The organism is Campylobacter concisus, assembly GCF_003048535.1.
Classification (GTDB): Bacteria; Campylobacterota; Campylobacteria; order Campylobacterales; family Campylobacteraceae; genus Campylobacter_A; species Campylobacter_A concisus_S.
This window is the reverse complement of sequence record NZ_PIRQ01000005.1, coordinates 115,073-168,742: the sequence shown is the minus strand read 5'-3', so window position 1 is coordinate 168,742 and position 53,670 is coordinate 115,073. Positions and strand designations below refer to the sequence as shown.

The following is a 53,670-nucleotide window of genomic DNA, read 5'->3' as shown; positions in this document are numbered from 1 at the left end:
GCAAGATGAGAAGTACGTCCGTAGCTTTTGCGAGATGTGCTCTTCAAGATGCCCCATCGAAGCAAAGGTTGTTGATAATAAAATTTGCTTCTTAAGCGGCAATCCAAAAGCTGGTGGTACGGCGACTTCGCTTTGTGCAAGAGGCGGTTCTGGTTTTAGCCAGCTTTATGACGAAAATAGAGTCAAAAAGCCTTTGATCAGGGTTGGTGAGAGAGGCGAAAATAAGTGGCGCGAGGCCAGCTGGGACGAGGCACTTGATCTAGTTGCTTCAAAAATGCTTGAGATCAAGCAAAAGTATGGTCCTGAAAGCTTTGTCTTTACCTGTAAAAGCTCACAAACACATAAGCTAATGGTAAATTTTGCCTCAGCTTACGGCTCGCCAAACTGTTTTTCACACTTTTCGTGCTGTCCGATCACCTATCAAATGGTCTGTGAGCAGATGTATGGCATAGCTAAACTAAAAAGAGACTTTGCAAATGCAAAATACGTTGTAAATTTTGGCCACAATCTTTTTGAAGGCATAGTTATAGCCGATGCTAAAAAGCTTGCTAAATTTGCGGCTAAAAAAGATACAAAGCTACTTGTGCTTGAGCCAAGATTTAGCGTGGTAGCTTCAAAGGCTGATGAGTGGCTACCAGTTAGACCTGGCACCGATCTAGCTTTTGTGCTAGCTATCATAAATACATGGATACAAAATGGCACTTACGATAAAGAATTTATTGAGAAATTTACAACCGGCTTTGATGAGATCGTTAAAAGCGTAGAGGGCAAAACGCCTGAATGGCAAGAGACAATCACCGGCATAAAAGCAAGTGATGTTAGACGCATCGCCGATGAAATTTATAAAGCTGCCCCAAGAGTTATTTTTGATTTTGGGCATAAGACAACCACCACAAAAGCTGAATACATGAGGACAAAGGCCATCATGGTGGCAAATGCAATGATGGGTAACTGGGAGGTCAAAGGCGGTCTTTTTGGTGGCAAAAATGCAAAAACCTTTAACAAACTAGTCGGTGAGGATAAATTCCCAGTTCTTAAAAATCCAGATGAGAAATTTAAAGTGCCAAAAGTCACTAGACTAGACTTTGCTGGCGAGACTGGTAGGCATAAATTTGTAAGTAGAAAACATGGCGTTTTGATGGATATAAATGACGCTATCTTAAACGAAAAGCCTTACGCCATAAAAGGCTGGTTTAACATCCGATTTAATCACCTAATAAACGTTGCTGAGACGATGAAGAGCATAGAGGCGATGAAGAAGCTTGATTTTATCGTGGTAAGCGATGTTTATCTAAACGATATGGCGACATTTGCTGATGTTATCTTGCCTGAGAGTAGCTACCTTGAGCGCGACGAGGGCATAGAGGATAAGTCAGGTCTAAAGCCAGCTTATATGATAAGAAATAAAGTTATTGATCCAGTTGGCGACACAAGAGATGGGGCGTTTATCTTTAGAGAACTAGCACGCCGCATGAAGATAGATGAGCTTTACACTTGGAACGACATACGTGAGTTTAGGATGCAGCAAGCTGGTGGAGATGTAAATTTACTTGCTGCGCTGGAAAAAGATGGCTTTATCACGTGGGATGAGCCGGGAATTTTGTTTAGAGAAAAAGGCATGATCGATAAATTTATCGCTAAATATCCAGTCGCTGCTAAATTTGTAGGCGAAAATGGCCTAATGGATGATATGGCTAAGCTTAAAACAAAAAGCGGCAAGATAGAGCTATTTTTGCCTGATGTCGAGGCGCAGTTTGCAGGATATGGCGCGCTAAATGATAAAGATATGGACACATTTGACGGACATGATCTTTGCTTAACTTGCGGCAAAACACCTATTCATACCAATGGACATACTCAGGCGGTACCGTCGCTTCATGATCTTATGAGTGATAGTCCAATTTGGATAAATCCAAAAACAGCTAAACGTAAAAATTTACGTGATGGCGATATGGTCGTGGTGAAAAATAAATTTGGCGAGCAAAAGGGCAAGCTCATGGTGACCGAGGGCATTAGAGAAGATACACTCTTTATCTATCACGGCTTTGGACACATCACCCCAGCTCTTAAGAGTATAGATCACGTGGGGCTAAATACAAGCGTGCTTCTTAATCCAGCCGAAGGGCCAGTGGCTGCAACCATGGTTACAAATGTTGGCGTTAGCATAAGTAAAGCGTAAGGATAGAAAATGAAAAAATATATGATGATACATGATGAAAATTTATGCATCGGCTGTCAAGGCTGCTCGGTAGCTTGCAGAAGTGCAAACAACGTACCAAGGGGACTTTACCGCTTGCAGGTGCATGCAAAGATGAGTGGGACATTTCCAAATTTAAAGACTGATTTTTTACGTCAAAGCTGTGTTATGTGCGAAGATGCACCTTGTGTTGAGGTTTGCCCAACTGGTGCTAGTTTTAAAACAGCTGATGGCGTGACGCTGCTTGATCATAGAATTTGCGTTAGTTGCAAATACTGCATCCTAGCCTGTCCATACGACGCTCGCTACGTCTTGCCAAATGGTGAGATAGGAAAGTGTACATTCTGCTATGAGAGCAGGCTAGAAGAGGGTAAAGAGCCAGCATGTGTTAGTGTATGCCCTACAAATGCACTAACTTTTGGCGATATCAATGACGAGAACTCCAAAGTATCAAAACTACTAAAAGAGTCAAAATACTACTTGCCAAAAGAGGAACTAAAAACAAAACCTCTACTTGCAATGATCGCAAATACAAAAGGAGCACACAATGAATAGCATGTCAGGAAGTCTAGCTCAGTACACTGAAATTTACTGGGGCTGGCCAATAGCATTTTATCTATTTTTAGCAGGACTTAGTGCTGGTGCTAGCATCGTTGCAGTGCTTTTAGCTGGCAAATACGGCAAAGATAACTATTACTTCAAAGCAGCCGCTCTTATCGCTCCAGTAGCGATCATTTTTGGTCTTGCGCTTTTGGTAGTTGATCTTGGTAAGCCGCTAAGCTTTTACTGGATCTTGTTGCTTTACAACTTCGACTCAGTTATGTCAATAGGTGTTGCTCTGCTTCTAGTTTATACTCCGCTAAGCGTTGTGTATGCAGTTGGTGCATTTAAAAATGAGATAGCGTCACTTAAAATTTCTATTTGTGACTTAGTTGCAAATTTGGCCGAGAAGCTTTCAGGACCAATAGGAATTTTGCTTTTCATCCTAGGCATTGGTGTTGGTGCATATACAGGCTTCTTGCTAAGCGCAGCTCATAAGATAGCACTTTGGAACACACCAGTTCTACCAGTATTATTCTTAGTGTCTGGCTTAAGCTGTGCTGGTGCATTTACACTATTAATCGGCGTGCTAAAAGATAAGGAGAAAAAGCATAATGATGCCGCGCACTATCTATTAAAATTTGACTTTTTTGCGATTATAGTTGAGTTTTTACTTATAGTTGCACTTTTCGTGCTTGTTTCAAATGCAAGTGCAAGCGGCGCAAACACAGTAGCAAACGCACTAAGTGCAAATTCTCTTGGCTTGATGTTCTATATAGGTGTTATTGGTTTTGGTATGGCGTTGCCTATCATTCTAGACTTAAGCGTTTTAAAAGCGCATGATTTCAAACGTGAAATTGCTGTATTAAACGCTATTTTTGTTATCTGCGGTGTCTTTTTACTAAGATGTTACATAGTTTACGCAGGTCAAATTTTTATTTAATACTTAAAAAAGAATTTTAATTTGGAATTTACCTATTAAGTATTAAAATAGATACAATTCTTATTAAAGTTTGTTTTTTAGGAGAGCGTTTTGAAGATTTTGCTTTTAGAAGATGACTTAGGGTTTCAAGAGAGCGTCTGCGAGTTTTTGCAGACGCTAGGTTATGAGGTTTGTGCGGTAAGTGATGGACAAGAAGCTTGTGATCTGATAGAGAAAAATTTCTATCATCTTTTTATACTTGATATAAAAGTACCTGGTGTAAACGGTCATGAGGTTATCAAGTATATAAGAAGTCTAAATCCAAGTGCCCCTATCATGATAACAACATCTTTAGTTGATATAGGTGATATGGCGATTGGCTACGAGCTTGGCTGTAATGAATACCTAAAAAAGCCATTTGAGCTTGCTGAGCTTAAATTTAGAGTAGCTGAGCTTATGCGAAAGTACTACGGCACTGACGATAAAAACATAGTCAAGATAAATGAAGAGTTTAGCTTTAATCTAAATAAGCGAGTGCTATATAAAAACGGCAAAATGGTTGATCTTAGTGCAAAAGAGGTCGCTTTGGTCGAGTGCTTGGTGACTCACCTAAATTCTTACGTCAGTATGGAAGAGCTCAGAGATCTTGTCTGGAACGATAAAGATATAGAGGGCGCTGATATAAGAATGCACGTTTTAAAGATAAGAAACAAAACGACAAACGACTTTATCATCTCAAAGAGGCGCATAGGCTATAAAATAGATGCACAAGAGCTTTAAGATTCAGATCATAGCGACATTTGTGATAATGTCGCTATTTTGTTTTCAAAGCTTTGTGATCCTAAATTTAAGCCAAAAAAACAGCACTTCCAAAGCTCTTTTTGGTGCTATGAAACATGAAAATATCATCAAAAATTCATTTCTAAAAAACGAAAACATAGCTATTTCTTTAAAATATAAATTTGCAATCTACGATGTAAATTTTAAACCAATTATCTCAACTCTCACAAAACAGCCAAGTAGCTTTAAATTTGTAACACTTGAAGAGGACGGATATCTATTTTACAAGAGCTTTTTTATAAAAGATAAGACCCCTTACTACATCGTCGTAGAAAAGGAGCTTGATAATAAAAAGAACATCTTTTTAACGGCCATCATGCTGCTTGTCATCCTTGTGGCAGTGCTTTTTATCGTATATTTTTTATATCTAAGCAGCGTTAAGCCCTATAAAGAGTTTCAAAAGTATATGAACAACTTTTTTAACGACGCCATGCACGAGCTAAAGACCCCACTTGGCGTAGCTGGTATGAACCTTGAGATGCTTGGACTTGAAAACAAGTATATAACCCGCATCAAAAATGCCCTAAAACAGATGCAGATAACCTACGAAGATGTCGAGTACTTCATAAAGCGAGGCTACATCAAATTTCCACTTGAGAGGCTAAATATAGGCGAGTATGTTAAAGAGCGAGTGAAATTTCTCTCAAGCGTGGCTGATGTCAAGAGCATCGAGATAAAGACAAATTTAGCAAGCGATGCATTTACTATGCTAAGCAAGGTCGAAGCTCAGCGTATCATCGACAACACCATCACAAACGCTATAAAATACAGTCAAAAAGAGAGCGAGATACTAATAAATTTAAGCTTTGAGAATGAGCGCATAAAGCTTAGCGTGCAAGACTTTGGCAAGGGGATAAAGGACGTCAAAAAGGTCTGGAAACGTTATGTAAGAGAGGATGAAATCCAAGGTGGCTTTGGTCTTGGGCTAAATATCGTCAGTGAAATTTGCCAAAAACATGGCATTACATACGGCGTTGATAGCGTCTATGGCGAGGGCAGCACCTTTTATTATAAATTTAAACGAGCTTAAATTAAGCATAAAAGCGTAAAATGAAGCCTTAAATTTAGAAGGAAAAACTTTGGATAGAATCGTTGAAATCGAAAAAGTAAGCTTTGAAAATGACTTTGAAGTCTCGCTTAGACCGACAAAATTTGAAGACTACATCGGCCAAGAAAAGATAAAGCAAAATTTAGATGTCTTTATAAAAGCCGCCAAAAAGAGAAATGAGTGTCTAGATCACGTGCTATTTTACGGCCCTCCAGGACTTGGTAAAACGACACTTGCTCACATCATCGCAAATGAAATGGGCGTAAGTATCAAAATGACCGCAGCGCCGATGATAGAAAAGAGTGGTGATCTTGCGGCGATCCTTACAAATTTACAAGAGGGCGACGTGCTTTTTATCGACGAGATACACCGCCTAAGCCCAGCTATCGAAGAGGTGCTTTACCCTGCTATGGAGGACTTTAGGCTTGACATCATCATAGGCTCAGGGCCTGCGGCTCAGACTATCAAGATAGACCTACCAAAATTTACGCTTATTGGCGCAACGACGCGTGCTGGTATGATCTCAGCGCCACTTAGAGATCGCTTTGGAATGGACTTTAGGCTGCAGTTTTACACAAGTAGTGAGCTAAGCCGTATCGTACAGATCGCCTCAGCTAAGCTTGGCAAAGAGTGCGACAAAAACGCCTCGCTTGAGATTGCCAAACGCTCACGTGCCACGCCAAGGATCGCTCTTAGACTATTAAAGCGAATTCGCGACTTTGCCGAGGTAAATGACGAGCAAATCATCAGCCACGAGCGTGCAAAAGAAGGGCTTAACGCACTTGGTGTAAATTCGCTTGGATTTGACGAGATGGATATTAGGTATTTAGAAATTTTGATGCAAGCAAGGCGCCGTCCTATGGGGCTTAGCACGATCGCAGCGGCACTTAGCGAGGATGAGGGCACGGTTGAGGACGTCATCGAGCCATATCTGCTTGCAAATGGCTTTATCGAGCGCACCGCAAAGGGTAGAATCGCGAGTGCGAAGTGCTTTGAGACCTTTAACGTCAAGATCGACATCGAAAAAGGGCTTTTTGAGTAGCAAAATTAAATTTGGAGCAAAAATGGGTGAGCCACATCTTTGTCCTAGGTGCGAGCAAAGGACGATTTACTTTGATGGGATCTGCTATGATTGCAGGCAAAAAGAGAAGATGGAGTTTTATCAAGGCTTAAGCGAGGCTGAGATTAAGCAAAAGCTAAAAAATGTCCTAGCTCACACAGACGATATAGGCAAATATGATGAAATTTATAGCGATCTTGTCTATATTTTCTACCTACACGGAATTTGCGACGAGCAGATAATAAGAGAAGTGACCAAAGAGTGTGAATACTACCCGTTTGAAATTTACAAAAACGCCCCAAGTGATGTAAGAGATGAGCTCATAAATAGTCTAAATGACGCTGAAAATATGGTAAAAATCAATCACATCCTTTGCGCACTTGCCTGGCAGGGCGATGAGGTGGTAAGGGAGCTATTTTTTAAGCTCTATAATGCGCCAAAGCCTTGGAAAGCAAAGCTTCATGTTGATACTGACGCATACGCTCAGGTTGCTGGCTGGAGCTTTGACGAGAGTGGTAAGAGAAAAAGCCTAGTTTTTGATAGGTGTTTTACATGTGGGCCAAGCCAAAACGCAGACGCAAGCGTTAAATTTAAAGCACTGAGTGATGAAAAATGTAAATTTTGTAGCGGCGAGATGCTGGAATTTATCATCAAAAAAGAGAGTCTAAAGCGACTTGGGCTAGAGCTTAAAAACGATGCTGTGCTTAAATTTTGCCCAACATGCGTTGGCCTTGTGCAGTATTTTTGCCAAAATGACGGCAATAGCGTGCAAACAGAGGTAGTAGGCGAGGGTGATAGCGAAGATTATTTAAGAGATGCTGTGGCAACGCTCGATGGGCAAAATTTCGAGCTGGCTAGCGAGGTTTGCGCTCACTACTCATATATGATAGATAGCGAAATTTTGCTTGGTGGATATCCGCAGTGGGAGCAAGATGCTGAGCATTTAAAATGTCCAAAATGTAGCAAAAGCATGAAATATCTAGCACAAATTCCTCTTGGAAGTCTAGTAGATGGCGAGGGAACTATATATGTTCAAATATGTGATGAATGCGAGATCGTCGGGACAAATTTTCAGTGCACGTAAAAGTCTAAATTTGTAGGAGCTTTTGAGCTAGAAATTTTGCGTAAAACTATAAATTTATCTAAATTTACTAAGCGCCAGTAGCATGCTAAAAATGCCAAAAGCCTAGCCGTACTTGCTAGCTTTGCAAGCTTGATGGCAAAGAGATTGAGCAAATTTGGGAAGCAAATGAGCAGCTTTGATAAATTTGCTATAATTACCCCATTTTAAGGGAGCAAGATGAACAATAGACTATTTTTTGGAATTTTTGTATTTTGTGCTTTGGCTTTGGTGGTCTATCTTTTTAAACCATATCTGCTTGATATTTTTATCGCTGCACTGCTTGCTGTCGCGGTTTCAAATGTCCAAATCGCATTTTTATCGCTCACTAAAAACCGCAAGACGCTTTCATCGGCACTTACAACGTCTGTGCTTCTTTGCTTATTTATCGCCCCACTTCTTTATGCGGTGGTTGAGATCGCAAAATACGCAGCTGGCTTTGATATAAACAATGTCACAAAGACTATCGAATTTATTAAAAATTATGATTTTAGGATGCCTGAGTCGATAAATTTTTTAGAGCCAAAGATAAAAGAATTTATCGGCGGACTTGATATTAAAATGCTTTTTTCTCAACTTGCGACAAACCTTGCAAGTCTAGGTAAGTTAAGCCTTAAATTTGGCGTTGATATGATTATTATTTTGGTCTTTTTCTTCTTTTGCAATCTTTACGGCAATGAACTAATCAGCTATCTAAAATATGCACTTCCGCTAAAACAAGATGACACAGAGTCTATTTTAAGCGAAGTTGGCAACGTGATGAGTGTCGTTTTTTACTCAACCATCGCAAATATGATAATCCAAGGCTTTTTATTTGCTATTGTCACAAGCTTTTACGGCTATGACGGCGTGCTAACTGGTATCTTTTTTAGCTTTGCTTCACTTATTCCAGTTGTTGGCGGTATTTTGGCGTGGGCGCCTATTAGCATTTATGAGTTTGCAAATGGCAACACAGCAGCAGCGATAACTATCGCAATTTACACGATCGTAGTGATCTCGTTTGCAGCTGATACGCTTTTAAAGCCACTTGTTATTAAATTTATAAACTCGAAGCTGGTTAAAATACCAACAAAGATAAATGAGCTTCTTATATTCTTTGCGATGCTTGCAGGTATCACGACATTTGGGTTTTGGGGTGTGATCCTTGGACCTGCGATCGTTACATTTTTTATCTCGACTATCAAACTTTATACGCTTTTGCGAGAGAGAAATTTTGTATAAAAATAGGAACAAATATGATCTATGAAGATAAATTTATAAAAATCGAGCGTGAGGACAATGAACTTCCATGGATAAAAATTTTTACCATTAAGCCATTTCGTGAGCTAAGCGATTGCGATGAAGCGAGTAGGGCAAGGCTTTTTGAGGCGATACTAGTAGCTGAAAAGGCGATGCTTGAGTTTTATAAACCAACCAAAATAAATATTGCAAGCTTTGGAAACTACGTGCCACGCGTGCATATTCATGTTATTGCTAGATTTAGTAGTGACGCATTTTTTCCAGATAGCGTTTGGGCTAATCCAAAAAGAAAAAGCGAGCTTGCGTTGCCAGAATTTAATAAATTTGCAAAATTTTTAGAAGAAAAGTTAAGGGCTAGTTTTGAATAAATATAAAAAATATCTTAATTTCTATATTATTTAACCCGTCTCACTTTTTTCGTAAAAAAATTTCTCATTTTTAACCTTAATGTAAAAAATGAGATTTTTTACCCCTCAAATTCAATCTCTATTTCGTAATTATCCGTACTCAATCTATGGCTTACGCTTTTGATACTAAATTCGTTTGCTTCTAGCCCCGCTATACCGCTAAATTTAAGCTTTCCGCCCGCTACTATATTTGCGCCGGCCAAAGAGCACCTGCCGTTTATGCCGCCGCGCTGCAATTCGTTTAGCTTTGCTTCGCCCATTTTAAAGGCTTCATTGTCGCTCTTTGGTTGGGCTATTTGCATTTTATATGTTTGCTCTCCGCTACCTACCTTGATACTTTTGGTTTTACCAGCTTCTATGTCTTGCCATTCTACTATGACCGCTCCGTAAGAGTTTCTGTTTGCCTCCGTAATCTCTAACGAGTAAAGCTCGGCTAAATTTAGAGTAAAAGTGGGTAGGCTTTCGTTTTTAGGGGTATTTGACGTTTGTGTTTCATCTCCCTTTGCATCTTTCGCGGCTATGACGATAGTAGCGTTTTTTACGGCCATGATAAAGCCGTAATCAAAGCAAAGCCCATACAAGAAATCTAGATCTCCCGCATCATTTTGCAAGACGGAGGTGATGTTTTGATCCTGCCCGGACGTTTTTACGGCAAGCTTATTTTCGCCGGCTATTTTCTTTGCTATTTCAAATACGGTAGTGTTCTCCCAGCTTCTGCGCTTTTTGATTTTTTGAGGGCTAGCGAAATTTACTGCCGTCGCTCTTACTTCGGTGGTATAATTTTTATAGTCTCTACTAGCCGTTTGCACGCTAAACGAGCCGCAAAGATAAAGATCGTCCCCATACCCGAGCCAAAGCTTTAAGCTATCGCCGAATACGGGCTTGGCATATATGCCGCTAACACTAAAGCTTATCTCGTCGCTTTTGCTACCTTCCTTATCGTCGAAATTTAGACTGATGAGATTTGCTTTGATGATCTCCGTAATATCTTTACCGTTTGCTTCGAGCTTGAAATTTGGATGCTTTACCATAGCTTATTTTGCTCCTTGGCTTTCTCTTTTATCTCGGGCAAAAATACCTTGTCGCCAGCTTTAAGTGTAGTGGCTAGTTTTGGATTTAGAGCTAATACTTGCTCGAAAAATCTTAGATGCCCGTAATGGTTATAGACGATAGTATCAAGCCTATCACCGTCTTTAGCTATGTAAATTTTAGTCATAATCTCTCCTAAGCTCCAAACTAAAGCTCTGTGTAAAAAACGCTCCGTTTGGGGTAAATACGGCTTGTTTTTCGCTGATTTTAATAACCGCGAACCTGCCGAAATATTTGCCGTTTCCGTTGGTTAGCGGATAACTTTGCCTTGAGTAAGCTATATCGTAAAGTCTTTTAAGTGCCGTTTGTTTGTCGCCGTTATAGGGCATAGTCTGGCCCTCTATGCTCACGGTTTGGTTTCCTAAATTTGCCGCAAATAAAACGGGGTGATTTTGGATACGATCCTGCGAACTTATGCCAAACTCGGTCTCGAGCGATATGCCGCCTACTTGCTTCCAGTTAAATTTAAATCCGCCCAAATTTAATACCATATCGCTACCTCTGCTCTCTTATTTCGGTGTTGGCGCTGTTAAATTCATCTCTTTTAAGCGCCTCTTTGACGCCTTTTACTATTTGAGCCTTAAAGCTCTCTAGGTCAAATTTGCCATTATCTGAGTTAAGTAAAAAATCACCATTAAAGCTAATGTTGATGGCGCCACCACCTGGGCTAGCTGCTACTAAAGCTGGAGCCTCTTTTGCGTTAGTGTCACTATCTGAGCCAAAGATAGAGTTAAAAAAGCCACCGCTATCATCTTTTGGCTTTAGCTCACTGCTTGCTTGCTCATCGTCTCCAAAGCCAAAGAATTCTTTTGTCTTGCTCCAAGCACTACTTAGCCCCTTAATGGCCTCACCGACCATATCATTTATCCAGCCAAATTTCTCAGCTATCCAGTCAAAAAAACCACCAAAGAGCTCATCCCATATCTTGATAACTGGCTCAAAAATAGCGCTTAAAAAGTCGCTCACTCCTTGCCAAAGATCACTAAAAAACTTTGTCGTGCTCTCCCAATATGGCTTGACGTTTTCCCAAATTCTCTCAAAAAATGCCTTTACCTCGTCCCAATTTTCCATAAGATAGGCCGCTGCTGTGCCAAGAGCTACCACTATGGCACCAATGCCTGTGCTAATAAGAGCAAATTTCATAGCCTTTGTAGCTAGAGTTACCGCCATTAATCCGCTACGCATAACACCACACGCTACACCAAAGGCCTTTGAAGCAGCGCTATAAGCAGTAGTGATAGCTAGAGTTGCTCTTAGTCTTGCACCAACTAGCCAAATGCTAAATGCATGAGCTTTGGCAGCTAGCGTGGCACTTGATATACTCACAGCATGAGCCAACCATCTGAGTTTTGCTATTAAGAGCATAGGATTTAAAAATTTCACTACTCTTATAACGCCCAAAAATCCATCTGCTACACTTAAAAGTGCTATCTTGCTAAGAAGCAACACCGGTTTAAAGATCATAAAGCCAGCTGCAGCGCTAACAACTATGGCACTTAGTCTTGGGAATTTTTCATTTAGCGAGCTTAACACTCCAGCTACCTTACTTAAGATAGAAGCTAATAAATTTGTAAGTGGTAAAAAGGTTTCTCCAAGGCTTGAACCTAGATTTCTCCATGCTTGCGTAACCCTTTCGATACCACTTTTTGTAGTGTTTAGCTTTGTTTGTAGCTCACGCTGCATAGATCCTGTGGCTTCATCCGAGTGTGCCATTTTGATATTTGCTTTAAGAGCATCGATATTTGTTACAAGCCCTGCTATCTCATCGTTAAAATTTCCACCAACTAGATCATAAAGTAGCCCTGCTTGTTTATCTTTATCGGCTCTAGAGATCGCTTCTAAAAACGTAGTTATAGCTCCAGCAGCATCTTTTTGTAGGGCTGTTTTTAGATATGTTGCATCCATGCCTATGCTTGCTAGCGCTTCTTGAAAATTTTTACCCTTTTTGTCGGCCATTGAGAGTGTGGAGTAAAGAGCATTTAAGCTAGTGCCTACAACAGAGCTAGCTTTGCCAGTGCTTAGCATTGTAGCACTTATAGCACTAGCACTTTTACTATCTAGACCTATCAAGCTAGCATTTGCAGCTGTTAGCGAAGTAGCCTCAAATATATCAGAAGCATTTGCATTAGTAACCTTATTGTCGAGCAAGTTTACGCTATCAAAAAAGCTATTAAGCTCCTTTATATCGTTCATCTTAAAGCCAACTTTCATATTATTGGCCGCCTTTGATAAGGCTTCAGAGCTCATCTCAAATGCAACTGAGCCGGTTGCAAGCATCTTTGTGTAAGTTACTAGCTCCTCACCAGCTAAATTTATCTTACCGCCGCCAGCTGCAATGTCAGCTATATTACTAAAGCTCTCTCCAAGCTGTGAGCTTAGCCCTCTCATCTCATTTTTTAGCTTAGCTAGGTTTTCATCGCTATCATCAACATATTTTTTTACATTCGCAAAAGCCGCCTCATCATCAATGGCAAGTTTTATTGGCACTCCTATGGCTACCGAGTTTGTAAGATTGCTAAAATTTGTCGTAAGCTCGCCCAAAAGTGCTTTTTGGCTCTCTCTTATTTGGCTAGATAGATTTGACAATCTAGTGTTGTCTAAAGATGTTATGGCTTTTTTTGCTTCTGCTATCTTACCTTTTAAACCATCAAACCCTTTTTTTAGCTCTGATATTTTACTTAGCCCTTTTACTGCTAGACCAATACTAATACCAACTTGTGCGTTATCCATATCTTTCCTTTAAAATACGATATAATCCCTTTTAAAAAGGATTTAAAATGGCTTTAATCATTCCTATTTTTATCGTTTTATTCTTCTTCGTTTCACCAAGTGGCTTTTTTGAAACGTTTATTGCCTTAGTTTTTGGCTTAGGGATACTTGGCAGCCTTATTGGCACCGCTGGCTTAGCATTAGGTAAAACCAAAGAAGTTATAACTCGCTCTTAGCCTTTAAGATCTTTACTGAAATTTCTAAAAACTCACTAAAATCACTCAAACTAAGATTTATTATCTCGTTATATCCATAGCCTAAAACATGAGCTATAAGGGCGATATTTTCGTTATTTACTCCGCCCTTACATCTAAAAAATCATTTAACGCCTTTTGTAAAGACATAAATTCTTTAAACTCCAAATTTTCAACTTCTTCTTGTGTCTTATTGCAAAGTGCAGCTATCATATAGATAGTCTTTGCCATATCGCTACCACCATTTTCATCCGCCATCTTAATGGTTCTTACTTTTGGTGCGTGCATTTGCCAAATTTCATCTTTTATCTTTATCTCTTTCATTCTTGTATCCTTTTGTTGTTTTTGCCTGCTTGACTACATATCAAAGTAAAACAAGCAGGCTTAGTATAAAAAATCACTCTCCTAAATTTGAGCGAACCCCTGCCATATAATCAACTCCGCCTATAACGCATATCATATTTTCACTATCTTTTAGCACCATCGGCACACCATCCACGTTGATGTCCACAAAATGAGCTGATAGCTTAATAGTAACTTCTAACTCTTTTCCGCTTTCAAACTCAGATACTTCATAACTGGCAATATCTCCAGTGAAGGCTGCGCTGAAAGGCACAGTTTTGCTTTTGCCGCTTTGGAAAATGCTAGCTTTAAAAAGCCACGGAATGCGGTTGGTAAAGCTGTTTAGTCCTAAATTTACCCACATGTTTTTGTCTAACACACTAACTGTAAATTCAACCTCTGTTGCCTTTAGCATGCCAGTTGTGTAATTTGTGCTAAGAGCTCCTTTGCTCTCTATCATTTCAAACTCTATTGTGGGAAGCTTAAGCTTTTTTGTTACACCAAGATAGCCGATGCCATCTATATAAACGTTACCTTCTTGGATTACTTGAGGAATTTGTCTTTTCATTGTTTATCTCCTTTATTTGTTTAACTCATCCATCAAAACGCTACCGTATTTATCCACGTAGATAAAATCAAGTGTAAGCTGCTTAACGATTGGATTGTTTTGCATTCTGACATCAAGGTAAAATTTACCAGCCGTGATAGTTGCGTCGGTGTTTTTTGCACTCCAGCTAAGCTCATATCCAAGAAGTACCTTTGCTCCAACTAGCTGACGAAGGAGCTCGCTAACTGATCTTTTTGCATGATAAAGCTCACTAGCTTTTCTATCGATCGCAAACAGCACTCCCTTTTGGCAAGCTTGTGATATTCGGTCAAATATCCTAACACGTGCTAGATCTTGCCAAATAGTATCTTGGTCACTCGTTTCGCCACCCCAAGCCCTAAAGCCACTTTCTCTAATGATGGTAGAAATTTTTGCTGCCCTTAGCTCATCAGCTGTACAAGTCTCACCCAACTCAAAATCCACGTCTATTTGCGTGCCAGAAACTCCTATCATAACCCTATTTGAGTAGCTATCTGAATATCCAAACTCGCTTGCTCCATCTGTGTGAGCTATCATGCCGGCTATTCTCGCACTTTGCCCCTCATAGACATAAGCATTCGTTTCATCATCCCAAACCTTGACATTTGGATAAGCGGCAACTAGCCTATTTGTACCAAAATCACCCATTTTAACAATGGCTGCTGCTGCGTCATCCGCTTTTAGATCTACAATGCCGGTTGCTTTTAGTCTGGTTGCCATCTTTTCTATCTCACCCTTGATAGCATCTTCATGGCTAAAGCCAGGTGCGATTATTAAATTTGGGCTATAACCAAAGCGTGATTTTGCTTTAGCAAACGCTGTGACGGCACTTTTGCACTCCGTGATCTCATCGTTTGTGTCCTCATCGTCATCTTTTGTAAATACACTTAAAATTATTTGAGTATTTACGGCCTGATCTTCAATACCTTTTAAAGCCCTATAAATAGAGCCTTTTTTAAAAGCTTGGCTCGCATCCTTTTTAGCTTTGTATTTTGCTTCAAGAGCTTCAAGTGCCTTTGCTGTTGTCATATAAAAATGTAGGCCATTTTCTAGCACCTCTTCATACCCTGCTATACCAATAGGTGTAGTACTTTCTACTGCTATTGGTCTTGCTGCCTCAGCTGATACGGTTACGTTTACACCAAATTTTGCTGCCATTTTTATTCTCCTTTTTGATTTACTTTTTTAAATGGATTTACGCACCAAACACTTTTAAGCACTTTCTTATCATCTGCTTCAAGATATGTGCTTTTGTTCTCTTCATTCATCCCACATATATCCATAAGCTTCCATCCTAGATAGATACGGCAGTACCATTTTGATTTGCCGTATCTGATCTCACGGTAATAACCAAAGCGCTCACGTCCATCTTTCATCTTGCAAGTCACTAGGCATTGAGTGCTTTCTCTACCTTTGTTTTCTGTAGCTAGAGTATCACCTATGCTCTTAACACTGCTTGCATCTATATCTTCAACTTTGACACCCAGATACTTCGCACTAAAGTTTCCTATCCTATTACGGTAGAGCCAACAAAGCCTCGCCCAATAGGTTCTGTTCTTGCCGTTCGGGAAATGCTCGTTTTTCCAGCCGTCGTCTCCGTTTATGCCGTAGTCGTTCTCATCAAACCACGCCGCCCATTTAGGCAAATTCTCACTTTTTTCATCACAGGCTAGCAGAGCGATAGGCACTACGATAAAATGCACTATCTCAAGTGGAAGCTCGATAGCTACGTTTTTAAGAATTTGTAGTTTTTGCTTTTGGTTTAACTTCATCTTTTACCTCTGCTTTATACTTAGGGCATTTTGGGCAACCCTCCCAAGTGCAGTTACTATCTTTGTCTAGCTTGCTCGCACACACTTCACATCTTTTTATTCTTGCCATTAGTTACTCCTTTTTATTCTTGCTCATTTTGCTCTTGTAGCTTCTCACGCTCTACCAGAAGGCTTTTATATTCATTTCTTAGATTTTCAAGCACTGAAGCATTGCCGATGATTAGAGCGTGGCTTATGTCATCCTTGCACTCTTTTATATCCGCTTCAAGCTGTGCTAATGCCTTAGCCCTTTCGTCTATTTTTGGCGTTAAATACTCCTCTATCTCCTTTTGTGTTAAAGGTGTTAAACAAAACTTTTCTACGCTTGCAGCTAAAGCTTCTTCGCTGATAGGGCTATCATAAGCATATATCTCATTATTTTTGTCTTTATAGTATTTCATTTTTTGATCCTTATTTGAGTTCATTCCATGTGTTATATTTTTTATTAGTGACATCAACTACTAAATTTATTTTCTTCAAAGAGGTATTTAGTAAAGTGGCGATTTTATATTTTGAGCCTGCTGGCACTACAAACGAGAAACCTACGTGAATGCGACTATCAATGCCAGCAGTCCTTACTATTTGATCGTCTATTACGACTGAAATAGGCGTATCAACCAAAGTAGGTTCAAAATCAACTCCCACCATTATAGGCCTACTAGTGGTGTTTAGGTAATAAGTGTTTAATTCTCTTTGAGCCCACACATCTTGATAAGTTTGACCTATACCTATACTTTTATTAGCTTCTATCGCATCACTCACAGCTTTCTCTGTAATAGCTGCATCTTCTTGTTTGGCAGTTATTGAGTTTTTAAGTTTAACAACTCCTAGCTTGGCTTCAGTCGCAAGTATTGTTTTATCGATTTGCCCAGCCGTTGGAGTGTTTACGTTTTTGGCTTTTATGATGACTACTACGGCCATATTGTACGGTCTTGTTTCATTTGCGGTTCTTGGCTCGCCGTTTACGCCGTCTGATTTTGGCTCTGCAATAGATGATATATTATCCCTAGTGCCAGGTTTATTTGATGTATTGCCTGTAAAATTATAAGTCCAACCAACTTCTGTTGTACTATCTTTCCATTTGTGAAAGTGCCCTTGAAATGCATCTTGTTGAACTACACCTAATCCTGCAGCGTTACCGCCTATTGACCTCATAAATTTGCCATCGGCAAAATTCGGTAAGTTAAAGTTTTCACCTGAGCCACCATATACGTACCCCAATACGTCAAACAACTCAGTGTATTCTGCTTTTTTGAGACTTCTACCATCTGCGATCAAAAAGCCAGCAGGGATGGTTTTTTGGCTTGGATAGCTCAGATATGCACCTATTGGCAAGCCATCCGTTAGCTCGGTTTTTAGAGCAAATTTATCGTCGCTCTCTTTTTTGGTGTATGCGTCTATCTTGTCTTTTAACTTAAGAAACATCTTTTCGCACCATTTTCTGGTTGCTAACACTATATTGTTATCAACCTTTAAAATGATGCTTTCACTCGCATTTGCGATTTGAAGTTTAAAATTTAATGTGATGTCTTTGCTTGACCCCTCGTTCAAAAGCGGCTTATAAGTATCTGCTAGCCTTGCAACTGCAAAGAGCGAACCATCATCGCAGTATATGCCAGCCGTTTTTATGTAAAATCCGCCAACTTCAGGTGGTATAATAGCATCGACGTCAAGGATGTTGCTATCACTCTCGTCTATCGTTATGGCGTTTATATCGCCCCTATACTTCTCATTTGGTATTGATGCCGTCTGCTCGCTTAGCTCTCCATCGTAATCGCTTACTACAACTTCTTTTAATGCGATCTTCGATCCGTCGCTAGCGGTTTTTAAAAGTTTGTTTATGCCGCTAGCTGTTAAAAGTGTATATTGCTTCATTTATCCGTCCTTTATCTTGTTAAAACTCTTATTGCATCGATTGGCATGCTTATGATCTCGTTTATTTGCGTAGTAGCTCCTACTTTAAAGCTTGCTCTTTGGCTTATATTTGATATTACATAAGGATCTACACTTATATTTTCACCGCTAAATGTGTAAGAGTAGGCTTTTAAATTTATGCTAGCAGTCGCTTTTATGCTTGCTCCATCATATACGCTACGCACGTTTTTATAGGTGTTTATGATCTCATCAGATCTCTTTAGTGTCTGTGGGCTTACTCCATTTTTGCTTGCATCAAGCTCTAGTTTGAAGTGATAAGGTAGTCCAGCATAATCAAACCACTCTTTAACCTTGGCATCTGCATAAAGTGCGCTTAATGCTTTATTTAGACTATAAAAAGTGCCTGAGTAGTAATGTATCTCAAAAGCGTTTTTTATGAGCTCTCTGGCTTCATTCTCGTTTAATCCATCAATATCTACATCAAAGCTAGCTGCAAGTACTGGCAGTAAATTTTTTGGAGCTTTGCTTGCAAGAGTATTTATGGCACCAATGTCTAAATCCTCAAACCTTACGCCAAAAAGCTCATCAAATTTCTTATCAAATTTACTTTTGTGATTAGGCAGCAAACTCATAACTCAGCCTTTTTGTAGCTTATCTCATAGCTTAAATTTACAAATTCTTTTACGCTTATCTTTTTATCATTAAGCGGTTCTTTAAGACTTACTCTATAAACGCCGTTTTGATGTAGATTTTTATAGATATAGCTTAAATTTAGATCCTCTCCAAGACTAAGAGTAGTTGGCAGAGCTGATATATTCTTAGCAATTTCGTCTTGAAAGAGCATATCTGTTAGCTCAAGGGTAGCTACTACCTTTATGTCTATTTTCGTGGCATTTAACACGCTTAGATTGTCGGTTAGCGGACGCACCTTTTGGGCACTTAAAAAGCTCTCCACATCTTTGCGTGTCTCTTCGCTCATGTCGGTAGTTTTTAGATAAATTTGCACCACTCCAGCACCGCCATTTAGCACACTGCACTCCAGCACCTTTGCATTTGCGCTAAGTGTTTGATAAGTATATGCTTTAGCACTGCCTGCAGTTGAGAAACGCTCTAGGCTTAAAACTGCACGCTCTCTTAGCCTATCATCGCTTTCACGCTCGGCTCCGCCTTCAAATTCACTTAGCTGTTTTGCTTTTAGGACAAAAGGCAGCGGTGTTTGGATATATTCGCACTTTACTTTACTGGTTTTTGTAAACTCATCTAAGATGATCACTCCAATAGCTTTTAGCTCATTTGCTCTTATTACAACTTCACTTTTTAAGCTAGCTATTTCACCATTTTCGCTGCGTAAAATTAGCCCTTTTGGCAAATATGTATCGCTGTTTCTTGGCATTGAAAGGCTAAATTCACACTGCGCCGTTGGTCTCTCGCCTTTTAACCTCTCTATGCCATAAATCGCTACTATGTTATCAAGGTCATCTCCAGTAGAAAATGGCAGCAACATAGCCTTAACGCTATCATTTATCCTGGCTCGCAAGAGCAGTTCTCTATAAGCTAGCGTTTCAAGAAGTGCCGAATAATTGTCACTTTCAAGTAGTGAAATTTCATCATCAGTTAAATGCTCTTTAAAAATGTTTTTAACATTATTTAAAATTTCATCATATTTAAGCACCTCAATAACGTTTGGATATGGAAGTTGTTTTAAATTCATGCTCTTACCTCTATCTCATCACCACTCATAAGCACTACTTTAAAGCTAAGCTTATGATCTTTTAAACCTATAAGACGAACCTCATCGATCTTTACTCTCTTTTCCCATTTCTCAACCGCCTCTATCACAAAGCACGCCAGATCAGCACGAAATTCATCATCTACCTTGCGATCTATTAGCTCATAAATTCTGCTGCCATACTCAGGCAGCATCACCCTTGAGCCAAGCGGAGTTAGGAGTATGTCTTTGATAGAATTTTCTATATCAATTAGATATTTCATCACTAATCCCTCGCAAGTCCGTTATTTTTATGATCTGTTAGGCTGCCACGTGCGTCACTTACGCTGCCGCCAAAGTTTGCATTACCACCTGTTGTGATTGAGCCAGTGATTTTTACATCTCCGTTTATCTCAAAACTGCCGCTACCACCACCACTTCCTGCTGTATTTATCGCCCCTTGTATCAAAGTATTGCCAAGTAGCTTTATACTTGGACTTTTTATAGTGGTATCGCTAGCTTCTACCATCACATTTTTAGCCTTTACATTTGCGTTATCGCAAGTTATGTTTATAAGCTTTGGAGATGAAATTTCAAGACAAGAGCTAGAGCTGTCATAGCTCATCTTTATGCCATCTTCAAAACTTACATGCACCTTTTTATCAGTAGCATCTGCCTTGTGAGAACTTTGATAAAGCCCACGAAGCACCACACCTGAGTTTAGCTCATCATGCACAGGTAGCACTAGCACTTGCTCTCCTACACGTATTGGTGAAAAGCTCACTGCATAAGAGTTGGCATGTGCTTGAAATACTGGCAAAAAATCAGTTACCATCGAACCAATGGCAACTTTTGCACGGTCATCTCTTACTTCACTGATAATTCCAACCTCAATCATTTATATGCTCGCTAAATTTTTTATTTCTTGGCGTTCTTGTGTACTTTACGCTATGCTTGATCTCTCTTACATCATCATGTATTTCATTGAGCTTCTCTTTGTTTATGGCAAAATTTGCTGCTAAGATATCGCTTAGTTTTTCAGTGGCGCTACTTTGTTTATTTATCGCTTCACTATTTTTATTCACCACATCGATCATCAAATCAGTGTTTTTGCTCGTGTATCTACTAAGTAGCCAAAAGATCACTACAAAGCCTATAAAGCCAAAAATCGCCATAAAGACGATAAATTCGTTTAATCCCCAAGCTCCGGCCAAATTTATTAGTCCGGCCGTTTCTTTGATCTCGTCGCTAAAATTTAGGCTATTTTCCATTTTATTCCTTTATACCCAGGCATTGTTTCAGTTTTTTTTCGCAATCGCGGTAGTAAATAGCAATCCTCTTATCCGTCTCGAACGTACCGTCGTCTTTAGGTTTTACGGGCATCTCGGCATTGCACCTTACGGGCACGTATTTTTCTTTATAGATTATGTACGGCTCGCTCGCTTGAGGCTTGGCCGCACAGCCCGCAAATATCAAAGCAAATAGGCAAAAAAGCGAAATCCTAATCACGAAACAGCTCCTTATATGCCGCTAGTTCGGCCTCGCAGCTTTTATCTTTGACGTAGATCTTTTTTATTCGCTCGACCTCTTTTGACGGAGTATCGTCGATCTTTACCGCAGCAGCCTTTATAGCCTCGTTTTGTGAAGCAAGAGCTGTATCGCAGGCACTTAGATTGTTTTTGACTGTAGTGTAGTCCTTGGTTAGTCGCTCGTTTTTCTCTTTTACGCTTTCAAGGTCTTTAAGCAAAACGGAATTTATACTTTGGAGTTTTGAATTTTCCAAAAACAAATTTACGCAAGCAAAACCTAAAAGCGCGGCCAATGCAAAACCTATAATCGGTAGTTTAGTTATCAAGTAACCCACTTAGCACCTTCTTTGCGCGGTTTGGCGTTTGTTTTGCCCAAAGGCTATTTAGTCCATTTTTGTAGGCTGCCTCATATTCACCAGACTTTATGAAATTAAGAGTGGTAACAAACTTTTTCACGCCTAGTACGCCCATTTGATAGCACATTTCTATTACCACGTCTTGGACATTTTTTGGCTTATCTTCTAGCCAAGGAAAAGCTTCACAAACGCTAGAGGCGAGTTTAATTAGCTTCATCTCTAAAATTTGATCTGCTACCGCTTTACTCATAGGCTCAACCTTGCCACCATTTAAAAAGAGTTCGTCTTTACTAAGAGATGAAACCTTAAAGCCATATCCGATAGTAGGATACCCACGAGTATCTTGATATATGTAGCTTTTAAAGCCTTCGTTCTCTTTTATGTTTTCTTTTAATGACATTTTGACCTCGATCACTCTTCTTTTGACCCCAAATTATCGTCTTGATCAGAGGATTTGTCCTCATCTTGCAACTGTGTATTTGAGTCATTTTCTTTAAAAACCTCTATCATTGAGGAGTCCAAATACTTTTTAGCTTCGTTTTGATTAAGGGTGATTGTCTCACCCTCTTTAACGAAATTTCCCTTTACGCATATATTGCCTTTAGCTATGTACATCATGCTCGCTCCTTTATGCTTTACTCATAAGACTAGCCCATTTTTTAACGACTACTTCATAATCAGTAAATACATCAAATACGTATTTTAAAGCTCGCTCTTCAGCGTCATACCAGCGGTTACGACGGATATCTAAAACTACTCCTAAAACTAAGTTTTTAAGCGGGGTGGCTAGATAAGTGCCTTTTGGCATAAGAGGAGTTATTTCAAATGGAATGCCAAGTATTTGGTTGGCTCCGCCTTGAACGAGATGAAGCGGCGAATTTAGCGCACTTAGCTCTTTATTGTATTCCTGAACGTCGGAAGGGTTTATCAAAATCCTAGCTTCGCTTACGATGTCTGGGTCTATAGATCCAACTAATGCACTCAGTCTATTTGACACCTTTTCTGATGCTGCATAGGTTAATTTAACTGCGTCGCTAGAGTCCTTGACTACTTGTAGCCAGCCTTTATGTAGCGTCTTAAAAGTTCCGTCGTAAGTATCGCTCTCTCCGGTAAAGCCAAGAAGTGCCAAATCGTTACCGAAAGCCTTAGCAAACGCGTCAAAAGTCTCTTTTTCAAAATTAGGGTTTGACCTATTGTCTTCTAACGCGTCTTGCAAGATGCGAGAGAATAGCTGAACGCTTTTGGCATCTAGCTTTGCACCTACTTTGCTTAAAGCCGATCTTTGTGAGTCGTTTGGTTTTTCGCCACTAGCTACGCGCACCAAAATTCCTTTTGCTACGTCCCATGCATCGAGCTCTTTAGTAAGTCTACCCATTTTTTCAGTATGGATTTTTTGCAAAAAGCCGTTATTTTGCTTAATAACGTCTATAAAATTATGCGATTGCTCAGGTGTAAGTGAGCCTGAGAGAGTAACGTTAGTGGCATTCATAGAGCCTTTTAAAATATCGTTTAATCCGTCCATTATAGTATTCCTTTGCTTGCTGAAATTTGCGTTTTTTCGATTGTTACGTCTTGTTTTGATTTGCTTAACTCGCTTGTTATCGCGTCAAGTTTAGCGGTTAGCTCGCTTACCGATTTTTCAAGCGTTTCAAGTTTTGCCTCATTTGCACTAATGCCAGCTTTTACAAGCTCGGCAACTCTATTTTCATCCATCGTTTCTCCTTTGTTGTTTGAACTTTCTTTTTTAAAATTTTCGCTTGAGCCGAAAAACTCTTTTAGCGCCGCTATCACGCCGCCTTTTGCGACATCTTCTTTTTCGCTCCCCTTTATCACTCCACTGCCATACATTGATAGTCCAGTTATCGTTCCGTTTTTTATCATCTCTCGCAGCTCCTCATCTTCTATTTTGATGCCTACCGCCCACGCTCCCTCTTCATTAAAGAATTCATCTTTGCTTTTTACTATCCAGCTTTCACATATATAGGCGTCTGCGATATTAAAATTATGATTTACATCTATACAGTAGCTAAGGTCCGATCTCTTCATAAAGTTATAAGCAGCCCTTTTGATTTCATCAGCATTTGCAAAATCTCCTTGCGTATCCACTTCGTCTGGGGCATAAACTATCCCGTAAACAACTCCTTGTTCTGCATCACTCTTTTTAAAGTCGACTCTTAACAGCTCGTTAAAATTCTCATTTTTGTAGATAATTTTTTTATTGTTAGCACCTGCTGATACCAGCGAAATTAACTTGATTTGCATATCGGTTATCTCTCTAGCCATTACTTACTCCTTATTTTTTCCGCCATTTTCGCCAAAAATAAGATTTTAAAAAACCTAAATAAGACATATATGTCTTATCTTGCTAGAAAGCGAAAAATCTTTATCGTAGAATTGGATTAAAAATTTTTAGGATAAATATGGATAGAATTTTTAAAGCAGCGCAAGGTAGCGCACAGCTTACTGAAGAAAGCAAAGACTCACAAGGCTTAATAGAGCCGTTTTTTAGCTTTGATAGACTACTAGGTCTTTTTTACGCCAATACCTATCACAGGCGAGCCGTGCAATTAAAAGCATCACTGTTATCTAATATAGAAGATGGCTCAAAGCTTGAAGGTGGCGTTATGACGCCCAAAGATTTTTTATATGCGTTTATATTAAATCTTGAAATTTTTGGAAATGCTTTTGTTGAAATTGCGGGTAAAAACCTTTATATACTTCCCTCTATCGAAGCTAGAGTAAACGAAAGCAAAGAAATATTTCAAGTAAAAAACAATAAATCAATAGCACTTAATGCAAAACACTTATATTATTATTCTCCAAACTCTAGATTTTACGGAGAGCCTGATTATTTGGCGGCTATGCTCTCAATTCTAACCAATCAAAAGGCCGATAGTTTTAATAACGCTTTTTTTGAAAACTCCGCCCGCGCCGATACGGCCATAATCTTTGAAAATTCAGAGCCTGACGAGATGCAGCTTAACGCCTTTAAAGAATTTTTCGGCTCAAATTTTAAAGGGACGGGCAATGCGCACAAAACATTGGTTTTAACTGCAAACGGTGAGAATGCGAAAGTACGTATCGAGGATCTAAGCAAGGTAAGCGATATTAGTTTTGAAAAGCTTAAAAACCTAAATAGAGACGAGATCATAGCCGCGCACGGAGTACCGCCTAGAATGGTCGGAGTAATGACCGCCGGACAGCTTGGAGGCAGCGGAGAGGTAACTGGACAGCTGCACAGCTTTAACGAGCTTACGATCATCCCAAAACAAGAGCAAATAGAGTGGTTTTTCGATAGTATCGGCTATCCTATCAAGCTTAAGCCTATCGACGTAAGCAACTTTAAAGACGACGGAGAGCTGGTAGCCGGACTGGTAAGCAGCGGTATAATTAGCTTAAATGAAGCGCGCGGAATTTTGGGTTATAACAAATAAAACGTTTTAAGCCGTTTTAATAGTAAAACAATGCAAACGTATCTTTAAAATACGTTCGTTGAAATTGAAGCCGTTTTGAAGCGTTTTGAAGCAGGTTTTTAAAAAGGAATAATATGCAAAATATCATAGATGAAATTAGACGCTATAACAAATTAAAAATGATAGCCGACGACGAGATAATACCGTATATAGAAATGGCGGAGTCTCAGATAGGCAAATACGCCGTAGAAGAGACGAGTAAAACAAAAGCCGCAGCTTTTTATACGTTAGCGCTTTTAGGACAGAAGCTTTGGCTTAAAATCCAGCAGCGCGCAAATGAATATGACGAAAGCTTAGACACTTTTAAAGACGTTAAGCAGTGGGAGGAGTATTGGATGGATAAATTTTACAAACTTACGACGAAGAAAAATACGAGCGGATATTTTTATGCCGCTGTTTAAGGAGAGAGTATGGAAGCAGAGAATATCAAGACCGAAAAAGAGCTAATTGCATTTTGCGAAAAATTAATTTTAAAACACGAAGACGATTTTAAAATTTTCGTTTCCGAAAGAAGTGTGCTTAACCATGCGCAGTATAAAGCCGTCTTGACCGTTATTGTTCCCATTAGCGCCGGAGAGGTTGTATTAAAAGAGCTTATGAGTCTAACTCCTCTTTTAAATTTTAAAAACTCAAGCGTAGATGCCACGGATGAGCGGGGCGTTGATATACTAAATTTTGATTTCACGCTTGATTTTATGCGTTCTTGTTTGGAGGATGAATAAATGGCGTATTCTAAGCAGACAAAAGAACTCGTTTTAAATTTAATCTCCTCTGGATACTCGTTGTCTGAAATTAGCAAAGAATACAAGATTGACGTATCTACTCTATCGCGTTGGAAAGGCAAAGAGGATAAGCAAGGCCGCCTAACCGCTCAAAATTTAAAAGCTCAAATCGCAGAGCTTAGCAAAGGCAAAAGTAGCGACAGCAAGGCAAAACAAATAGCGATGCTCTCCGCGTCTTTATCTCGCCTTGAAGGCCAAAAGGCAAAAGAGGCGAAGGTAAAAAATAAGAAAAAGCCTACCACCATAATGAACGCAGACTATGAAAGCCTAAAGGCTAAAGCTATGGATGAGGGCGGGCTTTACGGTTATCAAAAAGATTTTATCAATGACACGTCTCAGTTTCGTATCGTGCTAAAATCCCGCCAAATAGGTTTTTCATACGCCTCGAGCCTTGATGCGCTGCTTGGAGCCGTTGCGGGTCGTAATCAGCTGTTTTTGAGCGCGAGCGAAGAGCAAGCTAGGATTTTAATGAACTACCTAGACGGATGGGCTGAGAAATTCGGCATACTTTTTGCTAAAAATAGCGAATACGAAAAGAGCCTAGATAGCGGCGCTACGATTAGGGTTATGGCTCATAACTTCCGCACGGTGCAAGGTTTTACGGGCGATATTTGGATGGATGAGTTCGCTTGGTATCCAAATCAAAAGCGAATCTGGCATGCTTTCGTGCCCTCAATCGGCGCGGTAGCGGGTCGCCTCACTATCCTATCTACGCCGTTTGAAGAGAATTCGCTATTTCACGAGCTATTCGACAATGAAACAAAATACTATATGTTTTCGAGGCATAGAGTAGATATTTACAGGGCCATAGAGGACGGACTAAATTTCGATCTTGAAACTATGCGGGATCTTTTTGACGCCGATACGTGGGCTAGCGCGTACGAGTGCCAATTCATAGACGACGAAAATGCGCTTTTAAGCGTGGAGCTTATAAAAAGTTGTATAAAAGACTATGCACCGACGCTTCCGGCTAAAAGCGTCCCGCAATATGCAGGATTTGACGTTGGCCGCACGAAAGATAGATCGGCTCATATAGCCGTATACGACGAAGGCGGCATAAAGAAGCTAAGCGTGCTAGATGTTATCGCCAAAGCAAGCTTTGAAGCGCAAGAAAATTTACTCATCGATTTTTTACGGTTTAATCCTTTAGCTATGCAAAAGATAGATAAAACCGGTATTGGCATGAGCGTAGCCGAAAAGGTAAAAAGGCGCTTTTCTTCAAGGGTGCAAGGGGTCTATTTTACGCAAAGTAGCAAAGAGGCTATGGCGCTAAATTTAAAAAAGCACTTTGAAGATAAAAGCATAATCATCCCAAACGACCCGGCATTAATAGCCGATCTTCACGCTATAAAGCGAAAAGCGGGCGCTAAAAGCTTTACCTACGACAGCGACCGCAACGAACACGGCCACGCCGACCGCTTTTGGGCGTTAGCTCTCGCGCTTAGCTACTTTGAAAAGGTAAGGGACAAAAGAGGCAAGGCGTATATTATTTAAAAATTTGATATAATTTTTTTTAACCAAAATAAGCTTACTTGACAAAAGAGAGGGGTGGCATGAAAAGGTTTTTGGTTATTTTACTTATGGGTATGTTTGTATTTTGCGGATGCGAAAGCAAAGATGAAAATATTAAAGCAGATATAGAAAAATACGAAGAGCTTCTTACAAATATGTATATATTTTATTACAAAAAATACAACCCAGTAAGGTGTGCCCACACGCAATATAAGGGCTATTTGTTTATAAAATGTTTTGAAGCGGGGGGCGATCATACGCAAGGCGGAGTTTACGTCGTAGACGATACCGCGACGAATAAATTCGGGGGCTTTGATGTTTATGCAATAAACGGAAAGGCCATAACGCATCGCAGTGTTATGCTTAAAAGCGCAAACAAGGAGCTTGAGGATTTAAAAATACTGCCTGCACCTGCACCGAAATGGTTAGATTTGGTTGAAATTCATAATCTTATAGATAGTAGACAAAATTTTGAAGGTGAGTATATCAAACAAAGTCTTTTTGTTGGAGATGCGACAGAGTAACTATGTTTTATTAATTTTTTAAAATCACTTTTATCTCTTTTACTATCTCTTTGCCCACATTTTGTGCTAGCTCGTCGCTAGCGCGTTTCAAGCCGCCGTTTTTGTAGATATTCCAAGCGTTTAACAGATATGGATTTGCCTTTATGCCGGGGTGTTTTACCTTTTTACCAAAAAATAATCCCGCCTTTTTATTGGCTAAAGCTTTTTTATTTCTGGGTTTGATAGTATAAGCTCTTGTACCGCTATGGACATATTTGGCATATTTTATTTTTAAGGTATTGCCTATTTTCACTTCACTAGCGTTTGCCTCAAACACCCTTATATCTCTTTTAAGATTGCCTGTTCTTATAGGTGCTGTTTTTTCTTTGGCGACCTGCGCTACGCCCGAACCCACTCTAAAAAGGAAGTCTTTTAAATATTTGTCGATATTTTTCATTTTATACTTTGAAATTTTCTTTTATGTATTCTAATGCGTCTATGAAAGTACCGCTAAAACTCTCTTTTTTTATCCAATTGTCGCCATTTTTATCAAGATCATAAACAACAAACTTACAAGCTTTATTAAACATGGCGATCTTTTTACATTCACTTATAGCCTCATCGCTTGGGAGGACAATGTCATAAATCCAGGTAATATCATCATTAAGCACTTCAAATTGAGCAAAAATTTCAATCTCCATACCTTTACCCAAACTGGCGTTTTTAGCGCTCTCTATCGTCCAGCCGTTACCTAGGCAAATATTGTAAATTTCCATTTTATAATCTCCGCTTTATCTAAAACCGCGCTTCTTTTAAAATATCTTTCCAGATTATCGCTCGGTTTAAATATATTATATAAATAATCACCATCAAACACCATAAAATAGCCGTTTTGGCTTACAGCTACGCTTCTGTTTGCATGTCCTCTGTGTGGAGCTATCTTTAAGATAGAGTTGAGTGCTTTTATAGTATCTGCTGGGCTTACGTTTCTTTTTGATGAACTTACAGAGTGATTGTAAGTCTTTTTGTTTGCATATCTTTCAACGCCCGTTTTATCTATATGTTTTATAATCTCACTTTCGTAAAAGGGCTGTGTATTTCTCATCTTTACGCCATCTATCTCTTCTTCATCAACCCATACCGGCACGGCTTCCGTGCGGCAGCGAAAGTGATAAGGCGGAAGTCCAAAATTACTATCCATTTTATCGCTTTTGCCTAAATACGCTTCACTTCTCCACGCTGCGGCCGCTTTTTTGCTAGCTAGGCTATTTGCGTTTAGTATTTTTTCCGCTTGTGCTTCAAGATGTGTGGCTGGGATTATGCGTCCGTGCATCGAGCGGCAAATTTGTGTCGTTCTAGCGTCCATAATAGCTAAAATTTTATAATATTTTACGCCGTATTTAGCCCCTTGCGTTACGGTAGCGACGTTTCTAGCCTGCAATGCTATATGATCGCTCACTCCCTTAAAATAACTCTCATCCGCGCTTATTATAGAGCCAAATTCCCTCTTTAGCTCTGCGCCGATCTCATCAAGCTCTATCTCGCCTTTAAAAACGCCCTCTATCTTATCTTTTAGCCTGCTTTGCAGATTTTCGTTATACTCTTTGCCCATCCAGTAAAAGCTCTTTCTCATCGCCTCCACTGCATCCGCATCTATCTCGTCAAATACGAATGATAGAGTTTTATTCATGCTTTCGGCCACTTTTTTTAGCGCTCTTTTGGATAAGATGATATATAAATTTTCAAGATCGCTAGGAAGCACATCTATGTTTGCACTTTTGGCTTTGTTTAAAAGTAGCTTCTTTAGGGTTTCTTTGTCCGTATTTTCGGTGCTAATAGCTAAAATTTCGGCTGTTATGGTTTCTAGTTTTTCTATCTGCGTAGCGGTGTAGTTTTGTAGCAAAAACTCTATATCTTCGCTTGATTTTAGTATCTTGTATCTAGTTAAAGCTTTTAAAAATCTCATTTTTTACCTTCGATACGCTCTATATATTCGGCGTATTCTATTAGTTCTTTGTCTTTTATGGGCTTTTCTTCGGTCATCCAGCTATATCCACAGCCCTCGCATCTTCTCATTCTTATGTTTTTTAGTCCCTTAATCGTTTTTAAAACGCTCGTTTTTTCGCATGCGCATTTAGGACAAAGCATTTTATTTATTCTCCATCTTCTTTAAAACTATAAGTATTTTTGAGGCCTCTCTCTTTTTTATATACTCTATTTTTAGGTATAAATTTTTAGTTATCCGCTTTATGAAAAATAGTAAGGCTTTGTCGCTTTTATCATTAGCCACTCTTTGCCAAAGAGATTTTATGGCATATATTTGACTTTGCGTTGCAAACTCTGCTGTACTGGACTTTGGATTATCTTTACCGTCCATAACGGCTATTAAATTTATAAGCTCTTTTACTTTTAACTGCGCGCAGCTTTTTACGTCCCAAGCGCTTAAAAATTCTCCCCATGCGTCATTTTGTTTTGCGTGTTTATAAAACGGGTGCGTATGGATGATTGCCAAAAGCTGCTTTCTATAAATTTCTTCTTTTTTACTCATTTTATAAGCCTCTAAACCATAAATGTTTTTCTAAAAATCCACGGCTTAAACCACTACATCTAGCTAGTTTTGATACGTTTAGCTTTCCGTTTTTAAAGCGGTAAAAACTAAGATCGTAGCTTAGGACATTATTAAGTCTAGCTTGATACGATGCTCTCTTTTTTTCGTGTAGATTATTAAGATGAATTCTTTGTTTAGTTGTCATTAAATAATCCTAGGTCGGGTTCTTTTTGGATTTTTGTTTCATTGTTTATTGCGCACTTAAAAACATATTTTCCAAGCTCATAATTAACCTCATTTCGCAGTATTTGGCGCTTATTTTTTATGTCCTTAAAAGCCGTTATATCAAAGTCTTTAAAATCGCCTAGTTTAACGTCCGCTATGGCGACCTTAGGCTTAAAATCTTTTTTAGCAATATGAAAATTGCACCAAAAATAGTGCCTACCGAGTAAAACATTAGGAGCTATAAGGGGCGTATAAAAAGGTATTACATTTTCGACCACCCACTTTGTCTGACATCTTTTTTGAAGATATGCTATCAAAGAGTATAGATTAAAGTCTGGTAATTTTCTTGAATTTTTCCATCTAACATTACCGAAATTTAGTTTTGAATGCGTTTGGCACGGCGGCGATGCCCATATAAAATCAAACTCGTCGTAATGCTTTGCTGCATAATCGTACGCATCGGCAATAACAATCTCATCATTTGGATAACGAAAAGCGTAAGCGTGCGCTACGGCTTCGTCAAGCTCGACGGCCGTTACTCTTATGTCAGTTACGTTATCCCACAGTCTTCGGTTTCCGCCAAGACCTGCGAATAAATTTAGAATTCTCAATTATTTTCCTTAAAATTAAACCTTTTAAAGAGCGTTAAAGTGGTTTAAAACGCTCTTTAAAGGGCTTAAAGCCCTTTAACGCAAATTCTTAATTTTTCTCGTCTTACAAACCTAGGCAAAAGCCTATTTTTGCTATCTTTTAACTTTTTATATTCACTCCAATAGATTTGAAAATAGCTCTTTATCTCATTCATTTTCCTATCTCCAGGCTCTCTATCTTAGGCACTATCCTAAAATTATCTTTCACTACTCTTTTAAGACCAAGTTTTACTAGATCCTCATCTTTTAACTCTGCTAAAGCCTCTTTGTTTGGTGTCTCCGTATAGCTTATGCATTCTTTGGCCAATCCAAACGCTTTTATTGAGCTAACTAATGCCTCAAGTTTTGCTTTTACTCGTGGCAAGCTTACGCTCTTACTTATGCGGTATCCTATCTCTCCAAAGGTAAATTCTTTTGAGCGTTTTTCGGCAAATTCAGCCTTATTGTCCTCGCAAAATAGTGTGATTTGCTGCTCTAAAAAGCTTTTTTCACTCTCTAGTCTTTCAACTTCGCTCTTTCTAGCTTCTTTTACACGGTTACACTCAAGCGTTACTTCGCCGTTGATTTTTTCGATCCCTACGCTTAGCTCGCAAAGCCTTTTTAAGGCAACATCAACATCACTAAAACTATTTATTTGCATCTTTTACTCCTCATTAAAAATTTTTATTAGCCCTATCACTCGAACAAACTAAATTTAAGCTCACTTAGGCCGTATTCTTTAGCCCACGCCGCCTCTTGTGCCATGCCTGTACTCTTGTCGCTCCACTTGCACGGATGGCTGTAGTAATAGCTGCACACTCTAAGCAGTTCTTCGCAGTTTTTCATTACTCTTTCACGCTCAAGCTCGCTATATATATCCATCCACGCAAGTACGGGCGAGATAGGCTCGTAGCCGTTAGCTCTGACGATAGCGCAAGCCTGCTGCGCTATTTGCTTAGCGTAGTAGTTTCTGTCCCGATCTTTGCACTCGATACTGGCGTAGGGAGTAGAAACAAACACTAATCTCGCTGTTTTCATCTATTCTCCTTTCTTAAAAATTTAACTTTATAGGAAGCTCCGCAGAGCTCCCGAAAAATCAAATTTAAGCCGCCGTATCGATTACTTTGCCGTCGGCTGTTCTTATGATATATTTGCCTACTAGCTTAAACATACTCTTTGAGTAGTCGGCCTTTTGGCCCTTTATCATGCTTCCGCGCCTTATGCCCCATAGTTCACCTTTAGCACTTACTCTCATTTCAAATCCTTTCTCTTCAAATTCCCTTACCAGCCTAACTAGCCCCGCCGCTTGCGTTCGCTCCGCCGCGCGATTTTGAAAAATATCTACTGTCATTACGCTCTCCTTGTTTGATATACTAGATTGGCCGCCACTTTAGCTTCGTATCCCAAAGCTAAATTTAGCGACGTTTTTTCATATAGCCTTGCATTGTCGCCTTCGGCTAAAAACTCCGCTATTTCCCCCTCTATTCCGTTCATTTGACCGATTTTTATGAGCTCGTCCTTGCTTAAAACCATCTCCGGAGAATAAGTAAGCCTGCTTTGTAAATAGCCACCCAGCTTATCTATACGTTTTTTAAGCACACCAAGACCTACCGCTATGACGGCTATACCTAAGTTATTTCGTTTACCGTACTCGTAAATTTCCCTTAAAAGCTCAAATTTTCTCTCAAATGTTAAGTCGTTGTCCTTAACGAACAAATCAGCTTCATCCACGATTATTAGCCTCGTTTTGCTCTGCGTTATAGCCTCACAAAAAGCTTCGAATTTATCATCCGTGTTTCCGCTCGGTTTTTCGCCGATGGCGCGTAAAAGTAGGCTCATAAATGCGCTTGCGCTTAGGCTTTTGCGAGCTTTGACGTATACTCCGCCAAGCTCGCGTGCCGTCATTTCTAGTAAAAAGGTCTTTCCCATGCCGCTTTCGCCTAAAATTAGCTCGAAAAAGCTAAGATTAGAGCCATTCATTTTAAAAATCCTATCTCTTATCTTTTCTTGCGCCGTGCTTAACCAAACTTCGCTTTTAGGCGTCTTAGCCTCTTTTTTTTCGGCGTTTGCGGCCAAGACCCTATCCAAATGTGCCTCGATCGCCGTCTCGTAAAGCTCGGCCTTAGATGAAGCGTATTTGCCGTTGATAACGCCGCTTACCGTTCCACCGCCTTTACCTATGGCTTTGCCTATCGTTTCTAGCGTTTCGCCGTAGGCTTGGCAAAGCTCAAATTTTTCCTTTAAACTGATACCCATAAAATCTCCTTTTACATGGCGTTAAGCAGCTCTTCATTGCTCATCGCTATTTTTTTATTAATTTTTCTAGTTTTCTCGTTTTTTACTTTGGTTTCATGCGCGACGCTCGTATATGTGTTTATGGCATTTGCTCTCTTGTATAGATCAAAGTAATATCCAAACGCCGCCCTTACCGCCTTAGTTACGGCTTCGTTTTTAGCGATTTGCGCTTTTACTTTTTCGTGATCTCTAGGATCTATCCTATCTATGATATTTGCCTCGCATAGCGCTCTGTGGCTATCCATATCCACGATATTTACTCTCTCGTAGTCGTTCTCGTTTATGCGCACTTCCACCGTTTCGCCGTTAAATTTGCAAAGTTTCGGATGACTATAGGTGCGTTTTTGCCCCATTATCGTTAGCGTTACGCCGCTATTTTTTACCTTGATAGCACGGCGCTCGCTAAATATAAAATCAAGAGTCGTCTCGTCAAACACCACCTTTGGCTTGGCGTCTAGCTTTTCAAGAAAGCTTTTCATAGGATGGATCTTGCGACTTTCGTTATAGTGCTCGTTCCACCACCTGATCCCTTGCTCGAAATAACTAATGAAATCCTCGTAATTTAAAGGATTCTCCTTCATATATTTTTTGATGATCTCTTTTTCGTCGCCCCGTTTATCTTTGTGATAGCCTGCACCCCCTCGCTCGAAAAATACTATCTCACTCATACGTCTTTGCACGTGGTTAAAGATATTTTCGATAGGTTTTGCGCGCGAGTTTCCCGGCTTTGCTTTTTTGTGTATCATGTTTGGCGCAAGATCGTCGAAGTCTCTAAATTTTATGCCGCTTAGCTGACTCCTTACCTGCTCTATGTAGTTACTTAGCTCGGGCTTGCCGTTATCGGTATATATGGCGTCGGCCATGCCGAACCTTAGTGCGCTTTTTAGGCTTCTTCCTACGCTTAGACGGTTATATTTGCCAAACGTTACATCCACGCCGATTATCGCTCCGCTTCCCATATCTATCCATACGTAAGCATTTGGATTTAGCACCTCTCCGTCGGGGCCGATAGCGTCAAAATCAAACACTATCTGATCGCCGCAAACTAGCTCCATGCTCTCGTAGCAGTTTAGATCCCTGATGATATGAGAAGCTATCTCGTTTCTCACCCCTCTATCTCCGGCGGTTGCGCGAAGCAGCATGGCTTTTATTTCAGCGCTCGCCGTTAATCTCGCAAAGCTTTGATAAGAACCTATATTTAGGTCGTTCTCTTTTGCATAAATTTCAAGCTTTTCGTAAACGAACCTTTTAGAGCTCAAAGGATTATGCAGCATAAACCCGGTTGCCCACTCTAAAGCCTTCATTTCAAAGCTAGAACTCTTAAAGCTAGCTCTAAAATCAATGCTTAACTCATCGTCTTCTATCTCTACGTCCTCTTTTTTATTTAGTTTCGCCCATGCATAAAGCGTTTTTAGGCTAACTCCGTACTTTTTCGCTACTCCTTGCCCCCACATAGTCTTACTCATGCCTTTTGGGCAGTTTTTTAGCTCTCTGACGGCTTTTAGCTTATTCATGTTTTCTAGATCCTCGATTTTTATCTTTACTTGATCTTGGCTTGCGCTTTTGGCCTCTATTTTTTCGCAAGCTTGCGCTCCGCAAAGCAGATTACAGCTATCGCCGCCGCGCTCATCATTGCCGCTACCGTCCATAATATATCCATCGCTAACTGCGCTATCCACAGCGCTGCAAAAAGCGGCGCTATCGCTACCGCGGCTATGATCAAGGTTAGCGTTAATACTATTTTTCTCATCGTCTGGCTCCTTTTTGCTTGGGTCGTCGTTTGCTACGGCGTCATCGATCCAAATTTGGAGGGTTTTGCCACCGCGACCAATGCCGTCTGTGTAGATAAAACTTAATATATTAGGTTTTATTGAGCAAATTTTTTTGCCTGCTTGTTCTGCACGCTTGATTGCTTTCATTAAAGCGTCGTATTTCACGCCCAAAACTTCCGCCGCTTGCTTAGAACTTACCCACATATTAGGCTACTTTTATACCGACTTTTTTAAAGGTATTTCTAGCTTTTTTAGAGAAATAGCCGTTTAAGATACTGCCATAACTTAGGTTATTTTCGCGGCAAAATCTCTTTAAAGTTTTATTTGTCTTGATTTGGATTTGCTCCGCTACTCCGCCGCTTTTTACGTTGCCGATTAAATCTATCATCGTTTAAGCTTCCTTTGTTATAATTTTGGTATCAATGTCGAAATTATAATCTAATTTATTAGGTTTGTCAAGGGTATTCTATGGATTTAGCACAAAAGATTAGGTCTTTACGAGAAGACAAGGAATGGACGCAAGGTGATTTGGCTGAAAAATCAGGAGTTGGCAAGTCTAGCATACAATTATACGAAAGCGGCAAAGGTAATATTACGCAACTAAATTTAGAAAAAATTGCCTCTGCATTTGGCGTAAATGTATCTTATTTTCTAAACGACAAAATGTCCAATAGTTTGTCCATAAGTGTCCATAAGTCGTCTCCCAATATGTCCATTAGTCCAGAAAAATCTGAAACATTACAAAAGATGCAAAAGGTTATAAACGAGCAAGAAAATAAGCTTATAAATTTACGCTTTTTCCCTAACGTTAGCGCAGCTGCTGGATACGGTGCAAACAACGATAACGAGAGTTTTAAGAGCATACCAGTTACTGCTTCTTTTTTAACAACTATATTGCGTATACCAGCCAAACAATACGATGTTATAAACGTGCTTGGCAATAGTATGGAACCGTTTTTAAAAGACGGCGATATGGTGCTTGTCTTGCCTACGCACGAGGCCAGTAACGGCGAGATAGTAATAGCAAACCTTGGTGGCGATCTATATGTCAAAAAGCTACTTAAAGACCCGATAAAAAGGCGTATTCGACTAACCTCGATGAACGAACTTTATGAAGATATAGTAGTAGAGGATGACGAGCTAGACCAGCTTAAAATTGTGGGCGTAGTTAAAAAAGTGCTTCCGTCGGGTGCAATCTCGATATAAAGCCTATTTTACACAATTTTAAAATAATTTTTGAAGTTTTTGAAGTAATTTTGAAGAAGATTGAAGCTTGGTTTTCAAAATGCACAAAAAATGCCTAAATTTTGCAAATTTTGCATTTTGAGTTCTCATTTTTTACCCTGTGTCCCTATCTGCTAAAATAACGCTCTTAACGCTATTTGCTCCATATTTTTATCTGTTCTCATTTTTTTACCTTTTGCATAAGATTTATCATATTTTTATCTTTATCATAGTGCTTGGAGGGCTTTTTTACTTTCTTTACAGCTCTTATATGGCTGAAAAGATGCAAAATAATATGCGAGTCTTTTTTGATTACCAGGTAAAACAGCTTAATAAAAGCATAGATGATGAGAAATTTTCATCAATGGCGATCTCTATCTTGCTTGCTCAAAATGAGTCTATACAAATGTGCTTGCTAGGGCAAAGTCGCGACGAATGCATAAAAAATATCGAAAATTTGACCAAAACTCTTGGTGCAGCATCGATGTATAACAACATTAAGCTTCACATTTATGATAAAGATCTAAAAAGCTATGTAAGGAGTTGGGATCTAAACAGATATGGCGATATGATCGCTAGTAGTAGGTTTTTAGTGCAAGAGTCAAGGCATCAAAACAAGCCCATGGTCGGCATCGAGGCGTGGTATGCTGGAACGCATATAAGGGCTGTTTCAAACGTAATACGTGATGGTAAAATTATTGGCAACATCGAGATTTTGTTAAATTTTGACTCACTTGGAAATTATTTTAAAAAGCAAGGAATTGATCTATTTGTTCTTTTGGCAAAAGATAAGATGCCTTCACGTAAAAGCATTCCGAGTGATCAAATTTTAAATGATTATTACATCGAAAATTTAAGCAGTGCAAATTTAAACATAGTAGGTTTTTTGCGTGATATTAATTTTAAAGAATATGAATTTTACGTTTATAAAACACACTACTTTTGCGTGGTACCATTAATAGACGCTAGCAACACACAGATAGGTTACTACGTGCTTCATGTAAATACCAATGAAAAAGAGCGAAATATTTCACAAAATTATTTTGAGTCAGAAGAGCTTTTTTAATTTAGGCTATTTAATAAAAATTTATTTGTATTTTAGATAAAAATGGTGGAAGCGAGGGGGATCGAACCCCTGTCCAAAAACAAAATGCATACAGCCTCTACACGCTTAGCAAAAGTGAAAATTTCATCTAAAAAGGCTCACTTTCCAAAACCAAAATTTAGACTAAGACTAAAATTTCAGCTAGCAAGTAGTCACTTTGCGAGCCTACTCTAGCTAAATTACTTGCTTTTGTCTTAGCTAGAATTAGACTAAGCAAGGCTCAACTGAACTTACGCAGCTTTAGCGTAAGCAGGAGCGAAATTAACGTTGTTTGCGTTTAAATTTAATTTGAGCTTTTTACGCTTTGCTCAAAGCGACGTGCCACCGTACACACTCTGCTCCTGTCGAAGCCAAGTCGCTCCCAAAAAATAAAATGGTTAGTGAATTATTTAGTTAAGTTTTGCAGGCACATCAATGATTTTTGGCTCAAGAACGCTAAAATATTCAAAATCGTTCTCGACGTCATCTTTATATTTATTAAACTGATCGCTAATAAGTAGCAACCAATCTATAAATTTATCATTTGCTGGCCCTTTTAGACTTCTTGCCTCTTGGGTTATCTCTTCAGCTAAAGTTGTAAGCTTTAATATCGGATCAAGATGCATGAATCCTGCTGCTGACTTAATATTATGAAAAATCCTAGTAAGCTCTAAGATACTATCTTTATATTTATCAGCTCTTCCTAAATTTATTATCAAAGGCTCGAGTAAATCGCACATTAAAGCATAGTGAGATAAAAATTCTTCAACTATATCATAAGAGTAATCGATTTCAAGCCTTTTTAATATACCCATTTTTATGTCCTTAAGAAATTGGCGTAATTGTAGCAAAAATTTGATAAAATTGTTAGCCTTTTAGCTAAAAATCCTTGGAGCTTGCAATGAAAAATGAAAAAACTCAGAAGAAAAAACTAAGCATAAATGATATAAAAAACAAAAAAGGCATTGAGCCTATTGTAATGATAACTGCCTATGATGCGTTATTTGCTAAGCTTTTTGATGATTATGCTGATATTATTTTGGTTGGTGATAGCTTAAATATGAGTTTTAATATGCAAGAAAGCACGATAAGTGCGGACATGAATACCATGCTTTATCATACAAAGGCCGTTTGCAACGGAGCTAAAAATACTTTTATCATGGCTGATATGCCATTTGGTAGCTACACAAATGAAAAGCAAGCGATAAAAAATGCGATGAAATTTTTCAAACAGACAAATGCCGATGCGGTAAAGCTCGAAGTTGGTATGCACCAAGTAAATTTAGTGAAGCGTCTTTGTGAAGAGGGTATAAACGTTATGGCTCACATTGGCTTAAAGCCTCAGTTTTATAAATTTGAAGGAGGTTATAAGATAAAAGGTAGAAGCGAGATCGAGGCAAAAAAATTAATTGAAGAGGCTTTGGCATTTGAGCAAGCTGGCACATTTGGTATCTTGCTTGAAGGTACAATGAGTAGTGTGGCTAGTGAAATAACAAGGCAAGTTCATGTGCCAGTTGTTGGCATTGGGTCTGGGGTAAATGTCGATGGGCAAGTGCTTGTATGGTCTGACATGCTTGGGTTTTTTGAAGACTTTAAACCAAAATTTGTAAAACTCTATCTTGATGGAGCGGATATTGTAAGAAAGAGTGTGCAATCCTACGCAAATGATGTAAAAGGCAAAAATTTTCCAAGTGAAGAATTTTGCTATTAGGATGATTAATATCCGCGTTAAATAAAAAGCGTCAAAAGGCTATCTATTTAAATTTCTTTATAGCCTTTTATATCAAGACCAAAACCTGCAAGGCTTACAAATTCTTTATTTTTATTTGAGCTTAAAAGCTCAATTTCGTTTATGTCAAAATACTTTAAAATTTGTGCCCCAATGCCATAATCTTTTTGCGAGCTTGCATCGCTTTTGTTGCTTTCTAAAAATAGTAACACTCCACCATTTTTACTTAAAAAATCCAACGACTTTAATAAATTATCAAATTTATCTCCGCTTAAAAGCTCATGATCTTTACTTATTTTTTGAAATTTTACATTAGTTTGTGCTTTTATCTCTCCGAAAACATAGGCAGCATGATTTTTATTTTCGTGATCTTTTATGTCATATCTTTTTGCTTCAAAACCACAGATTTTTACACTCTTTGCGGGCGAAACCTCTATTAAGCTTTCGTGGCTAAGTCTGTATTCTACTAATTCAGAAACGCTTATCATATTTAGGTTAAATTTTTTACAAAATTCCTCCAAATAATCACGTCTTGCCATTGTGCCATCTTCTTTTACGATCTCACAAATCGCAGCCATTGGACTAACGCCAGCAAGTTTACAAAGATCAACTGATCCTTCAGTGTGACCTGTGCGAACGAGGACACCACCTTTTTTTGCAATAAGCGGAAATATATGCCCAGGCCTTACAAAATTTTCAGGCACTGAATCAATACTAGCAGCAAGTCTAATCGTCATATCACGCTCATAAGCACTTACACCTGTCGTTGCCTCCTTTGCGTCAATTGTGACAGTAAATGCGGTTTCGTGGCTGGATGTATTTTTAGAAACCATTAGCGGCAAATCAAGTCTTTTTGCGTTTGCTTCATCCATCGCAAGGCAAAGCACACCTTTTGCATGAGTGATTGCAAAATTTACCTTTTGCATATCGCTGCTTGCCGCTGAAAAAACCAAGTCTCCTTCATTTTCACGGTCCTCGTCATCGACCATAATTACCATTTTGCCATTTTTTATATCTTCAATTGCTTTTAATACATTTTCAAATGCCATAAATTTCCCTTATTAAATTTTTACGATTATATTGATTTTTTGATAACTTAGAGATAAAAATATTAATTTTGATTTGTCTTGTATCAATTATTTAGAAATTTTAGAAAAAGATTTATTTTTAAATATATGCGATTTAGTAGCGATAAATTAGATTTTATTTTTCAATTTATTTTATATGTAAAATTTTAAAGCATAAATTTTTTAATAAAAACACTATTTTTAAGAATAGCAATAACTGGGAAAAATGGAAGTTAAAGAATAATGGATGGCGCAGCGGACGGGGCTCGAACCCGCGACCTCCGCCGTGACAGGGCGGCATTCTAACCAACTGAACTACCGCTGCACCTAAAATGGTGGTCGCTATAAGACTCGAACTTATGACATCCACCTTGTAAGGGTGGCGCTCTACCAACTGAGCTAAGCGACCTAAAATTTAAAAAATATCTGGCGACCCTTAGAGGATTTGAACCTCTGTTTCTACACAGAGAAAGTAGAGTCCTGAGCCACTAGACGAAAGGGTCATAAACCCAAAAATGGTGTCCTGCGTTGGATTCGAACCAACGGCCCCCTCATTAAAAGTGAGATGCTCTACCGACTGAGCTAGCAAGACATTTGCTTAAAAAAGAATTGAGATTATACAAAAAACATTATTACATGTCAAGAAAAGGATGTTTAAAATTTGTTTTTAGCTAACATGGTTGCATGGTTAGGTTGGTTTGGCATCAATAAGTTTTCAAAATAAAATATATTATAAAGCCCACTTGTAAGATATGCGGACACCAAATGGATGAATATTGGATTTACTAAGACATGTTTTTATTATAAAGTTTTTCTATATTAAGTATCTTACTTTTTAGCCTCATGTGGACAGCTATTGCCGCACAATAGATGATGCGTGATTCGTGGTAAAAATTGTGAATAATATGGATCAACGATATTGATTGTACATATGGCTAAATAAATTATTTTGAACTAATAAATTGATGCTATAGAGTTATTTAAAGACAGTATATATTTTTGAGATATCCACCTGAATAAATTCTAATTGCCTCGTGTAAGTTAAACCAAAATTATAGATAGTGCTTGAAAAATATTTTAAACTGCAGTCAATAAATAAAAATCTATAAGAACATAAATCTAGGATATTTAAGATTAGGATTAAACCCCATTAATAGGGGTTTAATAAATTAAACAATTATAGTCCATCAAAAGGATTTGAAACTACATCTTTGCGATCTACTATGTAAGGTATAATAGCTGCATGACGAGCTCTTTTGATCGCTTTTTCTACCATTTCTTGATGTCTTTTTGATGTGCCAGTTAAACGTCTTGGCATGATTTTAAATCTCTCTGATAAACAATACTTTAAAAGAGAAGTATCTTTATAATCTATAAAATCAATTTTTGCTTCTGTAAATTTGCAATATTTACGTGAATATTTTCTTTTTTCTGCCATTTTCTATCCTTTAAATTAAAACGGTATTTCGTTGTCGCCATCAAAATTATCGGCGTCAATGTTTATATCAGGGATTTTCTCCTCATAGTACTCTTCTTGCACTTTTTTATTTTGTGGTTGCATTTGCTGTCTTTGTGGTGCTGAATTTTGATATCCAGTATTACCATAGCTATTATTTGAACCATTATTTCGTTGTTGTGAGTACGAACTATTTTGATTAAATCCACCTTGACTTTGTCCATTAGCTCCGCTATTTCCGCCAAGCATCTCCATATTTTCAACTACGATTGAGTGCTTTGAACGGTTTTGTCCATTGTTGTCGGTCCATTGATCAAATTTTAATCTTCCTTCAACCAGAAGTTTAGAGCCTTTGCTTAAATATTGATTTGCTATCTCAGCTGATTTGCCAAAGAACGATATGTCAATAAAGCATGTCTCTTCACGTTTTTCGCCGTTAGTATTAAATTTTCTAGTAACAGCAATACCGGAATTTCCTATAGCAGATCCACTAGTAGTGTATCTTAGCTCGATATCTCTTGTTAAATTCCCAACCAGTACTACTTTATTGAACATTTTTTATCCTTGATTATTCTTCTGTAAAAGTTTGTTCGTCTACTTTTTCAACTCTTGGCTCACGCGGTACTCTTGGCTCACGAGGCTCTTTTTTTATAGTTTGTTTGATACCTTTACAAAGTCTTTCCCAAGCTGCGATTTCGCGTTTATTTTCATATTTAACGCTTAAAAATCTTATGATATCTTCAGTGATCCTTACATTTCTTGTAAGCTCTGCAAGAAGTGCTGGTGGAGCTTTGTAATAGATAACAAAATATGTTCCACGCTCATATTTTTTGATGGTGTAAGCTAGCTTTCTAGTGCCCATCTCAACAACAGTAGCGATCTCGCCGCCGTTTTTTGTTATAACTTCTTTTACGAAGTCAACTTTAGCTTTAACTTCCTCTTCCGTTAATGTCGGCTTAAGAATAAATAAAAGCTCGTAATGTTTCATTTCTTCTCCTTATGGATATTTAGCTCACTTTGTGAGCAAGGATTTTGCATTAAGCAAGGGTGGATTTTAGCTTAAAGTTACTTAATATTTGCTGTTGATATGAGATGTTGTAAATTTAAAATAGTTGATAATACAAAAATTTCTTTATCCATTTTTGTATTTGTTTTTAGCTCTAACTCGGCTAAATTTAGCGTTTTAAATATCTCCAAATAGGCATTTAAATTTAGTTTTAAGCTATTTGCTTTTAATAAATTTGCGACATTTATAGGCGGTTGATAACCAATTGCTTCATCTAAATTTAATCGGCCATTTATCTTGATGTAAGAGTAAATTTTAAATAGCCTAAAAAATGCTTTGTAAAGTGAGTTTAGAAGTAAAATTTCATTAAAATTTGGATCTTCTAGATAGGTAAAAAAGTCGTTTTTTATGTCTTTTAGGGCCATAAATTTATTAAAAAAATCATCAAAATTTATCCCGCCAAGCCCAAAAACTAGCCTTTTTACATCATCTTGTTCGATATGTGTGTTTAGGCTCTTTAGTTTTGTTAGCTCGCTTGCAGCAAGGTATAAATTTTCATTATGTGTAAAGTAAAGCTCATAAAGTGCGTTTTTGGTTATGTTTAGACCAATTTTAGCTGAGCTTTTAGCTAGCAAATTTATCGCTTCATCTGGAGTTGAGGGCTTGAAAAATCTCGCAAAATTTGTCCCAAAAGCCTTTTGCGTATCAAAAACTAGTTTCATATCGGCCTCATAAAGCTCAAACAAAAAGTAGTTATCATGACTTTTTGAACAAAGCGAGATGAGCTCTTTTAGCTCTTTTGCTGGGATCTTTTTGTCGCTTTTTACATAGAGGATATTTTTACCTCCAAAAAGCGACTGCTCGCTTAGGTGAGAGCTTGCTTGCGCGTAGTTGTACTCGTCAAAATAAAGGCTTAATAAATTTGCGTCTTCGCTTGAGTAAAAGCTCAAAATTTCTTTGCCAAAAAGTTCGATCTGAAACTCATCCGCTCCAAAAAGCAAGAAATAGTTGCTTAAATTTGCATTTGCTAAATTTAGCTCCAAATCCTTTCTATACATCGATCTTTCTTACCACTTTTGCAAAAATTTTAGCGCTTGCGATATCGGCCTCTGTGATCTTTACAACGAGCTTTTGAAGTAAATTTGCGCTATATCCAGTTATAAAAATTCTAGCTCCAACAAAATAATCATCAAGCTTAGCGACCAAGACATTTTGGTTTTCGCTCACGTAGCAACGCACCTCTTTGCCGATGTTTGCGGCTGCCCAGCGTGCAAATTTCCTATCCATAAAATCGTAGGCTACCTTGTCGGCTTCTCTTTCAAGTTCGCTTAAATTTGCGCAGGTGCTTTGGATGTTTAAAAGCAAGAAGTTGTAAAGTTTCTCATCTTTTGAAATTTTAGCCTTTAAAAGTCTGTGCAAAATAAGGTCAGAATAGCGTCTAATAGGACTTGTAAAGTGTGTGTATCTATCAAATCCAAGCCCAAAGTGGCCTAAATTTTCACTTGAGTACTCAGCTTTTTTTTGAGACTTGATGATGAGTTTATCTATCTCTTCGCGGTTGCCCAGTTCATCGGCTTTTATTTGGATCTTTCTTATCAAATTTGCAAGGTCACTCTCGTAGGTAAAGTCAAGCCCCAAAAGTTGTAAATCTTCAAGCAAGGTATCTATCTTTTTAAAATCAGGCGAAGCGTGGTTTCTAAAAACGCCCTTTGTGATGAGCTTTGCGGCGGCTTTATTTGCTAAAAGCATGCAGTCCTCGACAAGTCTATGTGAGTCGGAGTCGCTTTCAAATCTGGTTTGAGAAATTTGACCCTCTTCATCAAGGCTCATTCTCAGCTCTTTTGTCCTAAAGTCAAATGCATGCAAAAGCCTTTTTTTGCGAAGCTTTGTGGTGAGTTTAAAAAGTGGCTTGATCCATGAAATTTCACACTCTCTCTTGCCTTCTAAAATTTCATCGATCTCGTCGTAGTTAAAGCGCCTTTTTGAAAGGATGATCGTCTCAAAAAGCTCCTCTTTTTTTACTTCATTATTCGCATCAAGTGAAATTTTAAAACAAAATGCAAGGCGTGGAACGTTTGGTTTTAGCGAGCAGATGTTTTCACTAAGCGCGCGCGGCAACATCGGTACTGAGATGTGCGGAAAGTAGATAGAAAAGCCTCTTTTTTTAGCCTCGCTGTCAATAGCGCTATATGCGGTCACATACTCGCTTACATCAGCGATTGCGACGTAAATTTCGCGCTTTTTCTCATCAAAATATATGGCATCGTCAAAGTCTTTGGCATCGACTGGGTCGATCGTGCAAAACTCTAAATTTCTTAGATCAACCCTATTTGGATACATGCTAGCATCAACTTCATCGCCAAATGCCTTTGCCTCAAGCTCACAAGCCTCGCTAAATTTATCATTTTTATTATAAATAGCAAGCGAAATTTTTTCATCACTTAGCGGATCGTCTAAATTTCCTAAAACCTCGACTATCTCGTTGTTTAGGTTATTTATTTTGAGTAGTGTTCCAAGTGGAAGCATCTTTAGGCTTTTTTGTGTCGCTTTTAGGGTTGTGCTTAGTCCAGTTTTTAAATTTACACCTAAAATGGCCGCTCCAAAGCGTTTTGTGTAGACCACGCTTGTCTCATTGGCAAGCTTTAGGCTCATTACTATTTTAGCGCTTTGGCGTTTTTTCTTAAGCGGCAAAAGCTTTGCTAACACGATATCGCCAAGGTGAGAGTTGTTTAAATTTTTATTTTCTACGATGATATCTTGCTTGAATCGTTTATCAAATGGCATGATAAAGCCAGTTGCGTTTTGACTGATGTCTAGCTTGCCACAGACGTAGCCATTGTTTAGGTAAAATTTATCTTTATGAGAGCTTACAGCACCAAGATTTAAGAGATTTCGTAAAATCTCTTTATCTTCGTTTGAAACTTCTTTCTCCTTGATGCCAACTAGTAGTGATGTTAGAAATTCTTTCACAAATTATCTTTGACTTTAGCGACAGCCATTAAAAACGTATCATGTCCAAAGCCGTATTCGTCAAGAAGAGGTAGAGTATTTTGTATGCTTATATCATCAAGTTGATTAAAGATATTCACAGCTGTTTTTATCACTTTTAGGGCTTTTGCGTAATCTTTTATATGATCTGGTGCCTCTTCTGGATTATTTGAATAGAGTATCGAGCTGCTAAGCTCTGTCTCAAGGTTCCATTGTTCAAAAATTTTAGCTGTAACTTCTTCATTTGACATATCTAAAATTTCTGTTTCAAATAGGGCAAGATCAATTGGGCTAGATATATTTTTAAGTTTTTCTCTAAATTCGACATCTTGCTTATTTTCGGCTAATTCGTGAGCAAGAACTATCTTGCCAATCTCAAGCATAAATGAAGCCGGAGAGAGAATTTCTAGACTTTTAGGATTAACTTTAGAATGCCAATTGTACATCAGTGCATTTTGTATTATCGAGATATTTAAAAAATCTTGTGTAGTAATGCCATAAGGCTCTAAATTTATAGAAAAGCTCTTTTTAATCGTACTTGAAAGCGCAAAACCTCGAATAGTAGCCATACCAAAAAGAGAAATAGCTCTTGCGATGGTTGTGATCTCTTGAGAAAACCCATAAAGTGGAGAGTTCGCTGAACGCAAGATATTTGCCGTTAGCATAGGATCCTTTTCGACCACTTTTGTAAGATCACTTATTGAGCTATTTTCGTCCGCATGTAAGCGTTGAATTTGTATAACTGTGTCATCTAATGGTGGAAGTGCTTTGATTTTTTTAAAAACTGATTCATTCATTGAGTTATCTCTTTTTTTGAAATTTCAGCGTATTTTATCAAAATAAATTATCATAAAACTTAAAAAGAGTTTCTATATATTTCAGCCGAATTTTTGCTGGCTAAAGTTATAATTTTGCCAAATTTTAATAATAGGAGTAACAATGGCTATAAATGTTTATTATGATAAAGACTGCGATTTAAGCCTTATTCAAAGTAAAAAAGTAGCAATCATCGGCTTTGGCTCACAAGGTCATGCACATGCTGAAAATTTAAGAGATAACGGTGTAAGCGTTGTGATTGGCCTTTCAAAAGGTGGCAAAAGCTGGGCAAAAGCTGAAGCAAAGGGCTTTGAGGTAAAAACTGTCAGCGAAGCTACAAAAGGCGCTGATGTGGTTATGATTTTAACTCCAGATGAGCTTCAAGCAGAAATTTATAAAAATGAGATCGAGCCAAATTTAAAAGATCACGCTGCTATCGCATTTGGACATGGTTTTAATGTTCATTTTGGTCAAATCAAAGCTCCAGCAAATATAGATGTCATCATGATCGCTCCAAAAGCTCCAGGACACACAGTTAGAAGCGAATTTGTAAGAGGTGGTGGCATACCTGATCTTATCGCTGTTGAGCAAAATGCAAGTGGAAAGGCAAAAGAGATCGCTCTAAGCTATGCTTGCGGTATAGGCGGCGGTAGAACCGGCATCATTGAGACAACATTTAAAGATGAAACTGAAACAGATTTGTTTGGTGAGCAAGCTGTGCTTTGCGGTGGTCTTTGCGCTCTAGTAAATGCTGGCTTTGATACGCTTGTAGAGGCTGGATATGAGCCTGAGATGGCGTATTTTGAATGCTTGCACGAGCTAAAATTAATCGTTGATCTAATGTATCAAGGCGGCATGGCCGATATGCGTTACTCTATCTCAAATACCGCTGAATACGGTGATTACGTAAGCGGCGTAAGGGTAGTTGGCGAAGAGAGTAGAAAAGCCATGAAGGAAGTTTTAAAAGAGATTCAAAATGGCAAATTTGCAAAAGACTTCATCCTAGAGAGAAAAGCAGGATATGTAAGAATGAACGCTGAGCGCGGTACAGCTGAGAGAAGTTTGCTAAATCAAACTGGCAAAAAACTTCGCGCAATGATGCCTTGGATAACTAACGGCAAACTTATAGATCAAAATAAAAACTAAGCCTTGAGCGAAAAAAAGACCACAAAGAAGCGACCTGCAAAAAAAAGTACAGGTCGCTCTAACAACAAAACCTATCTTGGTATCGGCATTATCGCGGCTATTTTAATAATAGCACTTAGCGTGGCTCTTAGTATAAAAAATAATGGTGCAGAACAGATAAGTAAAGCAAATGAGCCAAAAATAGAGAAGCAAATTCCAAAAAAAGCTGAGCCAAAGGTTGCCAGTAAAGAGAAAAAACAAGAATACGAAAAGAGAAAATACCCTCTAAAATTTGATGAAGATGAAAATTTAAGTAAAATTTTTACCGATCCTAAGCATAAAAGTGAGCTTGTTTTAAATTCAAAAGTTGAGCCAAAAGAGCAAAAAAAGATAGCTGAAGTAAAAAGCGAAGTCAAAAAAGAAGAGATAAAAAAAGAGCAAAACGATACTAAAAATTTGCTTGCAAGTTATAAGAATACAGAGCCTAGCGTAATAGAAAATGAACAAAAGATAGAGCCATTTTATAGCTCAAAAACCGAACAAAAAATCGAGCTAAAATCTCAAAATTTTGAAGTAAAAGTCGATCAAAATAAAAGTACTGAAATAGAAAAAAAAGAGAAATTTAAAAGCGAGAACATAAAAGTCGAGCCAGCTAAAAAAGCTGAAAATTTAACTACCAAAAAGATAGAAAAAACAAAATATAAAGAAAAAAATATAAAAAAAGATAGCTTTGAAGCGGTACCTTTTACGCCAAATGCCAGCATAAAAGGGCGTGCAAAGCTCGTTATCATAATAGACGATGTGGCGACATTTGAACATGCAAGTATGATAAAGTCACTTGGCTTAAAAATCACGCCGTCTATTTTTCCAGCGACAAAGACTCATCCAGATACTCCAAATATCGCAAGAACATTTGAGTTTTATATGATACATCTTCCGATGCAAGCAAAACACTTTGATAGCCCAGAAATAGGTACTCTCACGATCAACGAGAGTTTTGAGAGCATGCACGAAAAGATAAAAAAGATACGCAAAGACTTCCCGCGTGCAAAATATACAAACAACCACACAGGATCGCGCTTTACAAGCGATTTTGACGCTATGGATAAGGCTTATAGGGCGCTGATAGAGCAGGGCTTTGTCTTTGTTGACAGCAAAACTATCGCCCAAACCGTAGTAGCAAGAGCCGCAAAAAAACATAATCAGCCATACATTTCAAGAGATATATTTTTAGACGACGATCCATCGGCTAGTGCTGTTAGGCGTGAGCTTGTGGCTGCTGTAAATTTGGCCAAAAAAAGAGGCTATGCGATCGCCATCGGGCATCCAAAGAAAAATACGATTGCAGTGATAAAAGAGAGCAAAAATAATCTTTTAAAAGATGTTGATGTGGTTTATTTAAAAGATATTTTATGAGACTTGACTTTATCCCAGAGCCACTAAATAGACTAAAAAATCCACCAAAGCAGCTAAATTTTATCGGAGATACTTCACTTTTATCTTTACCAAAGATCGCAGTTGTTGGCTCAAGAAAGGCAAGTGTTTATACAAAAGAGTGCGTCACAGCACTTTGCGCAGCACTAAAAAGTGCAAATGTCTGTGTAGTAAGTGGCGGAGCTATCGGCGTTGATATCGCAGCTCATAAAGCTGCTATGCCACGAACGATTGGCATTTTTGCGAGTGGGCTTGACACCATCTATCCAAGCCAAAATAAAGTGGCGATAAATGAAATTTACACCAAAGCCCTGGCTCTTAGTGAGTATGATGAAGGTGAGCCGCCACTTGCTTATAGATTTTTGGAGCGAAACCGCATAGTTGTGGGGTTTTGTGAAGCTCTAGTTGTCGCGCAAGCTGATCTTAAAAGTGGCTCTATGCAAAGTGCGAGGCTTGCAAATGAGCTTAAAATTCCAGTTTATGTACTGCCACAACGCATGGGTGAAAGCGATGGGACAAATTTTTTGCTTGCAAATAAAAAAGCTGAGCTTATTGATGACTATCATAAATTTGCTTCACTTTTTGGCGAGATAAAAGAGCAAGAAAAAACTAGTGATGAGATCTTAAAATTTTGTAAAAATGGCGTAAGTCTTGATGAAGTTTTGGCAAAATTTGGCGATATCATCTATGAGTACGAGCTTGAAGGGTTGGTTGAAATTTCAAATCTAAGAGTAAAGAGCGTGCTATGAGAGAGAAATTTATGGCTATTGATGTTGGGTTAAAGCGAATAGGGCTTGCTTTTGGTTTTGGCGAGATCGTGACTCCGCTTGAGCCAGTGCTTAGAAAAAATAGAAATCAAGCCGCAAGAGATGTGAGCCAAAAGGTAAATGAATATACCCCAGATACGCTAGTGGTAGGTGTGCCAATCGGCGGTAGTAGCGAAGATGAGATGAGAAGACGCATCGAGCATTTTGTTTCACTTCTTGATGTAAAGGCAAATATTGTCTATCAAGATGAAGCCTTTAGCAGCAGTGAGGCAAGTGAAATTTACACAAATACAAAACGAGATGGTAGGCTAGATAGCATTTCGGCCACTATTATTTTAAAAAGATATCTTGGGATAAAATAAAATTTTATATTTAAAATCGGTTCTAGGCTATTGTTCAAGTGATTTTTTTAAAGCAAGTTGAAAATTATCAGTGCTAAAAGGCTGCTTTAATACTGTGACATGATTTGGCAGATCGTTAGCCGACTCATCGTTTTTGCAAATGGCTACGATACGAAAATTCTTAATATTTTTAAACTCAAGTATATCTTCTAGCATCGCTTCATTTTTTAAAATTTTACTATCAATAAAAATAACAAATGGGGTAAAAATAGAATCTTTTATGTGTCTCATTAGATTGCTAAGGTCGTTTTTGCCGATAACTTTTAGACCTAAAAAATTTATCTGAGCACTAATGGTGTCAAACAAAGCATCGTCATCGCAAGCAACTAAGATATTTGTATTTGTTTGATTTTTGATATTTATTTGTCTTTGGATAGCTCTATCGCCTGTTAGCGCCGCACTAAAAGATATTAAAAATTCTCCATCATTGTGAGAGATCATAGATTCATTTGCTTTTTTTAGATAGTCATTTATCTTGCTGAGATAGTAATGACTTGGTCTCATTACGCTATGGCTAGATTTTATCTTAATGTCAAAATGTACAGATTTGGGACTATAATTTTTAAGTTGAAAGAGAATGTAAATGTCTGCATATTCGGTAGAGTAAAGGAAAAATTTGCAAATATTTTCAAGTGTTTTTATGAGATTTGTGGCATCAAATTTTAAAAGCCTTGGATAACTTGGATCGTAGCTAAAAATGATGGAATTCTTAGTATCTTGCGCATCTTGGTATATGGCGCTAAGAAAAATTTCCATTCTGTTTATGATATCGATAGGTTTATCTTTCATATTATCAACATCCCGTCGCCGTATGAGTAAAATCTATACTTTTCATCAACTGCCGTTTTATAAATCCTCATCGTCTCTTCAAGCCCTATGAAGCTAGTAACCAGCATTATTAGAGTTGATTTTGGTAGATGAAAATTTGTAAGAAGGTAGTTTTGCCTGATAGGCTTATTATTTAGGTTTAAAAATAGCTTGCAAAAGCCGCTTGCTTGCTTACTTCTTGCAAATTCTTCAACGCATCTAGTAACTGTCGTACCAACGCCAAGAATTGGTTTATTAGAATTTATAATCTCTTGAGCTTGCTCGCTTAGCTCGTAAAATTCTGAGTGCATTTTGTGGTCATTTATGTTTTGGCACTCCACGCCTTTAAATGTCCCAGCACCAACGTGGAGCGTAATATAGGCTACTTCATGCTTTGCTTTTATCTGCTCTAGCATTTGTTCACTTATGTGAAGGCTAGCTGTCGGAGCCGCGACTGCGCCGCTATTTTTGGCAAATATGCTTTGATACCAGCTCTCATCATCCTTTGTATCGGCTCTTTTAATGTATGGTGGAAGTGGAACATGACCGATCTTTTCAAGCTCATTAAAAAGGCGAACATTATCAAGCAAAACGCCATTTTGCGTAAAATTTACCACTCTTGTGCCATCATCATTTAGCTCAAGCACATTTACTTTTAGGTTATCAGGAAAATTTAAAACACTACCAGCGCTTACTTTGCCTCTTATATAGACGCTAAATTTATTTTCGCCTATGGGCTGATTTAGCATCACTTCGCAAGCCCCGCCGCTTTCTTTTTGTCCTAAAATGCGAGCTTTGATAACTTTTGTATTATTAAAAATAACTGCAGCATCGTCTGGAATAAGGCTGGAGAGATCTTTAAATTTGTAGTGTTTTATCTCTTTTGTATTTTTAAAATAGACAAGTAATCTTGCCTCTTCTTTTGGCAAAATTGGCTCTTTCGCGATGAGCTCTTCTGGTAAAAAATAATCATAACTTGAGACGTCGTTTATATTACTCATCGCTTGCTACGTCGCTGTCTTGTTCTTCTTTTTCGTCTTCACCGTCGCTCTTGTTGGCTCTTTTAGCGACGATTATTGAAATTCCATAAAGTCCGATGAGTGGTAGTGCCATTAAGACTTGACTTATCACATCAGGTGGTGTAACGATAGCTGCAAAGATAAAGATAATAACAACAGCGTATCTGAAGTAATCTTTTAGCATCTTGTCATCGACAAGTCCGATCTTTGCTAAGAAAAATGTAATGACTGGTAGCTCAAATGAAATTCCAAAGCCAATTAGTAGTTTTGCAAAAAAGCCAACATACTCGCCAATGCTTGGTAGTGCCGTAAAGAGCTGGCCACCAAAATTTACCAAAAATGCAAAGCCAAGTGGAATCACCACGTAATAACAAAATGCCGCTCCACACGCAAACATAAATGAAGCTGAGATGACAAATGGGATCACATATTTTTTTTCATTGTCATAAAGCCCAGGAGCGACAAATAGCCAAAACTGCCAAAAAATGATAGGTAGCGCGATCACGACACCAGCAAAAAATGCAACCTTCATCGCTGTAAAAAATGGCTCTTGAATTTGAGTAAATATGATATTTGAGCCAGCTGGCAATACCTGTTTTAGTGGTTCGCTCATCCATGCAAGCAGCGGATTCCAAAACGTAAAGCAGATGCCAAAGCAGACAAAAACGCTTACTATGCTTATAAAAAGTCTCTTTCTAAGTTCGATTAAATGGGGTCTTAGCTCTTCAAACATTACGCCTCTTTTTTATCGTTTAAGATCGCATCTTTAACTAAATTTGTTGGATTTTGTATATTTTCTACCGTTTTTTTGGTATCGCTTACGACATTTTGTATATCGTTTGTGATGTCATTTGCGCTTTTTTTGATCTCGTCAAGCTCTTCAAAAGTGAGCTTTTTACGCACACTTTGCGTGCTTTTAGTTATGCTTTCTTTATATTTTTGAGCATCTTCTTTTAGTTCAGCTATCTTCATTTCTTGATCAAATGTTGATTTTGCGTCGTTTATGCCTTTTTTAAACATTTTTAGAAATTTTGCAATCTGAACCATCGCGCTTGGCAGCTTGTCAGGACCTAAAACTAACACTGCAATAATGGCGATAACTAAGATTTCAGAAAAACTCATTCCAAACATTTTTGCCTCTATTAAATTTTATTTAAGCTTTGTATTTTATCTTGACTTTGCTCAAAATTTTATAAATTTAGCCCTCGATAAAGAGTGCGATCTCGTCGCTTAGTAAGAAATTTGGATTGTAAAATTTACCATTTTTAAAGAGCAGTTTTTCATTTTCTACAAGTAGATTTGCTCTTTTTGTCTGGACCTCACTTAAGCGTCCAGCCTCTACGCCAACTATACTTCTAAGCCCTAAAAATATATGC

Annotated in this window: 69 protein-coding genes, 4 tRNA genes, 1 other RNA gene and 2 pseudogenes (2 of these 76 only partly in view); 23 read left to right on the top strand and 53 right to left on the bottom strand. The window is 38.4% G+C overall.

Translation table 11 applies throughout. The features are described 5' to 3' along the window. The 9 genes from phsA to CVS93_RS06375 all read left to right on the top strand — a co-directional run. Positions 1–2,179 carry the 3' portion of a thiosulfate reductase PhsA gene (gene phsA, locus CVS93_RS06415; RefSeq protein ID WP_107687005.1) on the top strand. It extends 95 nt beyond the left edge of the window, so 2,179 of the gene's 2,274 nt are visible here — the last part of the coding sequence; its start codon lies off the left edge, out of view; the stop codon is at positions 2,177–2,179. A gap of 9 nt (positions 2,180–2,188) precedes the next feature. Further along, on the top strand, positions 2,189–2,752 hold the full coding sequence (locus CVS93_RS06410; protein WP_107687004.1) for a 4Fe-4S dicluster domain-containing protein: 564 nt from the start codon (positions 2,189–2,191) through the stop codon (positions 2,750–2,752). Beyond that, positions 2,745–3,680 carry an NrfD/PsrC family molybdoenzyme membrane anchor subunit gene (gene nrfD, locus CVS93_RS06405; RefSeq protein WP_107687003.1) on the top strand — a complete coding sequence of 312 codons (936 nt, stop codon included), beginning with the start codon at positions 2,745–2,747 and terminating at the stop codon, positions 3,678–3,680. Before CVS93_RS06410 ends, nrfD begins: the two co-directional genes overlap by 8 nt. A gap of 90 nt (positions 3,681–3,770) precedes the next feature. Further along, positions 3,771–4,439 (top strand): response regulator transcription factor, encoded by a 669-nt coding sequence (locus CVS93_RS06400; RefSeq protein WP_107687002.1) that lies wholly within the window; start codon positions 3,771–3,773, stop codon positions 4,437–4,439. Next, positions 4,423–5,529, top strand: coding sequence for a sensor histidine kinase (locus CVS93_RS06395; RefSeq protein WP_107687001.1), 1,107 nt, complete (start codon positions 4,423–4,425; stop codon positions 5,527–5,529). Before CVS93_RS06400 ends, CVS93_RS06395 begins: the two co-directional genes overlap by 17 nt. Before the next feature lie 49 nt (positions 5,530–5,578). Further along, complete coding sequence (gene ruvB, locus CVS93_RS06390) at positions 5,579–6,589, top strand: Holliday junction branch migration DNA helicase RuvB (RefSeq protein WP_021090089.1); 1,011 nt, start codon at positions 5,579–5,581, stop codon at positions 6,587–6,589. Further along, complete coding sequence (locus CVS93_RS06385; RefSeq protein ID WP_199907243.1) at positions 6,582–7,691, top strand: cytochrome C; 1,110 nt, start codon at positions 6,582–6,584, stop codon at positions 7,689–7,691. Before ruvB ends, CVS93_RS06385 begins: the two co-directional genes overlap by 8 nt. Before the next feature lie 216 nt (positions 7,692–7,907). Then, the gene (locus CVS93_RS06380) at positions 7,908–8,948 is read left to right on the top strand and encodes an AI-2E family transporter (protein WP_087583930.1); all 1,041 of its coding nucleotides are present in this window, start codon (positions 7,908–7,910) and stop codon (positions 8,946–8,948) included. Between the two features lie 14 nt (positions 8,949–8,962). Continuing rightward, positions 8,963–9,334 carry an HIT family protein gene (locus CVS93_RS06375; protein ID WP_107687000.1) on the top strand — a complete coding sequence of 124 codons (372 nt, stop codon included), beginning with the start codon at positions 8,963–8,965 and terminating at the stop codon, positions 9,332–9,334. Positions 9,335–9,432: 98 nt separating this feature from the next. Here the strand turns inward: CVS93_RS06375 and CVS93_RS06370 are convergent, their stop codons facing one another. Genes CVS93_RS06370 through CVS93_RS06355 form a run of 4 tightly spaced genes read right to left on the bottom strand, consistent with a single transcriptional unit; the run spans position 9,433 to position 13,192 of the window. Then, a complete protein-coding gene (locus CVS93_RS06370) occupies positions 9,433–10,404 on the bottom strand; it encodes a phage late control D family protein (RefSeq protein WP_107686999.1) in 972 nt (323 codons plus the stop codon). Continuing rightward, positions 10,398–10,589 (bottom strand): tail protein X, encoded by a 192-nt coding sequence (locus tag CVS93_RS06365; protein ID WP_107686998.1) that lies wholly within the window; start codon positions 10,587–10,589, stop codon positions 10,398–10,400. Before CVS93_RS06365 ends, CVS93_RS06370 begins: the two co-directional genes overlap by 7 nt. Then, positions 10,582–10,953, bottom strand: coding sequence for a phage tail protein (locus CVS93_RS06360; protein WP_087584106.1), 372 nt, complete (start codon positions 10,951–10,953; stop codon positions 10,582–10,584). Before CVS93_RS06360 ends, CVS93_RS06365 begins: the two co-directional genes overlap by 8 nt. 4 nt (positions 10,954–10,957) lie before the next feature. Then, positions 10,958–13,192, bottom strand: a complete 2,235-nt coding sequence (locus CVS93_RS06355; protein WP_107686997.1) for a phage tail tape measure protein — start codon at positions 13,190–13,192, stop codon at positions 10,958–10,960. 47 nt (positions 13,193–13,239) lie between these two features. Between CVS93_RS06355 and CVS93_RS09770 the strand changes: the two genes are divergently transcribed. Continuing rightward, entirely contained in the window at positions 13,240–13,407 is a 168-nt protein-coding gene (locus CVS93_RS09770) for a hypothetical protein (RefSeq protein WP_159070788.1), read from the top strand. A gap of 117 nt (positions 13,408–13,524) precedes the next feature. Here CVS93_RS09770 and CVS93_RS06350 read toward each other — a convergent pair whose 3' ends face one another. The 7 genes from CVS93_RS06350 to CVS93_RS10125 all read right to left on the bottom strand — a co-directional run bounded on the left by CVS93_RS06350 (position 13,525) and on the right by CVS93_RS10125 (position 17,499). Continuing rightward, positions 13,525–13,749 (bottom strand): phage tail assembly protein, encoded by a 225-nt coding sequence (locus tag CVS93_RS06350; RefSeq protein ID WP_107686996.1) that lies wholly within the window; start codon positions 13,747–13,749, stop codon positions 13,525–13,527. Between the two features lie 73 nt (positions 13,750–13,822). Next, on the bottom strand, positions 13,823–14,335 hold the full coding sequence (locus CVS93_RS06345) for a phage major tail tube protein (RefSeq protein WP_107686995.1): 513 nt from the start codon (positions 14,333–14,335) through the stop codon (positions 13,823–13,825). A 12-nt stretch (positions 14,336–14,347) separates the two neighbouring features. Then, positions 14,348–15,511 (bottom strand): phage tail sheath subtilisin-like domain-containing protein, encoded by a 1,164-nt coding sequence (locus CVS93_RS06340; protein WP_107686994.1) that lies wholly within the window; start codon positions 15,509–15,511, stop codon positions 14,348–14,350. Between the two features lie 2 nt (positions 15,512–15,513). Beyond that, entirely contained in the window at positions 15,514–16,125 is a 612-nt protein-coding gene (locus tag CVS93_RS06335; protein ID WP_107686993.1) for a hypothetical protein, read from the bottom strand. Further along, on the bottom strand, positions 16,088–16,234 hold the full coding sequence (locus CVS93_RS09830; protein ID WP_199907242.1) for a hypothetical protein: 147 nt from the start codon (positions 16,232–16,234) through the stop codon (positions 16,088–16,090). Before CVS93_RS09830 ends, CVS93_RS06335 begins: the two co-directional genes overlap by 38 nt. 13 nt (positions 16,235–16,247) lie before the next feature. After that, the gene (locus tag CVS93_RS06330) at positions 16,248–16,565 is read right to left on the bottom strand and encodes a hypothetical protein (RefSeq protein WP_107686992.1); all 318 of its coding nucleotides are present in this window, start codon (positions 16,563–16,565) and stop codon (positions 16,248–16,250) included. A gap of 10 nt (positions 16,566–16,575) precedes the next feature. Continuing rightward, positions 16,576–17,499 (bottom strand): phage tail protein, encoded by a 924-nt coding sequence (locus tag CVS93_RS10125; protein ID WP_413784289.1) that lies wholly within the window; start codon positions 17,497–17,499, stop codon positions 16,576–16,578. A 52-nt stretch (positions 17,500–17,551) separates the two neighbouring features. On the opposite strand from CVS93_RS10125, the pseudogene CVS93_RS10120 reads away from it, so the two are divergent. After that, positions 17,552–17,605 (top strand): annotated as a pseudogene (locus CVS93_RS10120) (hypothetical protein); the annotation flags it as partial. A gap of 8 nt (positions 17,606–17,613) precedes the next feature. Here the strand turns inward: CVS93_RS10120 and CVS93_RS10115 are convergent. From CVS93_RS10115 to CVS93_RS06270, 11 genes and pseudogenes are all read right to left on the bottom strand, one after another. Beyond that, positions 17,614–18,039, bottom strand: a pseudogene (locus CVS93_RS10115) (phage tail protein); the annotation flags it as partial. 11 nt (positions 18,040–18,050) lie between these two features. After that, entirely contained in the window at positions 18,051–18,671 is a 621-nt protein-coding gene (locus CVS93_RS06320) for a phage tail protein I (protein WP_107686990.1), read from the bottom strand. Continuing rightward, positions 18,668–19,750, bottom strand: coding sequence for a baseplate J/gp47 family protein (locus tag CVS93_RS06315; protein WP_107686989.1), 1,083 nt, complete (start codon positions 19,748–19,750; stop codon positions 18,668–18,670). Before CVS93_RS06315 ends, CVS93_RS06320 begins: the two co-directional genes overlap by 4 nt. Beyond that, positions 19,747–20,031, bottom strand: coding sequence for a GPW/gp25 family protein (locus tag CVS93_RS06310; RefSeq protein ID WP_021090248.1), 285 nt, complete (start codon positions 20,029–20,031; stop codon positions 19,747–19,749). The genes CVS93_RS06315 and CVS93_RS06310 overlap by 4 nt, the downstream gene beginning before the upstream one ends. A 2-nt stretch (positions 20,032–20,033) precedes the next feature. Next, a complete protein-coding gene (locus tag CVS93_RS06305; RefSeq protein ID WP_107686988.1) occupies positions 20,034–20,645 on the bottom strand; it encodes a phage baseplate assembly protein V in 612 nt (203 codons plus the stop codon). Continuing rightward, positions 20,638–21,018: a hypothetical protein gene (locus CVS93_RS06300; RefSeq protein WP_107686987.1), complete on the bottom strand. Its 381-nt coding sequence runs from the start codon at positions 21,016–21,018 to the stop codon at positions 20,638–20,640. Before CVS93_RS06300 ends, CVS93_RS06305 begins: the two co-directional genes overlap by 8 nt. A 230-nt stretch (positions 21,019–21,248) precedes the next feature. Next, the gene (locus tag CVS93_RS06290; RefSeq protein ID WP_107686986.1) at positions 21,249–21,611 is read right to left on the bottom strand and encodes a hypothetical protein; all 363 of its coding nucleotides are present in this window, start codon (positions 21,609–21,611) and stop codon (positions 21,249–21,251) included. Further along, positions 21,592–22,032, bottom strand: a complete 441-nt coding sequence (locus tag CVS93_RS06285) for a glycoside hydrolase family protein (protein WP_107687012.1) — start codon at positions 22,030–22,032, stop codon at positions 21,592–21,594. Before CVS93_RS06285 ends, CVS93_RS06290 begins: the two co-directional genes overlap by 20 nt. 11 nt (positions 22,033–22,043) lie before the next feature. Beyond that, positions 22,044–22,250, bottom strand: a complete 207-nt coding sequence (locus tag CVS93_RS06280; RefSeq protein ID WP_180997646.1) for a hypothetical protein — start codon at positions 22,248–22,250, stop codon at positions 22,044–22,046. 10 nt (positions 22,251–22,260) lie between these two features. Continuing rightward, positions 22,261–23,154, bottom strand: coding sequence for a phage major capsid protein (locus CVS93_RS06275; RefSeq protein WP_199907241.1), 894 nt, complete (start codon positions 23,152–23,154; stop codon positions 22,261–22,263). Next, positions 23,154–23,915, bottom strand: a complete 762-nt coding sequence (locus CVS93_RS06270; RefSeq protein WP_107686985.1) for an XkdF-like putative serine protease domain-containing protein — start codon at positions 23,913–23,915, stop codon at positions 23,154–23,156. Before CVS93_RS06270 ends, CVS93_RS06275 begins: the two co-directional genes overlap by 1 nt. Before the next feature lie 137 nt (positions 23,916–24,052). Between CVS93_RS06270 and CVS93_RS06265 the strand changes: the two genes are divergently transcribed. The 5 genes from CVS93_RS06265 to CVS93_RS06245 all read left to right on the top strand — a co-directional run bounded on the left by CVS93_RS06265 (position 24,053) and on the right by CVS93_RS06245 (position 27,923). Beyond that, positions 24,053–25,066: a phage portal protein gene (locus CVS93_RS06265; RefSeq protein ID WP_021090308.1), complete on the top strand. Its 1,014-nt coding sequence runs from the start codon at positions 24,053–24,055 to the stop codon at positions 25,064–25,066. Positions 25,067–25,179: 113 nt separating this feature from the next. Further along, a complete protein-coding gene (locus CVS93_RS06260; protein ID WP_021090329.1) occupies positions 25,180–25,506 on the top strand; it encodes a hypothetical protein in 327 nt (108 codons plus the stop codon). 9 nt (positions 25,507–25,515) lie between these two features. Beyond that, positions 25,516–25,827: a hypothetical protein gene (locus tag CVS93_RS06255; RefSeq protein WP_021090361.1), complete on the top strand. Its 312-nt coding sequence runs from the start codon at positions 25,516–25,518 to the stop codon at positions 25,825–25,827. Beyond that, the gene (locus CVS93_RS06250) at positions 25,828–27,381 is read left to right on the top strand and encodes a terminase large subunit domain-containing protein (RefSeq protein WP_107686984.1); all 1,554 of its coding nucleotides are present in this window, start codon (positions 25,828–25,830) and stop codon (positions 27,379–27,381) included. 59 nt (positions 27,382–27,440) lie between these two features. Further along, positions 27,441–27,923 (top strand): hypothetical protein, encoded by a 483-nt coding sequence (locus tag CVS93_RS06245; protein WP_021088394.1) that lies wholly within the window; start codon positions 27,441–27,443, stop codon positions 27,921–27,923. 10 nt (positions 27,924–27,933) lie between these two features. On the opposite strand, the gene CVS93_RS06240 is transcribed toward CVS93_RS06245, so the two are convergent. From CVS93_RS06240 to CVS93_RS06180, 13 genes are all read right to left on the bottom strand, one after another. Beyond that, positions 27,934–28,359 carry an HK97 gp10 family phage protein gene (locus tag CVS93_RS06240; protein WP_107686983.1) on the bottom strand — a complete coding sequence of 142 codons (426 nt, stop codon included), beginning with the start codon at positions 28,357–28,359 and terminating at the stop codon, positions 27,934–27,936. Between the two features lies 1 nt (position 28,360). Next, a complete protein-coding gene (locus CVS93_RS06235) occupies positions 28,361–28,678 on the bottom strand; it encodes a hypothetical protein (RefSeq protein WP_107686982.1) in 318 nt (105 codons plus the stop codon). Continuing rightward, complete coding sequence (locus CVS93_RS06230; protein WP_107686981.1) at positions 28,654–29,868, bottom strand: hypothetical protein; 1,215 nt, start codon at positions 29,866–29,868, stop codon at positions 28,654–28,656. The genes CVS93_RS06235 and CVS93_RS06230 overlap by 25 nt, the downstream gene beginning before the upstream one ends. Beyond that, complete coding sequence (locus tag CVS93_RS06225; RefSeq protein WP_021090302.1) at positions 29,865–30,050, bottom strand: hypothetical protein; 186 nt, start codon at positions 30,048–30,050, stop codon at positions 29,865–29,867. The genes CVS93_RS06230 and CVS93_RS06225 overlap by 4 nt, the downstream gene beginning before the upstream one ends. A 1-nt stretch (position 30,051) precedes the next feature. Continuing rightward, positions 30,052–30,450: a phage protein GemA/Gp16 family protein gene (locus CVS93_RS06220; protein ID WP_021090254.1), complete on the bottom strand. Its 399-nt coding sequence runs from the start codon at positions 30,448–30,450 to the stop codon at positions 30,052–30,054. Between the two features lies 1 nt (position 30,451). After that, entirely contained in the window at positions 30,452–30,655 is a 204-nt protein-coding gene (locus CVS93_RS06215) for a hypothetical protein (RefSeq protein WP_021090267.1), read from the bottom strand. Continuing rightward, entirely contained in the window at positions 30,645–31,286 is a 642-nt protein-coding gene (locus CVS93_RS06210; RefSeq protein ID WP_107686980.1) for a DNA cytosine methyltransferase, read from the bottom strand. Before CVS93_RS06210 ends, CVS93_RS06215 begins: the two co-directional genes overlap by 11 nt. Before the next feature lie 190 nt (positions 31,287–31,476). Continuing rightward, positions 31,477–31,965, bottom strand: a complete 489-nt coding sequence (locus tag CVS93_RS06205; protein WP_107686979.1) for a host-nuclease inhibitor Gam family protein — start codon at positions 31,963–31,965, stop codon at positions 31,477–31,479. Between the two features lie 35 nt (positions 31,966–32,000). After that, complete coding sequence (locus tag CVS93_RS06200) at positions 32,001–32,342, bottom strand: hypothetical protein (RefSeq protein WP_107686978.1); 342 nt, start codon at positions 32,340–32,342, stop codon at positions 32,001–32,003. Between the two features lie 64 nt (positions 32,343–32,406). Continuing rightward, entirely contained in the window at positions 32,407–32,655 is a 249-nt protein-coding gene (locus CVS93_RS06195) for a hypothetical protein (RefSeq protein ID WP_107686977.1), read from the bottom strand. After that, positions 32,655–33,560, bottom strand: coding sequence for an ATP-binding protein (locus tag CVS93_RS06190; RefSeq protein WP_107686976.1), 906 nt, complete (start codon positions 33,558–33,560; stop codon positions 32,655–32,657). Before CVS93_RS06190 ends, CVS93_RS06195 begins: the two co-directional genes overlap by 1 nt. An 11-nt stretch (positions 33,561–33,571) precedes the next feature. Next, positions 33,572–35,575, bottom strand: a complete 2,004-nt coding sequence (locus CVS93_RS06185) for a Mu transposase C-terminal domain-containing protein (RefSeq protein WP_107686975.1) — start codon at positions 35,573–35,575, stop codon at positions 33,572–33,574. Between the two features lies 1 nt (position 35,576). After that, positions 35,577–35,759 carry a hypothetical protein gene (locus CVS93_RS06180; protein ID WP_107686974.1) on the bottom strand — a complete coding sequence of 61 codons (183 nt, stop codon included), beginning with the start codon at positions 35,757–35,759 and terminating at the stop codon, positions 35,577–35,579. 80 nt (positions 35,760–35,839) lie between these two features. Here CVS93_RS06180 and CVS93_RS06175 point away from each other — a divergent pair, with 80 nt between their 5' ends. Together CVS93_RS06175 and CVS93_RS06170 are read left to right on the top strand one after the other, a co-directional pair. Next, entirely contained in the window at positions 35,840–36,577 is a 738-nt protein-coding gene (locus CVS93_RS06175) for an XRE family transcriptional regulator (protein ID WP_107686973.1), read from the top strand. A 301-nt stretch (positions 36,578–36,878) separates the two neighbouring features. Further along, positions 36,879–37,661 carry a cache domain-containing protein gene (locus CVS93_RS06170; protein WP_199907240.1) on the top strand — a complete coding sequence of 261 codons (783 nt, stop codon included), beginning with the start codon at positions 36,879–36,881 and terminating at the stop codon, positions 37,659–37,661. A 43-nt stretch (positions 37,662–37,704) separates the two neighbouring features. Here the strand turns inward: CVS93_RS06170 and ssrA are convergent. Next, positions 37,705–38,063, bottom strand: a transfer-messenger RNA (tmRNA) gene (ssrA, locus tag CVS93_RS06165). A 26-nt stretch (positions 38,064–38,089) separates the two neighbouring features. Then, positions 38,090–38,494 carry a histidine phosphotransferase gene (locus CVS93_RS06160; RefSeq protein WP_035167557.1) on the bottom strand — a complete coding sequence of 135 codons (405 nt, stop codon included), beginning with the start codon at positions 38,492–38,494 and terminating at the stop codon, positions 38,090–38,092. Positions 38,495–38,580: 86 nt separating this feature from the next. Between CVS93_RS06160 and panB the strand changes: the two genes are divergently transcribed. Beyond that, the gene (gene panB, locus CVS93_RS06155; RefSeq protein ID WP_087580573.1) at positions 38,581–39,390 is read left to right on the top strand and encodes a 3-methyl-2-oxobutanoate hydroxymethyltransferase; all 810 of its coding nucleotides are present in this window, start codon (positions 38,581–38,583) and stop codon (positions 39,388–39,390) included. Between the two features lie 47 nt (positions 39,391–39,437). On the opposite strand, the gene CVS93_RS06150 is transcribed toward panB, so the two are convergent. The 11 genes from CVS93_RS06150 to CVS93_RS06100 form a co-directional block, all read right to left on the bottom strand. Further along, a complete protein-coding gene (locus CVS93_RS06150) occupies positions 39,438–40,457 on the bottom strand; it encodes a bifunctional 3,4-dihydroxy-2-butanone 4-phosphate synthase/GTP cyclohydrolase II (protein ID WP_107686972.1) in 1,020 nt (339 codons plus the stop codon). Between the two features lie 266 nt (positions 40,458–40,723). After that, positions 40,724–40,800: transfer RNA gene (locus CVS93_RS06145), tRNA-Asp, on the bottom strand. Between the two features lie 8 nt (positions 40,801–40,808). Beyond that, a tRNA-Val gene (locus tag CVS93_RS06140) sits at positions 40,809–40,884 on the bottom strand. A gap of 18 nt (positions 40,885–40,902) precedes the next feature. Beyond that, positions 40,903–40,978: transfer RNA gene (locus CVS93_RS06135), tRNA-Glu, on the bottom strand. 13 nt (positions 40,979–40,991) lie between these two features. Then, positions 40,992–41,067, bottom strand: a tRNA-Lys gene (locus tag CVS93_RS06130). A gap of 585 nt (positions 41,068–41,652) precedes the next feature. Next, positions 41,653–41,913 carry a 30S ribosomal protein S18 gene (gene rpsR, locus CVS93_RS06125; RefSeq protein WP_021091467.1) on the bottom strand — a complete coding sequence of 87 codons (261 nt, stop codon included), beginning with the start codon at positions 41,911–41,913 and terminating at the stop codon, positions 41,653–41,655. Between the two features lie 15 nt (positions 41,914–41,928). Then, complete coding sequence (locus tag CVS93_RS06120; RefSeq protein ID WP_087580575.1) at positions 41,929–42,486, bottom strand: single-stranded DNA-binding protein; 558 nt, start codon at positions 42,484–42,486, stop codon at positions 41,929–41,931. Between the two features lie 13 nt (positions 42,487–42,499). Beyond that, complete coding sequence (rpsF, locus tag CVS93_RS06115) at positions 42,500–42,919, bottom strand: 30S ribosomal protein S6 (protein ID WP_087580576.1); 420 nt, start codon at positions 42,917–42,919, stop codon at positions 42,500–42,502. Between the two features lie 77 nt (positions 42,920–42,996). Further along, positions 42,997–43,995, bottom strand: a complete 999-nt coding sequence (holA, locus tag CVS93_RS06110; protein WP_107686971.1) for a DNA polymerase III subunit delta — start codon at positions 43,993–43,995, stop codon at positions 42,997–42,999. Further along, a complete protein-coding gene (locus tag CVS93_RS06105; protein ID WP_107686970.1) occupies positions 43,988–45,907 on the bottom strand; it encodes an RNB domain-containing ribonuclease in 1,920 nt (639 codons plus the stop codon). The genes holA and CVS93_RS06105 overlap by 8 nt, the downstream gene beginning before the upstream one ends. Further along, positions 45,904–46,722, bottom strand: a complete 819-nt coding sequence (locus tag CVS93_RS06100) for an HDOD domain-containing protein (protein ID WP_021091523.1) — start codon at positions 46,720–46,722, stop codon at positions 45,904–45,906. Before CVS93_RS06100 ends, CVS93_RS06105 begins: the two co-directional genes overlap by 4 nt. 142 nt (positions 46,723–46,864) lie before the next feature. Here CVS93_RS06100 and ilvC point away from each other — a divergent pair, with 142 nt between their 5' ends. From ilvC to ruvX, 4 genes are read left to right on the top strand one after another with little or no spacing between them, the layout of a single operon-like run. Continuing rightward, positions 46,865–47,887 carry a ketol-acid reductoisomerase gene (gene ilvC, locus CVS93_RS06095; RefSeq protein WP_107686969.1) on the top strand — a complete coding sequence of 341 codons (1,023 nt, stop codon included), beginning with the start codon at positions 46,865–46,867 and terminating at the stop codon, positions 47,885–47,887. 3 nt (positions 47,888–47,890) lie between these two features. Further along, positions 47,891–49,282 (top strand): divergent polysaccharide deacetylase family protein, encoded by a 1,392-nt coding sequence (locus CVS93_RS06090; protein ID WP_107686968.1) that lies wholly within the window; start codon positions 47,891–47,893, stop codon positions 49,280–49,282. Continuing rightward, the gene (locus CVS93_RS06085; protein WP_107686967.1) at positions 49,279–50,049 is read left to right on the top strand and encodes a DNA-processing protein DprA; all 771 of its coding nucleotides are present in this window, start codon (positions 49,279–49,281) and stop codon (positions 50,047–50,049) included. Before CVS93_RS06090 ends, CVS93_RS06085 begins: the two co-directional genes overlap by 4 nt. Then, complete coding sequence (gene ruvX / locus CVS93_RS06080) at positions 50,046–50,429, top strand: Holliday junction resolvase RuvX (RefSeq protein ID WP_107686966.1); 384 nt, start codon at positions 50,046–50,048, stop codon at positions 50,427–50,429. The genes CVS93_RS06085 and ruvX overlap by 4 nt, the downstream gene beginning before the upstream one ends. Before the next feature lie 27 nt (positions 50,430–50,456). Here ruvX and CVS93_RS06075 read toward each other — a convergent pair whose 3' ends face one another. The 5 genes from CVS93_RS06075 to hemW form a co-directional block, all read right to left on the bottom strand. Continuing rightward, positions 50,457–51,257 (bottom strand): hypothetical protein, encoded by an 801-nt coding sequence (locus CVS93_RS06075; RefSeq protein ID WP_107686965.1) that lies wholly within the window; start codon positions 51,255–51,257, stop codon positions 50,457–50,459. Next, complete coding sequence (gene queA / locus CVS93_RS06070; protein WP_107686964.1) at positions 51,254–52,276, bottom strand: tRNA preQ1(34) S-adenosylmethionine ribosyltransferase-isomerase QueA; 1,023 nt, start codon at positions 52,274–52,276, stop codon at positions 51,254–51,256. The genes CVS93_RS06075 and queA overlap by 4 nt, the downstream gene beginning before the upstream one ends. Then, positions 52,269–53,027, bottom strand: coding sequence for a twin-arginine translocase subunit TatC (tatC, locus tag CVS93_RS06065; protein ID WP_107686963.1), 759 nt, complete (start codon positions 53,025–53,027; stop codon positions 52,269–52,271). The genes queA and tatC overlap by 8 nt, the downstream gene beginning before the upstream one ends. Then, positions 53,027–53,425 carry a Sec-independent protein translocase protein TatB gene (gene tatB, locus CVS93_RS06060; RefSeq protein WP_087577664.1) on the bottom strand — a complete coding sequence of 133 codons (399 nt, stop codon included), beginning with the start codon at positions 53,423–53,425 and terminating at the stop codon, positions 53,027–53,029. Before tatB ends, tatC begins: the two co-directional genes overlap by 1 nt. Positions 53,426–53,492: 67 nt before the next feature. Then, positions 53,493–53,670: the 3' portion of a radical SAM family heme chaperone HemW gene (gene hemW / locus CVS93_RS06050; RefSeq protein WP_107686962.1), read on the bottom strand. Its footprint extends 869 nt past the window's final position; the window shows 178 of its 1,047 coding nt (coding positions 870–1,047); its start codon lies beyond the right edge, outside the window — the gene reads right to left on this strand; its stop codon occupies positions 53,493–53,495.

Bases quoted from the DNA above. Each gene is read 5' to 3' on its own strand.
- CVS93_RS06280 (WP_180997646.1), bottom strand. From the start codon at position 22,250: ATGATGTACATAGCTAAAGGCAATATATGCGTAAAGGGAAATTTCGTT.
- CVS93_RS06330 (WP_107686992.1), bottom strand. From the start codon at position 16,565: ATGAAATACTATAAAGACAAAAATAATGAGATATATGCTTATGATAGC.
- CVS93_RS06395 (WP_107687001.1), top strand. From the start codon at position 4,423: ATGCACAAGAGCTTTAAGATTCAGATCATAGCGACATTTGTGATAATG.
- CVS93_RS06215 (WP_021090267.1), bottom strand. From the start codon at position 30,655: ATGACAACTAAACAAAGAATTCATCTTAATAATCTACACGAAAAAAAG.
- CVS93_RS06360 (WP_087584106.1), bottom strand. From the start codon at position 10,953: ATGGTATTAAATTTGGGCGGATTTAAATTTAACTGGAAGCAAGTAGGC.
- CVS93_RS06380 (WP_087583930.1), top strand. From the start codon at position 7,908: ATGAACAATAGACTATTTTTTGGAATTTTTGTATTTTGTGCTTTGGCT.
- CVS93_RS06270 (WP_107686985.1), bottom strand. From the start codon at position 23,915: ATGGCTAGAGAGATAACCGATATGCAAATCAAGTTAATTTCGCTGGTA.
- CVS93_RS06180 (WP_107686974.1), bottom strand. From the start codon at position 35,759: ATGATAGATTTAATCGGCAACGTAAAAAGCGGCGGAGTAGCGGAGCAA.
- CVS93_RS06235 (WP_107686982.1), bottom strand. From the start codon at position 28,678: ATGGAAATTTACAATATTTGCCTAGGTAACGGCTGGACGATAGAGAGC.
- rpsR (WP_021091467.1), bottom strand. From the start codon at position 41,913: ATGGCAGAAAAAAGAAAATATTCACGTAAATATTGCAAATTTACAGAA.
- CVS93_RS06275 (WP_199907241.1), bottom strand. From the start codon at position 23,154: ATGGACGGATTAAACGATATTTTAAAAGGCTCTATGAATGCCACTAAC.
- CVS93_RS06075 (WP_107686965.1), bottom strand. From the start codon at position 51,257: ATGAAAGATAAACCTATCGATATCATAAACAGAATGGAAATTTTTCTT.
- tatC (WP_107686963.1), bottom strand. From the start codon at position 53,027: ATGTTTGAAGAGCTAAGACCCCATTTAATCGAACTTAGAAAGAGACTT.
- CVS93_RS06250 (WP_107686984.1), top strand. From the start codon at position 25,828: ATGGCGTATTCTAAGCAGACAAAAGAACTCGTTTTAAATTTAATCTCC.
- CVS93_RS06245 (WP_021088394.1), top strand. From the start codon at position 27,441: ATGAAAAGGTTTTTGGTTATTTTACTTATGGGTATGTTTGTATTTTGC.
- CVS93_RS06220 (WP_021090254.1), bottom strand. From the start codon at position 30,450: ATGAGTAAAAAAGAAGAAATTTATAGAAAGCAGCTTTTGGCAATCATC.
- CVS93_RS06335 (WP_107686993.1), bottom strand. From the start codon at position 16,125: ATGAAGTTAAACCAAAAGCAAAAACTACAAATTCTTAAAAACGTAGCT.
- CVS93_RS06340 (WP_107686994.1), bottom strand. From the start codon at position 15,511: ATGGCAGCAAAATTTGGTGTAAACGTAACCGTATCAGCTGAGGCAGCA.
- CVS93_RS06195 (WP_107686977.1), bottom strand. From the start codon at position 32,655: ATGACAGTAGATATTTTTCAAAATCGCGCGGCGGAGCGAACGCAAGCG.
- CVS93_RS09770 (WP_159070788.1), top strand. From the start codon at position 13,240: ATGGCTTTAATCATTCCTATTTTTATCGTTTTATTCTTCTTCGTTTCA.
- CVS93_RS09830 (WP_199907242.1), bottom strand. From the start codon at position 16,234: ATGGCAAGAATAAAAAGATGTGAAGTGTGTGCGAGCAAGCTAGACAAA.
- CVS93_RS06205 (WP_107686979.1), bottom strand. From the start codon at position 31,965: ATGCAAATAAATAGTTTTAGTGATGTTGATGTTGCCTTAAAAAGGCTT.
- CVS93_RS06100 (WP_021091523.1), bottom strand. From the start codon at position 46,722: ATGAATGAATCAGTTTTTAAAAAAATCAAAGCACTTCCACCATTAGAT.
- CVS93_RS06170 (WP_199907240.1), top strand. From the start codon at position 36,879: ATGCAAAATAATATGCGAGTCTTTTTTGATTACCAGGTAAAACAGCTT.
- CVS93_RS06310 (WP_021090248.1), bottom strand. From the start codon at position 20,031: ATGAAATATCTAATTGATATAGAAAATTCTATCAAAGACATACTCCTA.
- CVS93_RS06285 (WP_107687012.1), bottom strand. From the start codon at position 22,032: ATGTCATTAAAAGAAAACATAAAAGAGAACGAAGGCTTTAAAAGCTAC.
- CVS93_RS06200 (WP_107686978.1), bottom strand. From the start codon at position 32,342: ATGAAAACAGCGAGATTAGTGTTTGTTTCTACTCCCTACGCCAGTATC.
- CVS93_RS06320 (WP_107686990.1), bottom strand. From the start codon at position 18,671: ATGAGTTTGCTGCCTAATCACAAAAGTAAATTTGATAAGAAATTTGAT.
- CVS93_RS06370 (WP_107686999.1), bottom strand. From the start codon at position 10,404: ATGGTAAAGCATCCAAATTTCAAGCTCGAAGCAAACGGTAAAGATATT.
- CVS93_RS06185 (WP_107686975.1), bottom strand. From the start codon at position 35,575: ATGTGGGTAAGTTCTAAGCAAGCGGCGGAAGTTTTGGGCGTGAAATAC.
- ruvX (WP_107686966.1), top strand. From the start codon at position 50,046: ATGAGAGAGAAATTTATGGCTATTGATGTTGGGTTAAAGCGAATAGGG.
- CVS93_RS06230 (WP_107686981.1), bottom strand. From the start codon at position 29,868: ATGAGATTTTTAAAAGCTTTAACTAGATACAAGATACTAAAATCAAGC.
- CVS93_RS06375 (WP_107687000.1), top strand. From the start codon at position 8,963: ATGATCTATGAAGATAAATTTATAAAAATCGAGCGTGAGGACAATGAA.
- CVS93_RS06085 (WP_107686967.1), top strand. From the start codon at position 49,279: ATGAGACTTGACTTTATCCCAGAGCCACTAAATAGACTAAAAAATCCA.
- CVS93_RS06260 (WP_021090329.1), top strand. From the start codon at position 25,180: ATGCAAAATATCATAGATGAAATTAGACGCTATAACAAATTAAAAATG.
- CVS93_RS06305 (WP_107686988.1), bottom strand. From the start codon at position 20,645: ATGATTGAGGTTGGAATTATCAGTGAAGTAAGAGATGACCGTGCAAAA.
- CVS93_RS06160 (WP_035167557.1), bottom strand. From the start codon at position 38,494: ATGGGTATATTAAAAAGGCTTGAAATCGATTACTCTTATGATATAGTT.
- tatB (WP_087577664.1), bottom strand. From the start codon at position 53,425: ATGTTTGGAATGAGTTTTTCTGAAATCTTAGTTATCGCCATTATTGCA.
- rpsF (WP_087580576.1), bottom strand. From the start codon at position 42,919: ATGAAACATTACGAGCTTTTATTTATTCTTAAGCCGACATTAACGGAA.
- CVS93_RS06315 (WP_107686989.1), bottom strand. From the start codon at position 19,750: ATGAATTTAAAACAACTTCCATATCCAAACGTTATTGAGGTGCTTAAA.
- queA (WP_107686964.1), bottom strand. From the start codon at position 52,276: ATGAGTAATATAAACGACGTCTCAAGTTATGATTATTTTTTACCAGAA.
- CVS93_RS06150 (WP_107686972.1), bottom strand. From the start codon at position 40,457: ATGGCATTTGAAAATGTATTAAAAGCAATTGAAGATATAAAAAATGGC.
- CVS93_RS06410 (WP_107687004.1), top strand. From the start codon at position 2,189: ATGAAAAAATATATGATGATACATGATGAAAATTTATGCATCGGCTGT.
- CVS93_RS06190 (WP_107686976.1), bottom strand. From the start codon at position 33,560: ATGGGTATCAGTTTAAAGGAAAAATTTGAGCTTTGCCAAGCCTACGGC.
- CVS93_RS06345 (WP_107686995.1), bottom strand. From the start codon at position 14,335: ATGAAAAGACAAATTCCTCAAGTAATCCAAGAAGGTAACGTTTATATA.
- CVS93_RS06255 (WP_021090361.1), top strand. From the start codon at position 25,516: ATGGAAGCAGAGAATATCAAGACCGAAAAAGAGCTAATTGCATTTTGC.
- CVS93_RS06265 (WP_021090308.1), top strand. From the start codon at position 24,053: ATGGATAGAATTTTTAAAGCAGCGCAAGGTAGCGCACAGCTTACTGAA.
- holA (WP_107686971.1), bottom strand. From the start codon at position 43,995: ATGTATAGAAAGGATTTGGAGCTAAATTTAGCAAATGCAAATTTAAGC.
- CVS93_RS06240 (WP_107686983.1), bottom strand. From the start codon at position 28,359: ATGAAAAATATCGACAAATATTTAAAAGACTTCCTTTTTAGAGTGGGT.
- panB (WP_087580573.1), top strand. From the start codon at position 38,581: ATGAAAAATGAAAAAACTCAGAAGAAAAAACTAAGCATAAATGATATA.
- CVS93_RS06300 (WP_107686987.1), bottom strand. From the start codon at position 21,018: ATGGAAAATAGCCTAAATTTTAGCGACGAGATCAAAGAAACGGCCGGA.
- CVS93_RS06175 (WP_107686973.1), top strand. From the start codon at position 35,840: ATGGATTTAGCACAAAAGATTAGGTCTTTACGAGAAGACAAGGAATGG.
- CVS93_RS06355 (WP_107686997.1), bottom strand. From the start codon at position 13,192: ATGGATAACGCACAAGTTGGTATTAGTATTGGTCTAGCAGTAAAAGGG.
- ilvC (WP_107686969.1), top strand. From the start codon at position 46,865: ATGGCTATAAATGTTTATTATGATAAAGACTGCGATTTAAGCCTTATT.
- CVS93_RS06365 (WP_107686998.1), bottom strand. From the start codon at position 10,589: ATGACTAAAATTTACATAGCTAAAGACGGTGATAGGCTTGATACTATC.
- CVS93_RS06120 (WP_087580575.1), bottom strand. From the start codon at position 42,486: ATGTTCAATAAAGTAGTACTGGTTGGGAATTTAACAAGAGATATCGAG.
- CVS93_RS06350 (WP_107686996.1), bottom strand. From the start codon at position 13,749: ATGAAAGAGATAAAGATAAAAGATGAAATTTGGCAAATGCACGCACCA.
- nrfD (WP_107687003.1), top strand. From the start codon at position 2,745: ATGAATAGCATGTCAGGAAGTCTAGCTCAGTACACTGAAATTTACTGG.
- CVS93_RS06225 (WP_021090302.1), bottom strand. From the start codon at position 30,050: ATGCTTTGTCCTAAATGCGCATGCGAAAAAACGAGCGTTTTAAAAACG.